This window comes from Chryseobacterium sp. UYP7 (assembly GCF_056279225.1).
In genome coordinates, this window is record NZ_JBWBQW010000007.1 from 115,344 (window position 1) to 173,014 (window position 57,671).

The 57,671-nt window shown below is 35.6% G+C and carries 58 protein-coding genes (2 of these 58 cut by a window edge); 28 read left to right on the forward strand and 30 right to left on the reverse strand.

Going from position 1 to position 57,671, the window contains the following annotated elements; all coding sequences use genetic code 11:
• The 4 genes in view from ACZ9HT_RS13975 to bamG are tightly spaced (at most 31 nt apart) and all read right to left on the reverse strand, a layout consistent with a single transcriptional unit that may run on beyond the window.
• A protein-coding gene (locus ACZ9HT_RS13975; protein WP_476041108.1) for a nitrilase-related carbon-nitrogen hydrolase crosses the window boundary here: on the reverse strand, positions 1-42 show its beginning. 1,476 nt of this gene lie to the left of the window's left edge; the window shows 42 of its 1,518 coding nt (coding positions 1-42); it begins with the start codon at positions 40-42; its stop codon lies off the left edge, out of view.
• Positions 43-69: 27 nt separating this feature from the next.
• Entirely contained in the window at positions 70-1,116 is a 1,047-nt protein-coding gene (locus ACZ9HT_RS13980; protein ID WP_476041109.1) for an anhydro-N-acetylmuramic acid kinase, read from the reverse strand.
• A 31-nt stretch (positions 1,117-1,147) separates the two neighbouring features.
• A complete protein-coding gene (gene lptC, locus ACZ9HT_RS13985) occupies positions 1,148-1,738 on the reverse strand; it encodes an LPS export ABC transporter periplasmic protein LptC (protein ID WP_476041110.1) in 591 nt (196 codons plus the stop codon).
• Positions 1,739-1,741: 3 nt separating this feature from the next.
• A complete protein-coding gene (gene bamG, locus ACZ9HT_RS13990; RefSeq protein ID WP_476041111.1) occupies positions 1,742-3,016 on the reverse strand; it encodes a BamG family beta-barrel-assembly machinery protein in 1,275 nt (424 codons plus the stop codon).
• A 253-nt stretch (positions 3,017-3,269) separates the two neighbouring features.
• Here bamG and ACZ9HT_RS13995 point away from each other — a divergent pair, with 253 nt between their 5' ends.
• Complete coding sequence (locus ACZ9HT_RS13995; protein ID WP_476041112.1) at positions 3,270-4,388, forward strand: DNA polymerase III subunit; 1,119 nt, start codon at positions 3,270-3,272, stop codon at positions 4,386-4,388.
• 51 nt (positions 4,389-4,439) lie between these two features.
• Here ACZ9HT_RS13995 and ACZ9HT_RS14000 read toward each other — a convergent pair whose 3' ends face one another.
• From ACZ9HT_RS14000 to ACZ9HT_RS14025, 6 genes are all read right to left on the reverse strand, one after another.
• Entirely contained in the window at positions 4,440-5,951 is a 1,512-nt protein-coding gene (locus tag ACZ9HT_RS14000) for a carboxypeptidase-like regulatory domain-containing protein (protein ID WP_476041113.1), read from the reverse strand.
• A 3-nt stretch (positions 5,952-5,954) separates the two neighbouring features.
• Positions 5,955-7,346, reverse strand: coding sequence for a CsgG/HfaB family protein (locus tag ACZ9HT_RS14005; protein WP_476041114.1), 1,392 nt, complete (start codon positions 7,344-7,346; stop codon positions 5,955-5,957).
• Between the two features lie 12 nt (positions 7,347-7,358).
• Positions 7,359-7,751: a curli assembly protein CsgF gene (locus ACZ9HT_RS14010; protein WP_476041115.1), complete on the reverse strand. Its 393-nt coding sequence runs from the start codon at positions 7,749-7,751 to the stop codon at positions 7,359-7,361.
• Between the two features lie 16 nt (positions 7,752-7,767).
• On the reverse strand, positions 7,768-8,505 hold the full coding sequence (locus tag ACZ9HT_RS14015; RefSeq protein ID WP_476041117.1) for a CsgE family curli-type amyloid fiber assembly protein: 738 nt from the start codon (positions 8,503-8,505) through the stop codon (positions 7,768-7,770).
• A 16-nt stretch (positions 8,506-8,521) separates the two neighbouring features.
• Positions 8,522-8,926: a hypothetical protein gene (locus ACZ9HT_RS14020; protein ID WP_476041118.1), complete on the reverse strand. Its 405-nt coding sequence runs from the start codon at positions 8,924-8,926 to the stop codon at positions 8,522-8,524.
• A gap of 79 nt (positions 8,927-9,005) precedes the next feature.
• Entirely contained in the window at positions 9,006-9,905 is a 900-nt protein-coding gene (locus tag ACZ9HT_RS14025) for a hypothetical protein (RefSeq protein ID WP_476041119.1), read from the reverse strand.
• A gap of 338 nt (positions 9,906-10,243) precedes the next feature.
• Here ACZ9HT_RS14025 and ACZ9HT_RS14030 point away from each other — a divergent pair, with 338 nt between their 5' ends.
• From ACZ9HT_RS14030 to ACZ9HT_RS14045, 4 genes are all read left to right on the forward strand, one after another.
• Complete coding sequence (locus ACZ9HT_RS14030) at positions 10,244-10,870, forward strand: TetR/AcrR family transcriptional regulator (protein ID WP_476041120.1); 627 nt, start codon at positions 10,244-10,246, stop codon at positions 10,868-10,870.
• A gap of 71 nt (positions 10,871-10,941) precedes the next feature.
• Positions 10,942-12,288 carry a TolC family protein gene (locus ACZ9HT_RS14035; protein ID WP_476041121.1) on the forward strand — a complete coding sequence of 449 codons (1,347 nt, stop codon included), beginning with the start codon at positions 10,942-10,944 and terminating at the stop codon, positions 12,286-12,288.
• 19 nt (positions 12,289-12,307) lie between these two features.
• Positions 12,308-13,381 carry an efflux RND transporter periplasmic adaptor subunit gene (locus tag ACZ9HT_RS14040; protein WP_476041122.1) on the forward strand — a complete coding sequence of 358 codons (1,074 nt, stop codon included), beginning with the start codon at positions 12,308-12,310 and terminating at the stop codon, positions 13,379-13,381.
• A gap of 74 nt (positions 13,382-13,455) precedes the next feature.
• A complete protein-coding gene (locus tag ACZ9HT_RS14045) occupies positions 13,456-16,635 on the forward strand; it encodes an efflux RND transporter permease subunit (RefSeq protein ID WP_476041123.1) in 3,180 nt (1,059 codons plus the stop codon).
• A 547-nt stretch (positions 16,636-17,182) separates the two neighbouring features.
• Here the strand turns inward: ACZ9HT_RS14045 and ACZ9HT_RS14050 are convergent.
• From ACZ9HT_RS14050 to ACZ9HT_RS14060, 3 genes are all read right to left on the reverse strand, one after another.
• Positions 17,183-18,562, reverse strand: coding sequence for an MATE family efflux transporter (locus tag ACZ9HT_RS14050; RefSeq protein WP_476041124.1), 1,380 nt, complete (start codon positions 18,560-18,562; stop codon positions 17,183-17,185).
• 68 nt (positions 18,563-18,630) lie between these two features.
• Positions 18,631-19,815, reverse strand: coding sequence for a sigma-54-dependent transcriptional regulator (locus tag ACZ9HT_RS14055; protein ID WP_476041125.1), 1,185 nt, complete (start codon positions 19,813-19,815; stop codon positions 18,631-18,633).
• A gap of 76 nt (positions 19,816-19,891) precedes the next feature.
• Positions 19,892-20,563 (reverse strand): YggS family pyridoxal phosphate-dependent enzyme, encoded by a 672-nt coding sequence (locus ACZ9HT_RS14060; protein ID WP_476041126.1) that lies wholly within the window; start codon positions 20,561-20,563, stop codon positions 19,892-19,894.
• Positions 20,564-20,757: 194 nt separating this feature from the next.
• Between ACZ9HT_RS14060 and ACZ9HT_RS14065 the strand changes: the two genes are divergently transcribed.
• From ACZ9HT_RS14065 to ACZ9HT_RS14080, 4 genes are read left to right on the forward strand one after another with little or no spacing between them, the layout of a single operon-like run.
• Positions 20,758-21,174 carry a hypothetical protein gene (locus tag ACZ9HT_RS14065; protein ID WP_476041127.1) on the forward strand — a complete coding sequence of 139 codons (417 nt, stop codon included), beginning with the start codon at positions 20,758-20,760 and terminating at the stop codon, positions 21,172-21,174.
• A 6-nt stretch (positions 21,175-21,180) separates the two neighbouring features.
• The gene (locus tag ACZ9HT_RS14070; RefSeq protein WP_476041128.1) at positions 21,181-21,837 is read left to right on the forward strand and encodes a hypothetical protein; all 657 of its coding nucleotides are present in this window, start codon (positions 21,181-21,183) and stop codon (positions 21,835-21,837) included.
• A gap of 7 nt (positions 21,838-21,844) precedes the next feature.
• The gene (locus ACZ9HT_RS14075; protein WP_476041129.1) at positions 21,845-22,618 is read left to right on the forward strand and encodes a sensor histidine kinase; all 774 of its coding nucleotides are present in this window, start codon (positions 21,845-21,847) and stop codon (positions 22,616-22,618) included.
• Between the two features lie 5 nt (positions 22,619-22,623).
• Positions 22,624-23,268: a response regulator transcription factor gene (locus ACZ9HT_RS14080; protein ID WP_476041130.1), complete on the forward strand. Its 645-nt coding sequence runs from the start codon at positions 22,624-22,626 to the stop codon at positions 23,266-23,268.
• A gap of 173 nt (positions 23,269-23,441) precedes the next feature.
• On the opposite strand, the gene ACZ9HT_RS14085 is transcribed toward ACZ9HT_RS14080, so the two are convergent.
• Positions 23,442-24,128, reverse strand: coding sequence for an SIR2 family NAD-dependent protein deacylase (locus ACZ9HT_RS14085; protein WP_476041131.1), 687 nt, complete (start codon positions 24,126-24,128; stop codon positions 23,442-23,444).
• Positions 24,129-24,234: 106 nt separating this feature from the next.
• Here ACZ9HT_RS14085 and ACZ9HT_RS14090 point away from each other — a divergent pair, with 106 nt between their 5' ends.
• The 13 genes from ACZ9HT_RS14090 to ACZ9HT_RS14150 all read left to right on the forward strand — a co-directional run bounded on the left by ACZ9HT_RS14090 (position 24,235) and on the right by ACZ9HT_RS14150 (position 37,346).
• Positions 24,235-24,744: an N-acetyltransferase family protein gene (locus ACZ9HT_RS14090; protein WP_476041132.1), complete on the forward strand. Its 510-nt coding sequence runs from the start codon at positions 24,235-24,237 to the stop codon at positions 24,742-24,744.
• Between the two features lie 86 nt (positions 24,745-24,830).
• Positions 24,831-26,360 (forward strand): 2,3-bisphosphoglycerate-independent phosphoglycerate mutase, encoded by a 1,530-nt coding sequence (gpmI, locus tag ACZ9HT_RS14095; protein WP_476041133.1) that lies wholly within the window; start codon positions 24,831-24,833, stop codon positions 26,358-26,360.
• A 223-nt stretch (positions 26,361-26,583) separates the two neighbouring features.
• Complete coding sequence (locus ACZ9HT_RS14100) at positions 26,584-27,567, forward strand: acyl-ACP desaturase (protein WP_476041134.1); 984 nt, start codon at positions 26,584-26,586, stop codon at positions 27,565-27,567.
• Between the two features lie 96 nt (positions 27,568-27,663).
• On the forward strand, positions 27,664-28,095 hold the full coding sequence (locus ACZ9HT_RS14105; protein WP_476041135.1) for a BT0820 family HAD-type phosphatase: 432 nt from the start codon (positions 27,664-27,666) through the stop codon (positions 28,093-28,095).
• An 82-nt stretch (positions 28,096-28,177) separates the two neighbouring features.
• Positions 28,178-28,987 carry a type I methionyl aminopeptidase gene (map, locus tag ACZ9HT_RS14110; protein ID WP_476041136.1) on the forward strand — a complete coding sequence of 270 codons (810 nt, stop codon included), beginning with the start codon at positions 28,178-28,180 and terminating at the stop codon, positions 28,985-28,987.
• On the forward strand, positions 28,987-29,754 hold the full coding sequence (locus tag ACZ9HT_RS14115; protein WP_476041137.1) for a class I SAM-dependent methyltransferase: 768 nt from the start codon (positions 28,987-28,989) through the stop codon (positions 29,752-29,754). Before map ends, ACZ9HT_RS14115 begins: the two co-directional genes overlap by 1 nt.
• A 15-nt stretch (positions 29,755-29,769) precedes the next feature.
• Positions 29,770-30,543, forward strand: a complete 774-nt coding sequence (locus ACZ9HT_RS14120; RefSeq protein WP_476041138.1) for an SGNH/GDSL hydrolase family protein — start codon at positions 29,770-29,772, stop codon at positions 30,541-30,543.
• 135 nt (positions 30,544-30,678) lie between these two features.
• Entirely contained in the window at positions 30,679-31,554 is an 876-nt protein-coding gene (gene era / locus ACZ9HT_RS14125) for a GTPase Era (protein WP_476041139.1), read from the forward strand.
• Between the two features lie 66 nt (positions 31,555-31,620).
• The gene (locus ACZ9HT_RS14130) at positions 31,621-32,049 is read left to right on the forward strand and encodes a DoxX family protein (protein ID WP_476041140.1); all 429 of its coding nucleotides are present in this window, start codon (positions 31,621-31,623) and stop codon (positions 32,047-32,049) included.
• Between the two features lie 219 nt (positions 32,050-32,268).
• A complete protein-coding gene (locus ACZ9HT_RS14135; protein WP_476041141.1) occupies positions 32,269-34,071 on the forward strand; it encodes a phospholipase D-like domain-containing protein in 1,803 nt (600 codons plus the stop codon).
• A 558-nt stretch (positions 34,072-34,629) separates the two neighbouring features.
• Positions 34,630-35,142, forward strand: a complete 513-nt coding sequence (locus ACZ9HT_RS14140; protein ID WP_476041142.1) for a hypothetical protein — start codon at positions 34,630-34,632, stop codon at positions 35,140-35,142.
• A gap of 207 nt (positions 35,143-35,349) precedes the next feature.
• Entirely contained in the window at positions 35,350-36,090 is a 741-nt protein-coding gene (locus ACZ9HT_RS14145; protein ID WP_476041143.1) for an NUDIX hydrolase, read from the forward strand.
• Between the two features lie 74 nt (positions 36,091-36,164).
• Positions 36,165-37,346, forward strand: coding sequence for an acyl-CoA dehydrogenase family protein (locus ACZ9HT_RS14150; protein WP_476041144.1), 1,182 nt, complete (start codon positions 36,165-36,167; stop codon positions 37,344-37,346).
• 61 nt (positions 37,347-37,407) lie between these two features.
• On the opposite strand, the gene ACZ9HT_RS14155 is transcribed toward ACZ9HT_RS14150, so the two are convergent.
• The 3 genes from ACZ9HT_RS14155 to rsmG form a co-directional block, all read right to left on the reverse strand.
• A complete protein-coding gene (locus ACZ9HT_RS14155) occupies positions 37,408-40,134 on the reverse strand; it encodes a PD-(D/E)XK nuclease family protein (protein ID WP_476041145.1) in 2,727 nt (908 codons plus the stop codon).
• 98 nt (positions 40,135-40,232) lie between these two features.
• On the reverse strand, positions 40,233-40,649 hold the full coding sequence (locus ACZ9HT_RS14160; protein ID WP_476041146.1) for a hypothetical protein: 417 nt from the start codon (positions 40,647-40,649) through the stop codon (positions 40,233-40,235).
• Between the two features lie 54 nt (positions 40,650-40,703).
• Positions 40,704-41,339, reverse strand: a complete 636-nt coding sequence (gene rsmG / locus ACZ9HT_RS14165) for a 16S rRNA (guanine(527)-N(7))-methyltransferase RsmG (RefSeq protein ID WP_476041147.1) — start codon at positions 41,337-41,339, stop codon at positions 40,704-40,706.
• An 86-nt stretch (positions 41,340-41,425) separates the two neighbouring features.
• On the opposite strand from rsmG, the gene ACZ9HT_RS14170 reads away from it, so the two are divergent.
• Positions 41,426-42,625 (forward strand): pyridoxal phosphate-dependent aminotransferase, encoded by a 1,200-nt coding sequence (locus ACZ9HT_RS14170; RefSeq protein WP_476041201.1) that lies wholly within the window; start codon positions 41,426-41,428, stop codon positions 42,623-42,625.
• A 72-nt stretch (positions 42,626-42,697) separates the two neighbouring features.
• On the opposite strand, the gene ACZ9HT_RS14175 is transcribed toward ACZ9HT_RS14170, so the two are convergent.
• Together ACZ9HT_RS14175 and ACZ9HT_RS14180 are read right to left on the reverse strand one after the other, a co-directional pair.
• The gene (locus tag ACZ9HT_RS14175; RefSeq protein ID WP_476041148.1) at positions 42,698-43,477 is read right to left on the reverse strand and encodes a zinc ribbon domain-containing protein; all 780 of its coding nucleotides are present in this window, start codon (positions 43,475-43,477) and stop codon (positions 42,698-42,700) included.
• Between the two features lie 4 nt (positions 43,478-43,481).
• Positions 43,482-44,579 (reverse strand): Nif3-like dinuclear metal center hexameric protein, encoded by a 1,098-nt coding sequence (locus ACZ9HT_RS14180; RefSeq protein ID WP_476041149.1) that lies wholly within the window; start codon positions 44,577-44,579, stop codon positions 43,482-43,484.
• 59 nt (positions 44,580-44,638) lie between these two features.
• Here ACZ9HT_RS14180 and ACZ9HT_RS14185 point away from each other — a divergent pair, with 59 nt between their 5' ends.
• Positions 44,639-45,463, forward strand: a complete 825-nt coding sequence (locus tag ACZ9HT_RS14185) for an ion transporter (RefSeq protein ID WP_476041150.1) — start codon at positions 44,639-44,641, stop codon at positions 45,461-45,463.
• Between the two features lie 341 nt (positions 45,464-45,804).
• Here ACZ9HT_RS14185 and ACZ9HT_RS14190 read toward each other — a convergent pair whose 3' ends face one another.
• The 3 genes from ACZ9HT_RS14190 to ACZ9HT_RS14200 all read right to left on the reverse strand — a co-directional run bounded on the left by ACZ9HT_RS14190 (position 45,805) and on the right by ACZ9HT_RS14200 (position 48,622).
• Entirely contained in the window at positions 45,805-46,857 is a 1,053-nt protein-coding gene (locus tag ACZ9HT_RS14190) for a peptidylprolyl isomerase (RefSeq protein ID WP_476041151.1), read from the reverse strand.
• Between the two features lie 85 nt (positions 46,858-46,942).
• The gene (locus ACZ9HT_RS14195; protein ID WP_476041152.1) at positions 46,943-47,452 is read right to left on the reverse strand and encodes an FKBP-type peptidyl-prolyl cis-trans isomerase; all 510 of its coding nucleotides are present in this window, start codon (positions 47,450-47,452) and stop codon (positions 46,943-46,945) included.
• Between the two features lie 96 nt (positions 47,453-47,548).
• Complete coding sequence (locus tag ACZ9HT_RS14200; protein ID WP_476041153.1) at positions 47,549-48,622, reverse strand: branched-chain amino acid aminotransferase; 1,074 nt, start codon at positions 48,620-48,622, stop codon at positions 47,549-47,551.
• 84 nt (positions 48,623-48,706) lie between these two features.
• Between ACZ9HT_RS14200 and mnmC2 the strand changes: the two genes are divergently transcribed.
• On the forward strand, positions 48,707-49,381 hold the full coding sequence (gene mnmC2 / locus ACZ9HT_RS14205; RefSeq protein WP_476041154.1) for a tRNA (5-methylaminomethyl-2-thiouridine)(34)-methyltransferase MnmC2: 675 nt from the start codon (positions 48,707-48,709) through the stop codon (positions 49,379-49,381).
• 66 nt (positions 49,382-49,447) lie between these two features.
• Positions 49,448-49,864: an NUDIX hydrolase gene (locus ACZ9HT_RS14210; protein ID WP_476041155.1), complete on the forward strand. Its 417-nt coding sequence runs from the start codon at positions 49,448-49,450 to the stop codon at positions 49,862-49,864.
• Here the strand turns inward: ACZ9HT_RS14210 and ACZ9HT_RS14215 are convergent.
• Together ACZ9HT_RS14215 and ACZ9HT_RS14220 are read right to left on the reverse strand one after the other, a co-directional pair.
• Positions 49,859-50,650 (reverse strand): S1/P1 nuclease, encoded by a 792-nt coding sequence (locus ACZ9HT_RS14215; protein ID WP_476041156.1) that lies wholly within the window; start codon positions 50,648-50,650, stop codon positions 49,859-49,861. The genes ACZ9HT_RS14210 and ACZ9HT_RS14215 overlap by 6 nt on opposite strands.
• Positions 50,651-50,653: 3 nt before the next feature.
• On the reverse strand, positions 50,654-51,361 hold the full coding sequence (locus ACZ9HT_RS14220) for a DUF4294 domain-containing protein (protein WP_476041157.1): 708 nt from the start codon (positions 51,359-51,361) through the stop codon (positions 50,654-50,656).
• Between the two features lie 56 nt (positions 51,362-51,417).
• Here ACZ9HT_RS14220 and ACZ9HT_RS14225 point away from each other — a divergent pair, with 56 nt between their 5' ends.
• Positions 51,418-52,494, forward strand: coding sequence for a M42 family metallopeptidase (locus tag ACZ9HT_RS14225; protein WP_476041158.1), 1,077 nt, complete (start codon positions 51,418-51,420; stop codon positions 52,492-52,494).
• Between the two features lie 46 nt (positions 52,495-52,540).
• The gene (rpe, locus tag ACZ9HT_RS14230; protein WP_476041159.1) at positions 52,541-53,191 is read left to right on the forward strand and encodes a ribulose-phosphate 3-epimerase; all 651 of its coding nucleotides are present in this window, start codon (positions 52,541-52,543) and stop codon (positions 53,189-53,191) included.
• A gap of 275 nt (positions 53,192-53,466) precedes the next feature.
• Here rpe and ACZ9HT_RS14235 read toward each other — a convergent pair whose 3' ends face one another.
• The 6 genes from ACZ9HT_RS14235 to dnaX all read right to left on the reverse strand — a co-directional run.
• Positions 53,467-53,886 carry a nucleoside-diphosphate kinase gene (locus tag ACZ9HT_RS14235; protein WP_476041160.1) on the reverse strand — a complete coding sequence of 140 codons (420 nt, stop codon included), beginning with the start codon at positions 53,884-53,886 and terminating at the stop codon, positions 53,467-53,469.
• Positions 53,887-54,065: 179 nt separating this feature from the next.
• Complete coding sequence (gene rsgA, locus ACZ9HT_RS14240) at positions 54,066-54,992, reverse strand: ribosome small subunit-dependent GTPase A (RefSeq protein ID WP_476041161.1); 927 nt, start codon at positions 54,990-54,992, stop codon at positions 54,066-54,068.
• A gap of 1 nt (position 54,993) precedes the next feature.
• The gene (locus tag ACZ9HT_RS14245; protein WP_476041162.1) at positions 54,994-55,770 is read right to left on the reverse strand and encodes a Fic family protein; all 777 of its coding nucleotides are present in this window, start codon (positions 55,768-55,770) and stop codon (positions 54,994-54,996) included.
• Positions 55,771-55,778: 8 nt separating this feature from the next.
• Entirely contained in the window at positions 55,779-56,846 is a 1,068-nt protein-coding gene (locus tag ACZ9HT_RS14250; RefSeq protein WP_476041163.1) for a chorismate mutase, read from the reverse strand.
• A 40-nt stretch (positions 56,847-56,886) separates the two neighbouring features.
• Positions 56,887-57,372: a hypothetical protein gene (locus tag ACZ9HT_RS14255; protein ID WP_476041164.1), complete on the reverse strand. Its 486-nt coding sequence runs from the start codon at positions 57,370-57,372 to the stop codon at positions 56,887-56,889.
• A gap of 119 nt (positions 57,373-57,491) precedes the next feature.
• Positions 57,492-57,671, reverse strand: partial view of a DNA polymerase III subunit gamma/tau gene (gene dnaX, locus ACZ9HT_RS14260; protein WP_476041165.1) — the end only. Its footprint extends 906 nt past the window's final position; 180 of the gene's 1,086 nt are visible here — the last part of the coding sequence; the start codon falls outside the window, past its right edge — the gene reads right to left on this strand; it ends in the stop codon at positions 57,492-57,494.

Consider the following 57,671-nt stretch of genomic DNA (forward strand, 5'->3'; position numbering starts at 1 on the left):
GTCGTAATCATCTAAAGTCAGTTTTCTAATATCTATTTGCATATATTTATTTTTAAAAATTAAAGGAATCTAAAGTAAGATCCCGGAACAGTGATCTGCAGAACTCCCTGTTGCAGATGACAATATATTGATTTCATTATTCTTACGCAAAACTCCCATAAAGGCAAAGATCAAAGCTTCTTTAAAATCGATCAGTTCCTTTTCCGGAATAATTATTTCTGCTGAAGTTTTACTTTTTATCCGATCTACTAAATAAGAATTATAGGTTCCGCCGCCTGTAAAAAGAACTTTTTTAATCTGATGTTGGTTAAAAACTTCGGCAATTTGGAACGCTGCATGTTCTGTGAAAGTAGCCATAATATTTTCTGTAGTTTCCTCTTTTAACAATGGGAAAATGTTTTCATTGATCCACTCAATTCCCAAGGATTTTGGTGGCGCATTTTCATAAAATGGAAGCGCATTTAATAAAGTTAGAATTTCAAAGTTGACGGTTCCATTTTTTGCAAAATTTCCGCTCTCATCAAAATCTTTTCCTAATTCTTTCGCAAAATGGTTCAATACAATATTGACCGGACAAATATCAAAAGCAATTCGTTTTCCTTTTTCTTTAAAGGAAATATTAGAAAATCCACCAATATTTAAGCAGGCATCAAACTCTGAAAAAAGAAGTTCATCACCGACCGGAACCAAAGGAGCGCCGTTTCCACCCATCAGAACATCCTGACTGCGGAAATCATAAACCACAGGAACTTCATTCAACATTTTAAGGGCTCGTCCGTCACCAATCTGTAAAGTAAATTTTCTTTGGGGTTGATGAAAAACGGTGTGACCGTGAGATGCGATCAGATCAATATTTTGTAAATCATATTGCTCAATAAATTCTTTGACTCTTTTCCCCAGATAAAAACCATACTCGGAATGTAAAGCCAAAAGATCAACAGAATTAAGGTAGATCGCATTCCGAAGTTTTTTTTCCCAGTGTTGAGAATAGGGTATCGTTTCCGCCTTCAAAATTTCAAAATCCCATGACTGGTCCTTCTTCGTAAAGTTAGCAAAACAAAGATCCAGCCCATCCAGGCTTGTTCCCGACATTAATCCTATCGCACGGAATTCCATAAAGACAAATTTTTTACGAATTTAAGAAAAATCACCTTCCTTTTTCGGGGATTTTTTTGGCGTTGATATCGCCGGAATTATTAAAGAAAGTATATTCTGAAAAATCATCTTTAGCCTTCATTCCATTTGCGCCAATTAAAGTTGATCCATCTTTATCGGTAACAAAAACAGTATCTGAAGTGTAAATTAATTTTTTATTCTGATCCCAAAAAACCGATTGCATTGCGAACATTTGATTTTCATTTGTCGTAATTCTTACATTTCCTTTTGCCTCGTAAAATTTCTTTTTTTCATTAAACTTGGCATATTTTGCAGTGATTTTTCCGGGAACCAGTGGTTTTTTTTTATCGTAAAAAAGAATATTTATTCCTTTTCTTGCTACAATATAAGGCGAGTCAACATATTCGAATTTCTCAATAAGTTCTGCTGTCGCACGTAATTTCACCATACCCGAATCGCGCTGTACGATCTTAGCATTATTTATGATTTGGGACGGAAAATTATTTTTCTGATTTTTATTGATGGTGGTAAGATCTTCATCACAGGAATTTAAAACAAAAAATATAGCACAACCCAAAAGGACGGCTATATTTTTATAGAATATTTTTCTGTAACGATTCATTCTTTAATCATAAAGAGTTTTTCTAAACCATTTATCGGCAAAATTAAGTCCGATTCTTACGTTCACAAAATTCTGACGAATCAAATTATTACTCAATGTTCCTCTTTTACCTAACTCAATTCCAAGATCGATTCCACTCATTCGGCTTGCACCCTTATTTTCGAAAGGAAGTGTTAAACCACCGGTTAATGCAAATTGATTCACATTATTTCCGTTGAAGGAGAGATTTCCTTTTTCATAATAAGCTCCGTATCGGTAAGTAACTCTGGAAAAATAACTTCTGAAATTGTTAAAATTCGGAATATACCAACCACCTGCAGCAATCTTATAAGAATTTTCGTTAGCGAAAGGTTGGCCTAAAAACTGAATATTTTCTCCTTTCTTAAAATCGAACTGCGTTCCCATGAACCACTTCGCATCTCGCCCGTAACCAGCTCCCAAAGAAAACTCCATCGGAATAAGATTCTTATCATCGCTATTACGTTCTTCAATAATGCTTACGTTATTCTGGATTTGTCCAGGAGTGTAGAAATAAGTGCTGTTCACATATCTTGTTTCCATTTGACCGGTATTACCAAAGGTGTAGGTCGCGCCCAGTGTCAGTTTTTTATCCGTTTCTAATAATTTCTGATAAACAGTTCCAAGGGTGAAATTAAAAGTTTTAACTTTATTTTTAGTTTCGTAACCATTAATAAGCTCTGCCGTTGAGTAGGTAAGTTCATTAATATCATAAAGATTACCGAAGTAAAAATTACTTCTTAAACCCAATCCGAATTCAGGTGAGATCTGATATGATAATGCAGCCTGAACAGTACTTAAAGTTCCTTCACCGCGAAAAAGATTAGCTTTAACAGTTCCGTTATCAAGTGTTTCGGAACTCAAAACTGAATATTTTTTTGAGCTGTAAGGTTGATATCCTAGACCAAACTTAACTTTAGGAGCAAGAGGAAAAGCAATCGAAATATTAGATAAATAAGAAGAGTGTTTAGTAACACTCATATTATCATAATTCGATTTGAAAAAATTATTTTCATTCGATCCTTCCACTTTTATAGTGGTTAATTCTAAGTTTTTGTTAGCAGCTGGATTGCTAAAATTAAAATTGTTAGCAAAATCCCAAATATATGCTGTAGAAATACCGCCCATCGCATTCACATCTGTCGTATTATCATACTTTACATCCCCAATTCCAAAGGCAGCATAAGGAGAATTACCAATCGTTTGAGCATTCAGTAAAAAACCGACTGCTACGAGTGGTAATACAAAAATTCTTTTCATTCTCTATTTTTAAAAATAATGCGCAAATATCTTAAATATTACTGAATTGAGGAAATTTACTTTGGTTAAAGTTTGTTAAGGAGCGTCATTAATACACGCTTAATTTCAATATTGAACATTTCACGCTAATGTAAAAACATGCTTTTTAAAGTACCAAATTTATTCCTGAAATTATAATTTGACGTATTTAAACGAACATCGAAACAGGAATTTTGATTTCTCCAACTCTGTGAAAATTATTTATCTTTGAAAAATGAATTGGGAACAAATTGTAGGTCAGGAAAAACTAAAAAATCTTTTAAAAGAAAGCATAGCCGACAATAGAGTAAGTCACGCCCAGCTTTTTTTAGGAAAAGAAGGTTACGGAACTTTACCTTTGGCAATGGCTTTCGCAAAGGAGGTCTTTCGGAAAGAAAATGTACATTCTTCCTCCAAAGTTGAACACTTAAATCACTTAGATCTGCATTTTAGTTTTCCTGTTTTCAAAGAAAAAAATGCCGGGCTTTCACAAAATTTTTTATCTACTTTCCGTGAGATGATATTGGCAAATCCATATTCTAATATGGAAGACTGGACAAAAATTCTTGATTCAGAAAATAAACAACTTACCATTTATGCAGATGAAATAGATGAATTAAATAAAAAGTTTGCCCTAAAAAGTTTTGAAGGCGGCAGTAAAGTGCTTATCGTTTGGCAAGCAGACAAAATGAATATTTCTGCAGCAAACAAGTTCTTAAAGTTTCTGGAAGAACCGCCAAAAGATACTTTAATCATTTTGACCGCAGAAAATGCTGATTTTATATTACCAACGATTCTTTCCCGTACACAGCTTATCGAAATTCCAAGAATCCAGGATCAAGATATTGAGGTTTTTCTGCGAAAGGATTTTCAGTTAAGTGAAGAAAAAGTAAAGGAAACCGTATTTCAAGCGCAGGGCAATTGGAACAACGCTCAGAAGCTTTTGTTAGCCGAAAATTCGGATTCAGAATTTGAAGATCTTTTTGTTGTTTGGGTCCGGGAAGCTTTCCAGGTAAAAAAGAAACCGGAGTTTTTAAAAAATATCGTTTTTTGGGGCAGAAATGTTGCAGGTTGGAATCGCGAGAAACAAAAGAATTTTTTAGATTACTGTTCCGAAATGTTCCGTTTAGCGTTGCTCCAGAATTACGGAAATGAAAAGCTGGTCTATAAAAAAATAGATTCCGGCGGTTTTAAGTGGGATCGTTTTTCTAATTTTATTCATGGTGCTAACATTGAGGCTATTTTAGAAGAAATTTCCGAAGCAGATTATCATCTGGAAAGAAACGCCAACGCAAAAATCGTATGGACCGATCTTGGAATTAAATTATCGAGATATATTCATAAATCAGCGTAAAGAAAAAGAAGTGAACAAATTGCTCACTTCTTTTTCCAAATTTTTTAAAAATTATTCCCAGTCAGGCATTTCTGCATTGCTGAACAGCAGTGTTCTTGGATATTCTGTATTGGTATCGCTGAAAGTTAATTTATAAATATTCTTTGGGGAAATACCATCGTTAGAAGTGTTGGTGAAAATAACTTCGGCATCGTTAGGCGAAAATCGTGGATCCAGATCATTTGAACCCAAGGTTTTTTTACTAATCGTTGAAATATCTGTAACAACATCGGTATTTAAATCATAAAGATAAATCCGGGAATCCAACTGCCGGTGATTGGGATTTTCGTAACCGGAGAAATCTCTGGTATAAAGCAATTTATTGCCTGCAATCGAAAAATTTAATCCTCCTGCAGCTCCGGGCTGGCCGGTTAAAATTGTTTTCATCACCATCCCGAGAGGATCAATAATAAAAACTTTAGCATTATAACCATTTACGTCATTTGTTTTCAGGGCGATTTTTGAACCATCGTTGCTCCAGTCACATTCTGTAATGAAATTTCCGTCGGTAGTGGTATAAATTAAAGTAAGCCCGCTACCATCTTTATTTATTTTGTACAATTTATTAAAACTTGGATACAGTAATTCACTGCCATTTGTACTCCAGCAAAAATCCAGATCTTCGTAGTTATAGCCCAGAACAGGTTGTGTTGTGGTAACCTGACTCACATTTGAACCGTCTTTTTTAGCAGTGAAGATTTGGGTGCTGCCGGAAACAGTGCGTAGAAAAGCAATTAAATTCGCATCATTATTGAGTTTCGGTCTCCAACTATTTACTGTATTCGGTGTAAACTGGAAATTTACTCCTGCTTCTGTACTGGAAATTATATAATAACTAGAGCCACTTTTTTGTACATAATGAAACCTGTTATTAGGTGTGTCTGAAACTTTAAACTGTCGAATTTCGCTGTAAACATCGGGATTTATAGTGTCATTTGCTACAACTTGCCAAAAGTAGGTAACTCCAAAAATCAAATTATCTAGCACGTAGCTTTTTGTTTTGATATCTGCTTTATCAAACACGATATTATTCAAACTATTTTTTACGATAACTCTAAATTTTAATTTTAATGAATCTGCGGGATCGGGATCTGTTGATGCCCAAGTTAACGTGACAGAAGTGGGTTGATTTTCCGATTGATCCGCAGGAGTTAAAAGTTGTGGTACCGATGGTGGTGAATTTAAAGAATTATCATCGGACAGTTCAAAAACAACACTTACGCCGACATCAGTTTTCACATTCACTCCCTGAAATGTTGATAAATAACCAGTAAGTTCAGCTTTTACAGAGTAGTCTCCAAGAGGAACTTTTTCTATGATGAATGTTCCATCGGTTTGCGTGAAAACAGTTTGCGTAGTGGGAGAGGTGTACACTTTAACATTCGCAAGTGGAGAATTAGTTCCTCTTTTTACTACTTTTCCCGTTATTGTTCCCGTGGTTGATACCCCAACTAAATCTTCACTACAAGAAAAACAGCAAAGAAAAAGCAAAGCGCCTAAAAATATAGATAGTAAAGTTTTCATAGTTTATTTTTTTTGGTTGAACTTTTTCGCCTGTTTGATATAATAGTTGATTCCGATTCCGATATGCAATGCCTGATCTTTTCGTTTTCCATTGATGAATTCATCCCAGTTATCATCAAAACCCATGTCATACTGAGCATTGAGTCGTACCGCAAGGTTGCTGTCCATTAAATATTCCAGACCACCACCAAATTGATATTTAAAGAAATTGGTCCCATTAAACATAGATCCAATTCCGGCATAGGCATAAGGCGAAAAGCTGAATTTTGGCAGCAGTAGATACTCAAGATTCACATCGGTATACATAAAATTATTTTTTACGATCCCTTTATTTTCCAGCGTTTCGAATCCTACACTTATTTCCGCATTGAGGTGATCGTTCAGGAAATATTTAAAACCTGCTTTCCCACCAAGTTTCATTAATGGATCTTTGTAATCTCCTTTTATCATATCGCCATTTGCCAGAAGCAGTATGGACGCTTTCGATCTTTCTTTATCATCGAACTTATTTCCGGCCAATTGATTTGTATTTTTAAGCTGTTCCGCATGGTATTTTTGAAGCAGCAGATTGAGTTCTTTCTCATGTTTTTGCTGAATGCGGAACGTTCCGTCTTCTACACTTTCTAAGATTAAACTGTACACCGCTTTCTCGATTGCTTGAGTTACTGCTAAACTTACAGGTTCATTTTGCGTAAAACCCATTTCTGCTTCCAGAATTCGATCGGTATCGATATATCTGAAAAAACTCCCATTAACAGTAGTTGACAGAATGTTTTTGGAGGTATAAATGGTTTTCATTATTTCTCCGGTCATGCTGGAAACAACTCTTATATAAACAGTCACTCTGTCTTGTCTGTATTGAGTTCCGCCACCAATTCCGAAATATCTGGCTCCGATTCCGCCCGTCATTACATTAGTATCATAGGAAATTATTCCGCCTTCCAGTAGAATTCCGGCATAGAGTAGTGGTGGAAGCTGATCACTGATCACTGTTTTGCCGTCTTTGGCAACTTCATATTCTTTTCTTGTGGAGCGTATGATCTGCCGCTCATTCAAAAGATTGCCAATATTTTCCCTTTCAATAGGGCGGAACCATTTGCTGTCTTCCAGTGCTTTTAGTAAAATGGATGTTGTCCCTTGCGGAATTGCAGTGCTCCAGTTACTGCCATTTTCCGCCATTTTATATTGACCGGTCTGATCTTTAAATTTGTAAACTCCAATTACTATTTTATCATCCGGAGCGGGAAGATCTTTTAGTTGTTTGGTATAAGGAGTCATTTCCCCCAATGTAGAAGGATCACCTTCTGCAGGGAGATTCATCATCGTGCCGCAACTTTCCAAAAATCCGACCAGGCTGAGGAGGAGTATGATTCTGATTGTTAATAAATAATTCATGATATTAATTCTTTAGTTCGGGATTATAATTTCTGATTGTTCACCTGTAGATGTATTTAAAATTTTTACTATTAACCCTCTGTCAGTCTGTGTAACTTGTATGTACATGGAACCGAAAGTGTAATTTCCCGGTTTTAAGTTTCCGTCTCCGAACTGATCTCCGAAGAGTTTTGAAGATAATTGACTCAATAACTGTCTATTTAAACTTTCTGTAAAGCTGTCTAATGAGCTTAGTGAATCAAAAGAATTGGTTGCCTTGAACTGGTTTTGCGTAGCGGCAGAACTCAATAACCATTGATAATTAAAAGTATCTCCGCCAAAGGCTGGATTGATCGGTTTGTAAGAGAATTGTTGTCCAAAAGTGAACGCTGTTCCCAAAACCAAATAAAAAACAAGTGTTTTCATAAAAAGTGTTTTTTTGTTAATAAATAAAACCTTTGTCGTCGACTTGTCTGTCGTTGTCAAATTTGATAAGACTTGCAATTGTTTGTTTTACGGCATTATCTAAATAATCATCTTCTGGTCTGGCCATGAAGGTGAAAATATTTTCATCGTCAGCAAAAACCTGTAGTTGTGTATTGCTGCCTGTAGAGCGGATCTCAGAAATACTTACGCGAAAATTAAATACCATCGAATTCAGCATCAGAAGGGAATAAACTCTGTCATAAAAATCATCACCCACGCGTGTTTTTGTATCATTAATGACTACACTTTTCATCATCATATTTTCTTCATTCGTCTTCTTTTCATAAGATAAACTCTTCGCAAAACTTTTCGCATTCAGTTCTAAACTATCTTTGGCAATAACCGCTGATGTTTTTTCGTCTTTAATGAAGAGATACACTTTTAAGCCATCATCTTTATTCACATTTATTGATATTTCCGAAAGAAGCTTGGTCTCCTTCGGAAGCAGCGTAAATTTATTTTGCTGTTCAGAAGATGACATGTTCTTCTTACGGTCTTTTTTTACAGCAAGAAATATATAGTTGAGCGATCGATAAACTTCACTTTCATTTTTTACAGTAGCCTTTAGATTCATTGTTCCCTCAATATTATCGATCTCAATTTTTGCAGTTACCCCTTTAATTTCCTGTGCTTTTCCGTTAATTCCAAGGATCAAAAAGAGAACTGTACCGAGGCATGAAATAAAATTTTTCATATTTTATTTTTAAAAATTAGTAGTGTCGTACAAAAATCATTTTATCATTCGTTTTTAAATTGATCTGCATCTCTTTGGAATTTCCGTTATTTCCTGTAATATCAATGTAGTTATTACTGCCTTCTACATTTACTTTTTGTTTATTTTCCAATTCAGGATTGGTGTTTGTCATTAAAGTATTATTAAAATTGCCTGTTTGCCGGATCATTAGATCACTTCTTTTGCTTTTGTCATAAACTGAAGCATTGTTATTATTTCCTACTTGAATTACGGCAGTTTTTGAAGAAGCGGAAGAAACGGTCTGATTATTAGAATTTATGTAATTCAGCACGTTTTGACTGTTGATGTTACTGAAGCTGATGCTTTGCGCGGTAATAAGATAACTGCAGCAAAATAGCAGGATTAAGATTAATTTTTTCATGATATTATATTTTGGATAAAAGGGAGAAACTATTAATAGTTTCTCCCAAAGGATGAATTAATATCAGATGGTTAGGTTATTAACAACCGCCTCCTGGGTTCTGTGGACATTTTGGATCTGGCATATTAGGAGCGTTACAGCATGAACCACCATCAGAGTTTCCTGATTCTTGGAAAATGTCTTGGGAATTGTTGTTACCTAATTGCATACCCACGTGATCATGGTTGTTACCTTGTTGTAATACTACAATAGCATTATCACATCCTTCTTGAAAATCTTTCGCATAATTTCTGTTACCTTCTTGAGTTTGTTTGATAGTGTTTCTATCTCCAATTTGTTCAGCAAGTAATTTGTTATCATCGCCAACTTGTTTTTGAGTAATTTTATTGTCATATCCAGTTTGTTTAGCTTTTGCACTGTTACCATCTCCATCTTGATTTTGAGAGATCATATTGTCAGCACCGTTTTGCCAAGCTGAAGTAAAATTATCATCACCTTTTTGTTTTTGAGTAACTTTGTTATCATTACCATATTGTGTAGAAGACTCTTCGTTACCATTACCATTTTGATTTTGAGCTACTTCATTTCGGTTACCACACTGCAATGCATAAACAGAATTGTCATTACCAATTTGTTTTTGTTTTACAATATTGTCATTACCGTACTGTTTTGTAGTAGCGTCATTTCTGTTTCCTAACTGGTAGGCGTTGTTGGAGTTTCTTTTACCACTTTGGTAAACCAATTCATCATTTTTGTTACCCTGGCTCCAGGTTACATTTTTATTGAACTTTCCGTACTGGGAAACATCAGCTTCGTTTTTGTTTCCGGCCTGCGTAATTTTGTCGGAATTTTGTCTGCCGTGCTGATCAACATTTGCACTGTTGTTATTCCCTGTTTGCGATGTTACATCATGGTTATTTTGTGAATAACCGTACGTAACTGCCATAAGTGCGATTGCACCTGCTAATAATTTTTTCATGGTTAAAAAATTTTGTTGGTTAGTTTGTTATACAAATGTAGAAGGATGCACATTTAAAAGAATCACCGAAAATAATGAATTGTCTAAAATCATTAAAAACTATGAGACTCATAGTTAAAACACCTGAGCAGATTTCGGCTTTCACCCTAAAGATGATGTTTGAAGGATTTCTCCTCAGATCTAAATGTTGTATTTATTCTCGATTTGAATGTCCTCTAAATAGATTCATGAAAAATTATGTCAACATCATTATTTAGAAATTCGATGAAAGTCATTTAACGATAAACTTGGAAACTTATATTGTTTATTAGTTTTCTTTTTTTACCTTTGCCCTAATTATGAGTTCAAACACAGAATTTTTATCAAAAGTTGCCGATCTTTTTGCCCTAAACGGCGCGAAAACGCTCACAATGGATGACATTGCGAAAGAGTTTTCGATGTCGAAAAAAACACTGTATCAGTTACATAAAAATAAAGAAGATCTGTTGACAGAAGTTTTAGATCATAAATTGGATCTTGTCATAGAAGCGCTTCTTTTAAATGATGCAAAAAGCGATAATGCAATAGAAAGAATGTTTTTGCGGGAAAGAGATTTCGAAAGCTTTTCCCGAACCAATAAAACCACTTTTATTCGGCAGTTGATTAAATATTATCCTTCTATTTATAATCAACATATTTTAAGCATTGACGAAAAGATCTCAAAAATAGTTACCCACAACATTAAGCTGGGAAGAAAACAGGGGTTATACCGAACTGATTTTGATGAAAGACTTTACATCAAATTTCTGCTTCAGCTCATGTTTTCCTATGAGAATTCTCCTTTGTTTGAAAACGAATCCAGTGGCAGAGAATGTTTTTGCTTTGAGGTAATGGTTTTCTACATTCATTCCATCGCTACGAAGAAAGGAAAAGACTTTTTATTAAATTTTGATTTTAAACTGGAAGATCAGAAAATTTTGAAATAAAAGAAATTTCTTTCAAAAAAAAAGTAAAATGTATCGTAAAACGTCCCTATTAAATAATAACTCAATATAAAATGACCAACTGGAGAAAAATGGCCCTCGTCACAATCTTAGCGATTTCAACCTCAGGATTGAAAGCGCAGCAGACTGTCACGCTGAAACAAGCCATAGAATACGCGCTTCAAAACAAAGCAGAAGCACTGAAAGCAAAATTAGATATTCGTAACGCAGATTATCAGATCATGGAAGCAAAATCTAATGCTTTACCACATATATCTGGTGTTGCAAACCTTACCTTTAATCCATTATTGCAGAAATCTGCTTTAGATGTTGGTGCATTTAGTGGTGGACCAACTAATATTCAGTTAATTTCTTTCGGACAAAAATGGAACGCCGGAGCAGGATTGCAGTTGTCCCAGGCCATTTTTAATCAGAAAGTTTTTATCGGTCTGAAAGCTGCCAACTCAACCAAAGAATTTTATCAGTTAAACGGCCAGTTGACGGAAGAGCAAATTATAGAAAGAGTTTCCAACGCTTATTTTCAGGTTTTTACCATTCAACAGAAACAGGAAACTTTAGAAAGCAGTTTCACAAGTACTGAAAAAGCCCGAAATATTATTAAAAGTTTATTTGATAACGGGTTGGCTAAAAAAATTGATCTGGATAGAACTAATGTTAATTTAACCAATATCAGTACGGTAATAACCCAACAGCAAAACGGAATTAACCAGGCAGAAAATGCTTTAAAATTCTACATGGGAATGCCTATTGAAACTAATATTGAGCTCGTAAAATCTGATATGGAAATTACGCCGCATTTATTAGAAAATGTTATTGGAACAGATGAAAGATCCGAAATTAAAGTGCTAAATAAGCAGAAAGAACTTTTAGCGTATAATAAAAAAGCGGTTGAAGCAGATTATTACCCAACGGTTAATTTAAATGCTAATTATAGCTATCAAGGTTTGGGAGATAAATTCCCTTTAACTAATGGATCTAAAAATGGTGTTTTCTGGTCAGACTATTCTGCAATTACGCTCGGTGTTAATATTCCTATTTTTAATGGTTTTGCGACGAAAGCCCGGGTGGCAATGGCGCAGATCGAACTTGATAAGTTAGATGTTGATATCTCCGACACTAAATTAGGTTTAGACTTATCTTACCAAAACGCAAAATCTCAGATCGAAAACAGTCTTTCTGCTTTGGAAAATCAAAAAGCTAACGTTGGTCTTGCAGAATCGGTAACATCAAATACAAAAAGCAATTACCAATACGGTTTAGCCACGCTTACTGAATTACTGGAAGCAGAAAATGCTTTGGTAGAAGCGAAAAATAATTACAGCAACGCCATCTTAGATTACAAAATTGCAGAAATACAGTATTATAAATCCAAAGGTGAACTAAGAACTTACATTAAATAACTAAGAAGAAATAATTCAGATGAAAGCAAGACCAATAATTTATAGTGTACTAGCAATAGTGCTGATCGTAGCGGGAGTTTTTACCCTAAGAAATAACAAAGCAAAAAATGAAGCAGAAACTGCGATCGTTTCAAAAAAAAATACAGATATCGTTGTCAACGTAACGCAGGCAAAATTTGAACATATAACGAATGATTATTCTTCAAACGGAACATTTGCCCCTTATCAGGAATTAGCGTTCCCGTCTGAGATCAGCGGGAGAATCGTTAGAGTTCTTGTTGATGAAGGCAGTTATGTAAAAGTGGGACAAACCGTTGCAACCATCAAAAAAGATCAGTTAGAGGTAGATAATTCCAACGCCAACGCAACTTACCAGAATGCCGTAGTTGATAATCAGCGTTACGAAAATGCTTTTAAAACAGGTGGCGTTACAAAACAGCAGGTCGATAATTCAAGACTTCAGGTTAAAAATGCCAGAGCACAACTTCAACAGGCTAATTTGCGAATTGGAGATACGAATGTTCGTGCAAGTATCAGTGGTATTATTAATAAGAGATTAATCGAACCAGGTTCCGTTGTTTCTCCCGGAACGGTAATGTTTGAGATCGTAAATGTTTCGAGACTTAAATTGAAGGTAAACGTAAATGAATCTCAGGTTGCGAGCATAAAAGTGGGCGACGAAATAGCTGTTAAAGCAAGTGTTTATCCGGATGCAGCTTTCAACGGAAGAATTAGTTTTATCGCGCCATTGGCAGATGCCTCTTTAAATTTTCCTGTAGAAATTGAGATCAATAATTCTTCAGAAAATAAACTTCGGGCAGGAATGTACGGTACGGCAGTATTTAATGCTAAAGAATCCGGAACTGCTCATGCAATGTTGGTTCTACCGAAAGATGCTTTTGTAAACGGTGTCAGCAGTAACCAGGTGTTTGTTGTACAGCCTAATAATACGGTGAAATTAACCACACTTGTAACCGGAAGAATTTTCGGAGATCAAATTGAAATTCTGGAAGGAATCAAAGACGGACAAACCGTGGTTACTACAGGCCAGATCAATCTTATCGACGGTTCCAAAATTAAAATTGTTAAATAGAAAAGATATTTGATGACTGAATGAAAGCGTAAAGTTTTATTCAAAACATCACCATCTAAAATCTAAATAAATATATGAAATTAGCAGAAATATCCATAAAACGTCCAACATTAATTATCGTATTATTTACGATACTTACTTTGGGCGGTATATTCAGTTACAGCCAAATGGGCTACGAATTGATCCCAAAATTCGAGATCAATGTAGTCACGATTTCTACGGTTTATCCCGGTGCATCGCCCAGTGAAGTAGAAAGTTCCGTGACCAAAAAAATTGAAGATGCAATTTCTTCTTTAGAAAATGTAAAGAAAGTAGAATCAAAATCCTACGAAAGTCTTTCACTCGTAATGGTTACGCTTAATTCGGGAACCGATACAAATTATGCTTTAAACGATGCGCAAAGAAAAATTAATGCGATCGAGGCAGATTTACCGGAAGATGTGAAACCGCCTTCCTTATTAAAGTTCTCCCTGAGTGATTTACCAATTATTACGGCTGGAGCAACTTCTACACTTCCGCAGAAAGAATTTTATGACCTTTTAGATAAAAAAATTGAACCCGTTCTTTCCCGAGTGAAAGGTGTGGCGCAGGTAAATCTAATTGGTGGTGAAGAAAGAGAGATCCGCGTAAATATGGATCAGGCTAAAATTGAAGGCTATGGTTTATCGGTTCCCGAAATTCAACAGGCGATCTTAAGTTCCAACTTAGATTTCCCGACAGGGAACATCAAAACCAGAAACAATACTACGATCATTCGTTTATCCGGAAAATATAAAGATACAAATGAACTTACGAATTTGGTCATCAAAAGTAAAAACGGTTCTCAGGTAAGATTGGGCGACGTTGCTTTTGTAGAGGATTCTCAGAAAGATGTGGAAAAAATTGCTCGCGTCGATCAAAAACCTGCAATTATTCTTCAGATCATCAAGCAGTCAGATGCAAATGCCGTTGAGGTAAGTGAATTGAGTCGGGCAGCAATTGAAAAAATTCAGAATGACTACAAATTGCAAAACGTAAAAATTGATATTGTTAATGACAGTACGAACTTTACCCTCAATGCAGCAAATAATGTAACCCACGATTTACTTATTGCAGTTTGTTTGGTAGCCATTGTAATGTTATTATTCCTGCACAGTATTAGAAATGCATTTATCGTAATGGTTTCTATTCCGGCCTCCTTGGTGGCGACATTTATTGGAATGTATCTTTTAGGATATACTTTAAATTTAATGAGTTTATTGGGACTGTCATTAGTTGTTGGTATTTTGGTCGATGATGCGATTGTGGTTCTCGAAAACATTTACCGCCATATGGAAATGGGCAAGAACCGGGTAAGAGCAGCCTATGATGGAACCCGGGAAATTGGTTTTACCGTAATGGCTATTACTTTAGTTATTGTGGTAGTATTTTTACCGATAGCATTAAGCACAGGTTTGGTTTCAAATATTATCTCCCAGTTTTGTGTCACGGTCGTTATTGCGACCTTGTTATCCTTGCTTTCATCCTTTACCATTGTACCGTGGCTTTCTTCAAGATTTGGAAAACTGGAACATCTTACAGGAAAAAACTGGTTCGAAAAATTCATCTTAGCTTTTGAAAAACGTTTGGATGCATTTACACACTGGATTTCTGGTCTTTTGGAATGGTGTTTAAAAAACTGGAAAACAAAATTGATTTCTTTGGGATTAGTCGTTATCTTATTCTTTAGTTCATTTACTTTGGTTGGCTTAGGCTATATTGGTGGGGAATTTTTCGCGAAGATCGATAAGGGAGAATTTTTGGTACAGATAGAATTGCCAAAAGATGCCTCGATCGAGCAGTCTAATTTCATGACGCAAAAAGCAGAAAAATATTTGGCGAGCAAAAAAGAGGTAGAAAAAATTATTACAACCGTTGGTCAAACCAGCGATGGAGTGGGTGGAGCACAGGCAACCGCTTACAAATCAGAGATTGATGTTATCTTGGTCGGGAAAGATAAAAGAGCAGATAACTCTTTTGTTTATGCCGCAAAATTGAAAAAAGAATTAGAAAATGTATTAGTCGGTGCGAAAGTAAAAACCGTTCCCGTTGGACTGTTGGGTGCAGAGCAGGCTCCGTTAGCTTTAGTGGTTACAGGACCGGACTTAAAAAGCGCAATGACGTTTGCGAGAGAGGCCGAAGCGCAGTTAAGAACAATCGAAGGTTCTTCTGAAGTTAAGCTAACAAGCGAAGGCGGAAATCCCGAAATTAATGTTCAGGTAGACCGAGATAAAATGTCGTTGTTAGGATTAAATTTACAAACCGTTGGTCTTACAATGCAAACCGCATTTAGTGGAAATACCGATGGTAAATTCCGTGCTGGAGATTACGAATACGATATTAATATTCAATACAATCAAAAAGGCCGGTCGACAATTAATGATGTTAATAACCTGATCTTCGTTAATGATCAGCAGCAGCAGATCAAACTAAGTCAGTTTGCAACCGTTACAGAAAGTTCGGGACCGAGTTTCTTAGAGAGAAGAGATAAAGCTCCTTCCGTAACGATCGAAGCACAAACAATTGGTAAAACAACCGGAACCGTTGCAGCAGAATGGGAGGCGAAATTCAGCAAACTGAAAAAACCAACCGGAGTTAATTATATCTGGAGTGGTGATCAGGAAAATCAGACCGAAGGTTTCGGAACTTTAGGAATCGCTTTAGCAGCTGCAATTATCTTAGTTTACTTGGTCATGGTTGCGCTTTACAATAGTTTCATTTATCCATTTGTTGTATTGTTTTCTATTCCTTTAGCCTTGATCGGAGTACTTGTAGTTCTGGCTTTAACCAACAATTCACTTAATATCTTTACCATTTTGGGAATGATCATGCTGATTGGTTTGGTTGCGAAGAACGCGATTATGATTGTCGATTTTACAAATATCAGGAAAGCAGCCGGCGAAAGTACGTACCGCGCTTTACTGCAGGCGAATCACGCCAGATTAAGACCTATTTTAATGACGACAATCGCAATGGTGATCGGTATGATTCCAATTGCACTGGCATCAGGCGCTGCCGCCGAAATGAACAACGGTTTAGCCTGGGTTATCATCGGTGGATTGATCTCCTCATTATTCCTGACTTTGATCATTGTTCCCGTAGTTTATTCCATCTTTGATGGTTTAATTTACAGATTCTCCAAAGACAAGAAAGTAGATTATGAAGCAGAAATGACTGCAGATTACACGCCGCAAGAATTGAGCGAAGATGGTTTCACAACCAAACATACGATGTAATATTTTTAAGGTTTAGTTAGAGAAGAAGCCGTTTCAAATTTTGAAACGGCTTCTTTGTGTATTTTAAACAGTTATTTATTTTTAGGAGCGCCCAGTTTTCAGCCTCTCATAAAAATGGGTCCCGCTTTCCACTTTATCTTTTGCTCGTCCCTCGTCCTCACAAAAGGATGCCGTTTCACTCGGGGCTACAACAAAAGTTAGAGTTATCAACCTTACTCAAAAAGCAGGTAAGTAAGTAGGAAGAATCTGTGGAGATCTGTGTTATCCGTGAGAAAAAAAGAGTGCTAAATTATAGAATAAATTAAGAAATTAATCTGAATTACAACCAAAAGTATTTTTTTCAAGTTTCAAACTTATCCAAAAAAAAGAGTAAAAAAAATCGGTACAGATCTGCGCCATTCGTGAGAAAAAATCAGTACAAAATTAAAAATTAAATCGTGGGATTAATTACGCTGTTTCAAACAAAAGAACTAATAATCTCAATCCTAAAAAGAAATTAAAATCTTCAAAAATTGTTTTGTGTTAAAAGATTCAAAAACCGATCTTCTTAAATAGTTTTCATATTACTCTTCTCAAAAACATCAATTTTCCGCTGAGCAAGTTTCAGGAATCTGATCACAAGAAGCACAGCAGAAATTGTTAAACCTAAACCTAGCGCGATCCACATTCCAAAGGCACCCATTTTTAAAGTGACGGTTAGAACATATCCCAAAGGAATCGTGATTACCCAATAAGCAACAAATGTAATAATCGACGGGATCTTAACATCCTGAATTCCACGGAGACAACCCAAAGCCACAACCTGAACTCCATCTGAAAGCTGAAACAGCGCCGCGATGATCATTAGTTTTGCTGCGAGTTGAATAACTTCGATATCTTCTTTCTGCGTGAAAAAAGTCGGTAAAACATGTCGGAACACAATAAATAAAATTCCGCAAATACCCATAAAGATAAAGACGATCTTCATATTGTTTATACCCACTTCCTTTAATTCTACAAAACGCTGCTCCCCTAATCTTCGGCCGATCATAATGGTAGAAGCCACACTAAGACCAATACAAAGGTTAAATGTAAACGACGCCATCGAAAGTGCGATCTGATGCGAGGCAATATCATTTGCAGAAACCAATCCGCAGATAAATGCCGCGGCAGCGAAAGCCGTTATTTCAAAAAACATCTGCAAAGCAGTTGGAAGTCCGAGTTTGACCAATTTCTGGAACATCTTCTTCTGAAAAAGCTTTGCTTTCAAACTGAAATCTGCCATATATCTTTTGGTTGCAGGATTCTTTTTCATAACAAAAAAGAGAAAAATGACCATAAAAACTCTCGCAATAAACGAGGCGTACGCAGAACCATCCACGCCCAAAGATTGCATGAAAACGCCTTTGATAAAAATATAATTCAGGATGATGTTGATAACATTTGCGATGATAGTAGCTTTCGTAACGCCAACCGTAAAACTTAACCCTTCAGAAACTTCGCGCATTGTTTGAAACATCATAAAAGGAATAATACTTATGACCGTAATACGCAAATAACTTTCGGTATCAGGAATGATTTTTTCCGGTTGGTTGAGATGGTAGAGAAGTGGCAAAGCGGCAAGCATAATAATGACCAAAGCTAAACCAACCGTCATGTTTAGTACAAAACCATGTCGGAAAATCCGGTTGATCGCCGTATGATCATTTTTTGATTGCGCTTCTGAAACCAAAGGTGGAATAGCAAGGGAAAAACCCAGTGCCAAAACAAAAATCGAAAAGAAAACTCCGTTAGCAAGTGACACCGAAGCCAATGCATCTGCACCCAGAAGTTTTCCTACCATAATATTATCAAAAAGCTGCACAGAAACCTGCCCGACCTGAGTAATCATTACGGGTATTGCTAGTTGAAATAGTCTTTTGGTATGTACAGGATTAAGAATTGGCATGTGCTGTTAAAATAAAATTTGCAGCAAAAATACTGCAAACTTTCTCAAAACGATAAGATTGTGTCTAATTATTTTCTTACAAAACTGGCAACGTCATCTGCCGAAACAGGACTGGAACCTAAAATAATTAAACGTTCTACAACATTTCGCAACTCGCGGATATTTCCTGTCCAGTTAAAATTCTCCAGACTTGTTATTGCTTTGTCATCAAAAGATTTTAGCGCGGTGCCATGCTCTTCTGAAATAATTTTAGCGAAATGAGCGACCAGCATTTTAATATCCTCTTTTCTTTCGTCCAAAGGCGGAACATAGATCTCAATTACAGAAAGTCTATGATAAAGATCCTCGCGGAATTTACCGGCCTTTATTTCATCGTGCATATTTTTATTTGTCGCTGCCAAAATACGAACATCTACTTTGATTTCTTTATCACTTCCAACCGGAGAAACTTTGCTCTCCTGTAAAGCACGCAAAACTTTTGCCTGAGCAACCAGCGACATATCGCCGATCTCATCTAAAAATATGGTTCCGTTCTGTGCAAGTTCGAATTTTCCCTGCTTGTCTTTTATAGCGCCCGTAAAACTTCCTTTAACGTGACCGAATAATTCAGATTCTATAAGTTCCGAGGGAATCGCGGCACAGTTGACTTCGATCATCGGTCCTTTACTACGGTCACTTTGGGCATGAATGGCATGAGCAACCAATTCTTTTCCGGCACCGTTTGGTCCTGTGATCAAAACTCTTGCATCAGAAGCTGCAACCTTTTCAATCATATCCTGAATCTTTTGCAAAGCAGGAGAATCGCCGATCATCTGGTACTTTTTATTTACTTTTTTCTTTAAAGTCGTATTTTCTACCTTAAGATGTTGATTATTTTTCTGAAGAATTCTCTTATCTAAAGCATTTTTAACACTCGTGATCAATCTGTTAATATCGATAGGTTTACTAATAAAATCGTAGGCGCCTTCTTTAAGACAGTCAACAGCAGTGTCGATATCGGCGTGTCCGGAAATCATAACAAATGTTGTTTCCGGTTTTAGCTGAAGAGCCTGTTTCAATAATTCTGTACCCGAAAGTTTTGGCATCTTAATATCTGAAACAACCAAAGCGTAATCTTCTTTTTCAATCATTTTAAGACCTTCCAAACCATCTTCGGCAATTTCGAATTCATAATCACCCAGCTCATCCGAAAGGATGCTCTGCAGTACGCCAGAAATGGCTTTTTCATCTTCAACAATTAAGATCTTTTGCATTAATTAAAATTTATGGATTTAATAAAAATTTAGTTTAAAATTTGCAAATTATGTAGCAATAATCATACCCAATGATTTATTTATTGTAATTTCTCTGGCCAAAAATCGCTGAGCCAATACGTACAGAATTTGCGCCGCATGCAATGGCAATAGGGAAGTCATCACTCATTCCCATGGATAAAGTTGGTAAAGATTGTTCGGAAGACATATCGTCAAAAAGCACCTTTAATGTCCGAAATTCTTTTGTGATCTGATTTTTATCAGCCGTAAAAGTGGCCATTCCCATCAAACCATCAATTTCAACATTTGGATATTTCTTCTCCAAATAATCGCGAAAAATATGTTTTGCTTCCTCAATTTCTAAACCAAATTTAGCATCCTCTTCTGCAATTTTTACCTGAAGCAAGACTTTAATTTTTCTGTCGTTTTTAAGGGCCTGCTTATCAATTTCTTCCAGCAGTTTTTCGGAATCAACACTCTGAATAGTATCTACAAAAGGTGCAATGTATTTTACTTTATTGGTTTGAAGGTGACCGATCAAATGCCACTGAATATCCTGTGGAAGCTGCGAATATTTCTCCACCAGTTCCTGCACCTTGTTTTCTCCAAAGACTCTTTGTCCCAAATTATAAATTTCCTGGATCTCTTCGGCGGCATGGGTCTTAGAAACTGCCACAAGCTGAACATTTTCGGGGATTTTAGCCTCTATTTTTTGATAATTCTCTTTAATATCTGAAAAATCCTGCATAATTTTAGTCAATAGGTAATTTATGAAAAACTTGAAAAAATTTAATTGGGAAAATTAACGATTATAAGTTTTAATTGCAAAAATTTTGCAGAAAAAACAAAAAAACATTTTTTACTTGAATCTTTAGGGTGTTTTCACGCTAAACTACGATTGTTATAAATGTTACATTTGTGATAATTTTTATAAAAACAACGATGAGCAACCTGGAAAAACATTTGATCGACGCGAGCGTTACTGCAGAGATGGCAGAAGCCTATGTGAAAAGCAATTATGCAGAAATTAATAAAAAAAGACCTGCAGCAAAACCAGATTCAAAAGAATACAGCATCGATTTAGAAGTTTTGCAGGAATATTTAAGACTCATAAGCGGGGAAATGGAATCCAGAGGAATTTCCAGTAAAGGAGTTAAAGTTACGCTGGGAAAATATCCGGATAAATCGGATGATCCAAAGTTAAAACCGGAGTATCAGGGATATCAAATGATCTTTTTTTCTCCCGTTGATTTAAATCCAAATCACGATAAGAACAAAGCATCTGCAATGGAAAACAGTACTACAGCAATGGGTGAAATTCCGGATTTAAATTATATGAGTATTACGCCACCTTTTTAATAAAAAATGATGGTTTGGAATCGGGAATTTGCAGGATTTATTGTAGTCATTTTAATGATTCTTTCTTTTATATTATTAATTGTTAAAAGGAAAAATTTAGAAAAAGGAAGTAATTATTTTATTGCTGCGATTGGTGTGATGACTATTATTGAAGTTTTTTGCATCTTCAAACGATTTTTTAATACGACCTACAATTCGTCCAGTTTATATGTGATAGGAATAAATTTAATTGTATTCCTATTATTCTTTTTGTATTTCCACAGCATCTTAAAATCTCAGAAATTAAAAAGAGTAAATCTTATTATTATCTTTATCTTCCTTTTAAATTATATAGTATCTGCATTTTTGGTTGATGATTTTTTTACGAAGTTTCCGTTTTTCAGCTACTTTGTAGAAGTTGTTCTTTTAACAGGAAGTATTTATTTGGTAATGTCTCAAACCTTCAACTCAGACAAAATTTTGGCATTGGGAAGTTACTTTCCTGTGTGGGTCTGTTTAAGTTTACTGGTGACTTATCTTGGGGTTTTACCCTTATTAATAGTTAGCAATTCTGCCGCATACTTGATGAATCTGAATATATTTTTCGCTATATTATTCCTGGTAAATGCAGCCGGATATTCGATTTTGCTCTATGGTCTTTTCAAAGCAAAAAAAGAGAATTAATTTTTTAATGATGAAATTTTCTGAAACTGATTTACTCATTATTTTAAGCACTTTTATCATTCTGATTGTAGTTTTAATGATGGTTGCTATTTATGGCGTCTTTATCAAAAAAAAGTCGGAACTTTTACTCACCCAAAAAATAAAAGAAGCTGCCTTTGAACAGGAGCTGGCAAATTCGCAAGTCGAGATAAAAGAACAGACGCTCAATTATATAGGTCAGGAGTTGCACGACGATCTGGGACAAAAACTTTCTGTTGCAAGGCTGATGACCAACAAAATCACCTTGTCCAGTAATTCAGAGCAAAAAGAAATTGCAATGGAGATCAATCTATTGATCGGAGAGTGTATTCAGGATATTAGAAATTTATCTAAAGTTTTTATTACGAAGCAAGTAGAACATTTCGGATTTGTAGAATCTTTAGAAAGAGAAATTTTCAGAATTCAACGACTTAGGCTAATGGAAGTGGATTATAAAATTAATAATCACGATCTGGAAATTGTTTCTAATCATGCGCTTATTCTTTTTCGGATCGTTCAGGAATGTATCAACAATGTGATTAAACATTCTAAATCTAAATGCATTCAATTGATTGTAGAAGATGAGCAAGATCAGATCGAAATTGAGATAAATGACAGCGGTATCGGTTTTAACACTAAATTTGAAGAAGACGGCAGTGGTTTAAAAAACATGGCGAGCCGCGCAAAACTGATTAACGCTGATTTTCGAATAAATTCTACAGAAAATAAAGGAACTAAAGTTCGGATCACCTATAATAAATAACGACTATGGAAAAAATTAAAATTGCGATTGTAGATGACCATAAACTGGTTTCGAAAGCACTGGAAAATATGATTTCTTTTAATTCCAATTTCGAAGTTATTATGAATTGCTTTAATGGACAGGACTTTTTAGACCAGCTTCGGATAACAAAAGTACATCCAGATGTCATTTTAATGGACATTAATATGCCAATTAAGAATGGCATCGAAACTACCGAAGAAATTACCAAGGAGTTTCCTAATCTAAAAGTAATTGCCTTAACGATGGAAGATAACGAATCAACGATCATTAAGATGTTACGGGCAGGTGCGAAAGGATATTTGCTGAAAGATATGTCGCCGGATATTTTGTTTGATGCTATTGACATTGTACACAAAAAAGGCATATTTTACACCGATCTGGTGACCCAAAGTCTCCTGAAAATTAAAACGGAAGAAAAGTTTATGAATGAACTTCACGAAACTTTAAAAGAACGTGAACTCGAATTTATAAAATTGGCCTGCTCAGAATTGACTTACCGCGAGATTGCTGATCAGATGTTTTTAAGTCCCCGAACTATTGATGGTTACAGAGATTCTGTCTTTGTAAAATTGAATGTTAAAACGAGAGTTGGGATCGTGTTATTTGCGATTAAAAATAATCTTTCCTAAAAATAGGGTGATTTCACTCTAGCATCGTTTTTCTGTTTGCAGTACTTTCGTCCTGTAAACACTACACACAAATAATGAAAAAAGAAAACCGGTTTTAAATCGGTTTTTTTTTAAAAAATGCTCCTCTTCAAAGTCATCATTCAGCTTCCTCAGATGTCTCTTTATTCCACAAATTATTTTTCTTTAAGTAAAATTTCTTTCAATTTTTGCATTCCTTCTGTTGCCGATGTTTTAAAAAAGTTTTCGTTTTTTACAAAACGATTTTCGAGTTCTGGATCGATGACAAAAATTTCGCAGTTTGCAGGCACATACTGAATTAAACTTGCAGCCGGAAATACTTGCATTGATGTTCCTATGATCAAAAAAACATCGGCGCTTTCAGCAGTTTTTACGGCATTTTCCATTTCATGAACCATTTCTCCGAACCAGACAATATGCGGACGAAGTTGAATACCTTCAAAATTCACATCACCTAAATTAAGATCCTTTTCCCACGGAATTATTTTCGACTCGGAGTTTACGGGCCGGGCTTTTTTAAGTTCACCGTGAAGATGAATGACATTTGTTGATCCCGCTCTCTCGTGCAGATCATCAACATTTTGCGTTATGATCTCTACATCAAAATATTGTTCCAGTTCTGCTAATAAAATGTGCGCCTTGTTTGGCTCGACTTCTTTTAATTGTCTTCTTCTGGCATTATAAAAATCCAAAACCATTTTTGGATTCCGGTGAAAACCTTCGGGACTCGCAACATCTTCAATATTGTGATTTTCCCATAAGCCATTAGAATCTCTGAATGTTTTCACCCCACTTTCCGCAGAAATTCCAGCCCCGGAAAATACCACCAATTTCTTTTTCATCTCAATTTTTTATAAAAATACAAAATATAAATTGTGTTTTTTATCCTGAATTTTTAAATAAATCTTATTTAAATTTGTACAGTTAAATATCGAAATCAACGAATATATGGACGGATTAAATTTAAGAAAAGCTGAACTAACCGATATCGATAAGATCTGGGAGATCTTAAAACAGGCAATTGAAAGAAGAAAAAAAGACGGAAGTAAGCAGTGGCAAGATGGTTACCCAAATGTAGAAACGATAGAAACTGATATTCGGAACGGAGTAGGATTTGTTTTAGATCTAAACGGAGAAACAACTGCTTATTCAGCAGTCATCTTTGATATTGAACCTGCTTATGAAGAATTAGAAGGAAATTGGCTAAGCGAGGGAAAATACGTCGTCGTTCATCGCGTCGCTGTTTCCGAAAAATTCATCGGACAGGGAATTGCGACTCAATTATTCTTGAAGATTGAAGAGCTGACAAAATCACGAAATGTTTTTAGCATCAAAGTAGACACGAACTTCGATAATCTGGCCATGTTGAAAATTCTGGATAAACTTAATTATACCTATTGTGGCGAAGTTCATCTTCGGGGCGGCGTTAGAAAAGCATTTGAGAAAATTTTGAAATAATAAGATTTTCATTCAATAATTTATAAGAAGAATCGGAATAAAACCGACCTTAAATCACTAAATTTGTTAAATAAAAATAAAAAAAAATGTCAAAAAAAGCAATCTTAGCTATTCTCGACGGATGGGGATTAGGTACAGATTCTAAAGTTTCAGCAATTGCTCAGGCGAACACTCCATTTATAGATTCCTGTTTTGTAAAATTCCCACATACTACTTTGGAAGCGAGCGGCATTGCCGTTGGTTTACCCTTCGGACAAATGGGGAATTCTGAAGTTGGACATATGAATTTAGGTGCAGGAAGAGTTGTTTATCAAAACTTGGTCAAGCTTAATTTAGCGGTAGAAAACGCAACTTTAGGAAAAGAAAATGTAATTACAGAGGCATTTGATTATGCTGTAAAAAATAAAAAGAACGTCCATTTTATCGGACTGGTTTCCGATGGCGGCGTGCATTCCCACATCAATCATTTAAGAGGACTTTTAACCGCTGCCCACGAAAATGGTTTGCAGGATAATGTTTATGTTCATGCTTTTACAGATGGTCGGGACTGTGACCCGCATTCCGGAAAAGGATTTATTAAAGAACTTCTGGATCACATGGCAATTACTACCGGAAAACTAGCCACCGTTGTCGGTAGATATTATGCGATGGATCGCGATAAAAGGTGGGAACGCGTAAAATTAGCTTACGATGCAATGGTTAATGGCATTGGCGAACAAACACACGATATTTTAGCTTCCATCGAAAAATCATATTCAAATGAAATTACAGATGAATTTTTGAAACCAATGATTTGTCTTAAAGAAAGCAATTTGCCGGTCGCAAAGATTGAAAACGATGATGTAGTGTTTTGCTTTAACTTCCGTACCGACCGAGGTCGGGAAATTACCGAGGTTCTTTCTCAAAATGACCTTCCCGAATACGGAATGAGTCATTTAAATCTCTACTATGTGACCATGACCAATTTTGATAAAACTTTTAAAAATGTAAAAGTTGTTTTCGATGAAAATATATTAGAAGGGACGATGGGCGAAATTTTAGAAAAAAATGGCAGAACCCAGATAAGAGTCGCAGAAACAGAAAAATATCCACACGTGACTTTTTTCTTTTCTGGCGGACGAGAAAATGAATTTGTTGGTGAAAGAAGACTGCTTTGTCCAAGTCCGAAAGATGTTCCAACCTACGATTTTAAACCGGAAATGTCAGCGTATGATATCACCGAAAAAATTCTGCCCGAGATTGAAAACGAAACTGCAGATTTCATTTGCTTAAATTTTGCGAATACCGATATGGTTGGTCATACTGGAGTTTTTTCCGCGGCAGTAAAAGCGGCAGAAGTCGTTGATCAATGTATCGAAAAAGTAGCAACTGCGGCATATGAACACGATTATGCAGTTTTTATTCTGGCAGATCACGGTAATTCTGATATAATGATCAACCCCGACGGAACTCCAAACACGCAGCATTCCACGAATTTGGTTCCCTTAATTGTAATGGATAAAGATCGTACCTGGAACTTGAAACCGGGCAAACTCGGCGATATGGCTCCAACAATTTTAAAAGTGATGAATATTGAAATACCCGAAATAATGACGGGCGATATTTTAGTGAGTTAATTTTTACCTATTTCAAGAATATTATAAAACGGCAGATTTAAATGCCGTTTTTTTTGTTTGAAGATTTGATCTCTCTAAAATCTGTAATTGGAATTGTGTTCAAATTGTTTCTATTTAATGTTAAAGCAAAGAATTTCTAGCGCTTTTTTTTACTTTTTACAGGCTTACTTATGCACCAAATAATATTTTATCTTATCTTTGCTTTTCAATTAAAAAGTAAAAGATGTACAATAAATTAGTAAGACTTGAAGTAATGCAAAATCTGGGAACAGAAGTAGGTGACTTTATTTCTTCATATCTAACCCCCGTAGAAAAAATTTGGCAACCTAGCGATTTTTTACCGGATCCCTCTTCTAATGACTTCAAATATGATGTTGAAGAGCTACAGACTTATGCAAGAGAAATGGATTATGATTTGTTCGTAACCCTTATTGGTGACTGTATTACAGAAGAAGCTTTGCCAACTTACGAATCCTGGTTAATGGGAATCGATGGTGTTAATGTTGATGATAGTTCCAGTTCAGGTTGGGCACAGTGGATCAGAAGCTGGACTGCAGAAGAAAATCGACACGGGAATCTATTAAATAAGTATTTATATTTGTGCGGACGAGTAGATATGCGCGAAGTAGAAATTACAACGCAATATTTAATTCAGGATGGTCTGGATATCGGAACGACCATGGATCCGTACAGAAACTTTGTCTACACGAGTTTTCAGGAAACTGCAACCAATGTTTCCCACAGAAGGGTAGGATCGTTAGCCAAACAAACCGGTAACACGAAATTAGCGAAGATGTGTGGAATGATCGCTGCCGACGAGGCTCGACACGCCAAAGCATACAAACATTTTGTTATGCGAATTTTTGAAGTTGATCCATCTGAAATGATGCTCGCTTTCGAAGATATGATGCGTAAAAAAATTGTAATGCCTGCACATTTAATGCGGGAATCGGGACAGAAAGCCGGCGAACTTTGGTCTCATTTTTCAGATGCTGCGCAACGCGCAATGGTTTACACAGGTTACGATTATATCAATATTTTATCTGAATTATTAGAAGATTGGAAGATCGAACATGTTACAGGATTAAATGAAAAAGCCGAAAAAGCTCAGGAATATTTAATGAAACTTCCTGGAAGACTGCAAAAAATCACAGACAGAATTGCTACTCCAGATTTAGATCATCAGTTCAAATGGATTAAATCTTAAGACCAAATTATATTAAATTATATTTTCTGAAGAGTGGTTGAAGTTTTCAACCACTCTTTTATTTTATTACCTTTGCAAAACTGAAATTACACATCAATGAAAAGCAATAAAAAACTGGCCATTGATTTCGATGGTACTGTTGTTGACGACGCATATCCCGGAATCGGTAAACCAAAAACTTTCGCCTTCGAAACCTTAAAAAAGCTGCAGTCCGAGGGTTATCGTTTAATATTATGGACTTACCGCCACGGTAAAACTTTAGATGAAGCCGTAGAATTTTGCAAAAAAAATGGGGTAGAATTTTATGCGGTCAATTCCAGCTTTGAAGGCGAGGTTTTCGATCATGCAGAAGCTTCCCGTAAAATTGACGCAGATTTATTTATCGATGACCGAAATTTAGGAGGTTTTCCAGGCTGGGGCGAAATTTATAATATCATAAAAGATAGAATAGAATTTCGTGTTGAAGGCACCGAAGTTTTGGCCTATTCAAAAATGAAAAAGGATAAAAAGAAAGGCTTATTCTGGTAAAATAAATAAGCAATATAAAAATGTACTGATTCACTAATTAATGATCGTTACATTCTAAATAATTATTTTGGTAAATTAAGATATGATTCAATTAAAAACACTGGATGAACTTCGACTAATGCGGGAAAGTGCCCAGTTGGTTTCCAAAACATTGGGAATGCTTGCAAAGGAGATAAAACCTGGCGTAACGACTTTGCATCTGGATAATTTAGGAGGCGAATTTATTCGGGATCACGGTGGCGAACCTGCGTTTTTGGGGATGTACGGTTTTCCTAAAAATCTTTGTATTTCTCCTAATGAAGAAGTTGTTCATGGAATCCCAAACGATAAACCGCTTTTGGATGGAGATATTCTTTCCGTAGACTGTGGCGTTTATATGAATGGTTTTTATGGCGATCATGCCTATTCTTTTGAAGTTGGAGAAGTTGCACCAGAAACTAAAAAACTCTTAAAAATAACGAAGGAATCTTTGTACAAAGGCATCGAACAGTGCGTCCGCGGAAAAAGAGTTGGAGACATTTCTAACGCTATTCAGGAGTATTGCGAGAAGCACGGTTACGGAGTTGTTCGCGAATTGGTAGGTCATGGATTAGGAAGAAAAATGCACGAAGACCCACAAGTTCCAAATTATGGGAGAAAGGGTAGTGGTAAAGTTTTGAAAGACGGAATTGTTCTCGCCATCGAACCTATGGTGAATTTAGGAACCGAAAAAGTTAAATTTCACGATGATGGCTGGACGGTAACTTCAGTCGATAATTCTCCGTCCGCTCACTTTGAACACGACGTTTGTATCATTAACGGCAAACCTGTTTTATTATCTACTTATCAATTTATTTACGATGCTTTAGGAATTGTAAGTGAAGAAGAAAAACCATTTACGCTGGATTTTTAATGAAAAAAATCACGCACTTCATTTTAAATAAAATTCCAAGACCACTGTTAATAAGAGCGAGTATATTAGCTCGACCCTTAATTGTGCAGTTTTTTAAAGGAGATAATTTTACTGATCCAATTGATGGTAAATCTTATCGAAAATTTCTGCCGTATGGTTACGGTAAACAGCGAGAAAATGCGCTTTCTCCAGGAACTTTAAGTTTAGAGCGTCACCGGCAAATGTGGCTTTATCTTCAAAACGAAACCGATTTTTTTACGAAAAACTATAAAGTACTGCACATTGCTCCGGAACAGGAATTTCTGCGAAAGTTCAAGAAAATGAAAAATCTGGATTATATTTCTGCGGATCTATATTCCCCGATCGTTGATGTTAAAGCTGATATTTTAGATCTGCCTTTTGAAAATGAAAGTTTCGACATCGTTTTTTGCAACCACGTTTTAGAACATATCGAAGCCGATAAAAAAGCGATGAGCGAAATGTATCGCGTCATGAAAAAAGGAGGTTGGGGAATTTTTCAGGTGCCGATGAAGAATTCTTTAGAAAAAACATACGAAGATTTTTCCATTAAAGATCCGAAAGAAAGACAGAAACACTTTGGCCAGTACGACCACGTTCGTTGGTATGGAATGGATTATTTCGACAGATTAAAATCTGCTGGTTTTACTGTAGATATTAATTTTTATTCCAAACGGTTTTCCGAAGACGACCGCAAAAAATTTGGATTACGGGAAAATGAGATTTTGCCCGTTGTTTCAAAAAGGTAGGTGAGAAATAATTATATGATAAGTAATTATTTCCTACATATTTTAACGTCTCTCCCTTTACTTCCTGTCATTTACTTTCAGGGAAAGAAAATTAAAAAAGAAATTCATTTTCTACCCGAAGCCAAAAATCCCGAAGGTTTCATCCATAACGATTCCGTTAAAAATTTAAATATTTTATTTATTGGCGAAAGTTCGTTCGCTGGAGTAGGGTCAGATTATCATAAAAACAGTTTTGCCGGATATTTCTCCGCAGAATTAGCCAAATTACTTTCATGCAATATCAACTGGAAAGTTTACGCAAAGACTGGCTATAACATTTCTCAGATTCAGCGCAAGATCATTCCAGAAATTGTCGAAAATTCCTGTGATTTATTGGTGATCGGAATTGGAGGAAATGATACTTTTGAACTCAATCGGCCAAATCGTTGGCGTAAAAGTATTCAGCTTCTAATTGATGATTTACGCAAGAAGTTTCCGGAAAGTCCAATTTTATTTGCGCAGCTACCGACTATTGAAGCATTTCCTGCTTTTACGAAAGAGATGAAGTTTGTCCTTGGAAATCACAAGGATATTCTCGCATATCATCTTCACCAACAAGTTTTAAAAAACAAAAATGTCTATTTTCCGACCGAAAAAATAAATGTCAAAGAATGGCTGGGAAAACTCAAAGAAGGTCAAACAGTGTCAGAATTTTTCAGTGATGGAATTCATCCTTCGGAACTTTGTTATGAATTGTGGGCGAAAGATTGTGTGCAATTTCTATCGAATTCTACAATCACTTTTCCCTAAAAGATTTCGCTTTCAAGAGGAAGATTTCCTTAACAAATCTAGACATATTTTTAGCGGTCCAACAATGTTTCACTACCTTTGTGAGGATTTTGAATATTCAAGATCTTTAATTATTTTAATTTTCAATAAAAACGAATGCATAAAGCAGGATTTGTAAATATTGTGGGTAAACCCAACGCCGGTAAATCTACACTGCTCAACCATTTAATGGGGGAGAAATTAGCGATTGTTACACAAAAAGCACAAACGACACGACACCGAATTTTCGGAATTTATAATGAAGAAGATCTTCAGATCGTCTTTTCAGATACGCCCGGAGTTTTAGATCCTAAATACGGACTTCAGGAAAAAATGATGGATTATGTAAAGGATTCTTTACAGGATGCTGATGTTTTTCTTTTCATTGTTGATATTTTAGACCGCACAGAACCCTTCGAATTTTTAGTCGATAAACTGAATAAAATACCCGTTCCTGTCTTAATTTTAGTGAATAAAATTGACGAATCAAACCAGGCAGATCTTGAAAAGACAATGGAGATGTGGCACGAACGAATTCCAAAGGCTGAAATTCTGCCAATTTCTGCGTTGAAAGGTTTTAATACGCATGTGATTTTACCCAAATTAAAATCGTTACTCCCGGAAAACCCACCGTATTACGACAAAGATCAATATACCGATAAACCCGAAAGATTTTTTGTAAACGAAGCAGTTCGGGAAAAAATCTTGTTGAACTATGATAAAGAAATTCCATATTCTGTAGAAGTTGTTACAGAAGTCTTCAATGAAAAAGATGGAATTATATTTATTGACGCTGTCATCTACGTCGAGCGTGACACACAAAAAGGGATTATTATTGGTCACAAAGGTGACGCAATTAAAAAAGTTGGTACCGAAGCCAGAATAGATTTAGAGAAATTCTTTTCCAAAAAAATCCATCTCAACCTTTTTGTAAAGGTGAAAAAGGATTGGCGAAAAAATGACCGGGATTTAAAGAATTTCGGTTACAGCTAAACTAAACGTAGAAAAAATTCCGTTTAAAGAAAAGATTTTTGTTAAATTTCATAAAAAAAATATTTCATGAATTATTTTACTTCAACGAAAAGTAACGCTCAGGTTATAGATATTGTTCTTCTTGTAATACGAATATTTGTCGGTTTTGCTATGTTATCGCACGGTTTTCCGAAGCTGCAGCAATTATTTTCGGGCGACGAGATCCAGTTTTATAATTTTCTTGGGATGGGTCAAAAAACAAGTTTAATTTTAGCAGTTTTTGCAGAATTTGTTTGTTCCATTTTTATAATTTTAGGTCTTTTCACAAGATTTGCGGTTTTCTTTCTACTGATTACCATGTTTGTGGCAGGCTTATTTGTTAACAGCGGTGCTGATTTTTCGAAACGGGAAACAAGTTTACTTTACCTTTCTGTTTATTTAATGATTTTTGCTTTTGGACCCGGAAAATTCTCCATTGATCAAATGATCACTAGAAAACGCGAATCAGCTTGGTAATAGAAATTACAATGATATAATGGATGCAGTAACTTTGGTTACTGCATTTTTTTATGGTGCAATTCGAAAAATATTCGATTTTTTTTGAGAACTGCTATCGCGAAATTTTCAGATCGTTTAATAACTTATTTTCTTTTTGGATGCAAATACCGTTTTAAGACGCTGCGATTTTCCTGAAAATACTATTATTTTTATCTGTGAAACGATAAACTTAATATTATGGAATTTTTTAAAACTGAAAATGGCGTAAGTGTTCGTGCTTATCAAGGTGACGCAATTACCCTTTTAGCCTTTGATCTTACGCCGAACTTAGCCGAAAATCTGGCGGGATTTACTATTTTTTTCAAATGTGATCAGGGAAATTCAGTGGGACAATTTCTTTACAATCGCCTGACTTTTAGTGGTGATTTTATCAAGCAAAATAATATTCCGGATAATGATGAAAACTCCACTTTATATTCACCGATCCAAAAATTTAATTGGCTTCACGTGCCGAATACAAATATCACAACAAGAAAAGCAATCTTTGGAATTTATGTTTATACGATCACGCCGAGACATATCGAACACGGAAAACTGTTGCCTTTAAATAAAGACTTTTCCGTGGAAATTGACATACCTGTGAAACCTTACGAAGAGAAAAATGCATCGGTCGCCTTTACGAGAGGATTTGTCTCTTCTGTTGCTTATGCGACGAGATTTAGTAGGAAAAATAACGCAGTGCGACCAAAAATTAATGATTCCCTGACTTTCGATAATAAACAAATTGCAGATTCTGCTAAAAGATGGAATAACGCTAGACACCGATATGAGCAAGTTTCTTATACTTTCGAAGAACAGCATGAATGGTTGGGGTGGCAAGCTAGAAGTAGAATTCTCGAATTTTTAGATGAAACGGTTAAGGATAAAAAATTAAGTTTGAAGGTTTTCGCCTTCGATCTAAATGAACCGGAAATATGCAAAAGACTGTTACAACTAGCCAAAGAAAATCGATTGATGATGATATTAGATGATTCTAAAGGACACGAAGAAAGTAGCGATTGGGAAACTATTTTTGAAGAGGAATTTCTAAAAGTTGGACTGGCCGAAAATATTAAGAGAGGACATTACAGTGCTTTGGCTCACTGCAAAGTCATGATTCAAATGAATTCTGCAATTCCGAAAAAAGTTCTGACAGGTTCTGCAAATTTTTCCACAAACGGACTCTATGTCAACAGCAATCATATCATTATATTTAAGAGCACAAAAACTGCAAAACTTTATTCAGATTTGTTTGATCAATCTTTTGGAACAGAAAAGATGAAAAGTTTTAAAGGCAGCGAATCTTCAACGAAAGATCATGAAATCACGAAAACGGTGAGTTCACCCAAAATGACCTTAACTTTTGCACCACATAAAAAGGAAGATGCAGAACGAATATTCACAAGAATAAGCAATTCTATTGAAAATGTAGAAACCACCGACATTCTTTTTGCGATTATGAATGACCGAAGCGCCGGAAGCATACTCAGTTCGGTACGGAAACAAATAAACAATGAGAATGTTTTCAGTTACGGAATAACCGATACGATTGGCAAGAACGACGAGGATTTTGCAATTTTTCTTTATAAACCAAATTCCAGAAAGGGAATCCGAGTTGCAGCTCGGGGAATTGAAAATAATTTACCGGAACCTTTTGGAACGGTTCCTAATATCGATGGTTATGCGATCCATCACAAATTTATCGTCGTTAATTTTAAAGGTAAAAATCCCGTAGTTTATTGTGGAAGCAGCAATTTGGCCTTTGGTCCGGAACAAAAAAACGGAGATAATCTGTTAGAAATTCACGACAAAAATATCGTCACCGCTTTTGCAATTGAAGCCTTGCGGCTTGTTGATCATTTTCACTGGAGAAACACAAAATTAAATAATACAGAGCATCTTTATCTGGACGAACTCAAGAACAGCAAAAAGTGGTTTGACTCGTGGATAAAAGAAGGTGATCTTAAATGCAGACAGCGGAAACTGTATATTACGAAGTAGTTATAAATAAGACGACAGTTATTTACTTAACTTTAAAAACAAATTCTATTTAACATAATATAAATTATAGGACTTTTTAAAGCCTTGCGTTTTTAGTTAAAAAAGTATTTGTCAACGTCTATTGATAATTAAAACAAGTTTGTAATTTTGTCAATTGATCATTTACGTATTCCTCTTCTAAATTTATCTTTAGCGTATCCTCAGCAATTAGTATGATAAGCCTTTTTATTAGAGATTGTTGAAAATTATAGCTCTGTTTACATTTGAATCTTTTCAAGTTGTAATTTATTTTTTTCTATTTTTTATCATGGAAAATTTTAATGAGCATCGGAAAAACGCTGAACAAAAACTTGTCTAAAGTTTATAAACTAAATTTTTACAATTGACTTATATAATTCCTGTATCATTACAATTGCTATGTTTTTTTTGCTTAAAATCTAAATTACTTTCTAAAAATTATAAATAAGATCTAATATCTCATCGGAGTTAACGTCTTGCAAATAGTTCTTTAAATTGAAAATCGTTAAATTTGAATTCTAATTAATATTTCCCCTTTCAATGAAAAAATACATTTTAGCCTCATTTACAGTACTCGCGATCACAAGCTGCGAAAAAAAATCGAGCGAAATAACTGATATTCAAACCACACCACCCGATTCTGTAGTAATTCCAGAAAATGCAGAACCTGTCGCCTCATCTACACTTCAAACCTGCTATATGGGAACAACTGGCAAAGATTCTGTCTTCGTTTCATTAGATGATAATTTGGGAACACTTACCGGAAAGTTAAGATATAAAAATTTCGAAAAAGACAGCTCTTTCGGTGATGTCATGGGAACTCAGAACGGCGATACGCTTAAATTGAACTACACTTTTCAGTCTGAAGGAATGACTTCTGACCGCGAAATTTATTTCCTGAGAAAAGAAGGAAATCTAATTGAGGGAATTGGCGATCATAAAGTAGAAGGCAAAAAAGACCTTTATGCAAATACTGCGAATCTGAAATATGATGGACAAGCTTTGAAACAGATAGATTGTAAGGATTTCGAAAAAAAATTCAGTAATAAATAAAGTCACTTTTAAATAAATAAAAGCAACCTCACTCGGTTGCTTTTCACTTTAGAATAGCTGTAACATTCGCCGAAAAAACCTTAAAGTAAGAAAAAGTTCTCTTTCATGACGTAAATTTTAATTCTATAATTTTCTCTTCAAAATAAGTTTCATCAATTTCCTGTGTTATGTCTCAAAAGTAGAAAATAAGTATTATTTTTGATAGATATGAAAGTTGACGATTCTAAAAATAAACAGAATTTACAGGAATTAATAGAAACCAAAGATTTCGTGGAGCACGTTTCCGTGGACTGTGCAATTTTCGGATTCCACAACGGAATAATGAAGGTTTTGCTTTTAAAATATCGTGATCTGGAGGTTTGGTCTCTTCCCGGAGGTTTTGTCTTCAACAACGAAGATCTGCACGATGCAGCTTCCCGAGTGCTCTACGAAAGAACCTATTTGGCAGATATTTTTCTGGAACAGTTTCATACCTTTGGCAAAGTGAACAGAACCGAAAATAATGTCCACCAGATTTTACTCAAAAATAAAAATATTGAAGTTCCGAAAGATCACTGGATCTTTCAGCGGTTTATCACAGTTGGATATTGTAGTTTAATCAATTTTTCAATGGCAGATTCCTTACCTGATACTTTAAATGAAACGTGTGAGTGGTTTGAAGTCAATCAACTTCCACAAATGGCTTTTGATCATGCAGAAATTGTAGAAGTAGGCTTAAAACATATCCGAAAAAATATAGATACACAAATCGTCGCAAGTAATTTACTGCCGGAAAAATTCACAATGAAAGAGTTGCGGGATGTTTATGAAACGGTACTGGACGAAAAATTCCGCAGAAATAATTTCCAGAGAAAAATTCTGGCGCTGAATTCCTTGGAACGTTTAGAAAAATTTTTCGATGGTTCTGCCAACAAAGCGCCTTATTTATACCGGTTTGTAGATAAATAATAATCTGTTCGTTTATTTACTTTAAAAATTTCTTCATCATTTCAAAAAATCTTAATTTTAAACAAAACAAAAATATGTCATATTATCCTCTTACTACCCTTCCTGATTACTATTTAATGGATGAACTTTTGACCGATGAGCACCGATTAATTAGGCAGTCGGTTAGAGATTGGGTAGAAAGTTTTATAATGCCGAAAATCGACGACGCCGCACAAAATCATACCGATATTCCGAACTTGATGAAAGAATTGGGTAAAATTGGTGCTTTGGGTCCTTATATTCCGGAGGAATATGGTGGTTCGGGATTAGATCAAATTTCTTATGGATTAATTATGCAGGAATTAGAACGTGGCGATTCCGCAATTCGGTCTGCAGCCTCTGTTCAAAGTTCTTTGGTGATGTTCCCTATTTTTGAATTCGGATCCGAAGAACAAAAGAAAAAATTTCTGCCGCATCTAGCGTCTGGAGAAATGATTGGCGCATTTGGTTTAACAGAACCTAATCATGGTTCAGACCCAAGTTCTATGGAAACGCATTTCGAAGATAAAGGCGATCACTACTTGCTGAATGGCGCAAAAATGTGGATCACTAATGCTCCGGTTTGCGACATTGCCGTAGTTTGGGGAAAAAACGAAGCTGGAAAAGTACAGGGTCTAATCGTTGAAAGAGCTTTTGAAGGATTTACCACACCGGAAACCCACAACAAATGGAGTTTGCGAGCTTCGAAAACGGGTGAACTGGTTTTTAATAATGTTAAGGTTCCGAAGGAAAATCTATTACCAAATGTTACTGGATTAAAAGGACCTTTGTCTTGTCTGAATTCCGCTCGCTACGGGATTTCCTGGGGCGTTATTGGGGCAGCAGTTGATTGCTATTGTACCGCTGTTCAATATTCTAAAGAGAGAAAACAGTTCGGTAAACCAATCGCGGGATTCCAGTTGCAACAGAAAAAATTAGCAGAATTTTTAACCGAAATTACGAAAGCACAGTTGCTTTGTCTTCAGTTAGGAAGGCTTAAAAACGAACATAAAGCAACGCCTGCACAAATCTCGATGGCGAAAAGAAATAATGTAAAAATGGCGATCGATATCGCGAGAGAATCCCGCCAGATTCTTGGCGGAATGGGAATTATGGGAGAATTTCCGATGATGCGACACGCTGCCAATTTAGAATCGGTGATCACGTATGAAGGAACGCACGACATTCACTTACTGATTACAGGAATGGATATAACGGGTATTAACGCTTTCGAATAAAAATAATTAAACCTTCAAGATTTCTTGAAGGTTTTTTTTTCTTGAAAATTCCTGATTATTTCTACCAACTCACCTTCTCCTCTTCTACAAAATCGAGTTCTGGGTTAAGAATGTCCGTGATCACATTTTTAATTGATTTCATAGGTGTTTCCAGTAATTTTAAAGAGATTTCGCTGTCTGCAAAAATACTAAGATTCTGGACGCCTTTATTCACCTCGGCAAAACTCCAGATTCCACATTCTACAAAATTTTCTACGGTTTTCTTTTCCTTCAAAACAGAATATGCATAAATGCATAATTGCATCGCCTGCTTATAATCATCCCGGAAAAAAAGCTGTTCTAGTTTTTCTATATCTTCCGCTTTTTTAGGAGCAGCAATCGAAAGATTTTTCGTTTTCGCTGTTTTAAAATCGATAATTCTTAAGTTCCCGTTCAATCTATCTATTCGGTCTATGAAACCATAAAAAGAAACTTTATCGGTTTGCGCATCATCCAGATAAAAATCGATGCCTTCAAAATTTCCTTCAACACTCAAAATCTCTAAAGTATTTCCCTGGGAAACCAATTTTTTATCAAAATCCAAAACGTTCCGCACTACTCTTTCAGCGATCGATCTGTGAATAAAGTTCATTCCTTTTTCATAAAATTCAATCTGGTGATTTAATTTTTCAATGGCAATATTAATCGATTCAATTACCGCTTCATTTGAAAGTTCTAAATCCTTAACCGTTAATTTTTTACCAAGTAATTTTTCGTAGATATTTTGGAGCGCATAATGCACCAGATTACCGTAACTTCTTTGGGAAAGTTCTTCTTCAATTTCGTTAGTTTCTCTCGTACTTAGAATTTTGGTCAGGTAAAAATCAACAGGATTATAGAGATAAGAAGTCAAATGAGACGCTGAAACACGACTTTTCCACCGCTCTAGTTTTTCCAGAACTTTTGGCGTTTTCTGAATTTGAATTAGTTCCTGTTGAATAGGATCAGAGGTATTTTCGATAATGATATTTTCGATTTGATGGTGCTTATCTTCAATTTCCATCTGCGTTATAAAACGGCTTTTTTCTCCTGTATTTACGCCGGAACCTAAAGCGTTGAACAAAAGGTGAACATTCTGTGAATCCTGAAGCAACCGATAAAAATGATACGCATAAATACTGTCATTCTCTAAAAAAGTATGCAGCTCGAAATGCTGGCGGACATCAAAAGGAAGATAGGTGTTCTGTGAATTTCCGAGCGGTAATTTACCTTCATTGGCAGAAAGTAGAATTACGTTTTCAAAATTTAAAAGTCTGGTTTCCAAAAGTCCCATCACTTGCAAACCTTGGAGTGGTTCACCTTGAAAATCAATCGTTTCTGAACTGACTAGTTGATTGATCAAAACTTCCAGCGTTTCCATTTTAATTTCAAAAGAATAAGGAGAGATCTGGTTCTGAATAATTTTGAAGCTTTTTTCGAAATGTGCGATATTTTCGTAAAGAATATCGTCTAGATCTCTAAATTTCAATTCATAACAAAACTTAATGAGTTGATCTAAAAATTCTTTGATAGACGACGGTTTCTGAAAAAGTTGAAAGTAAGAAAGTTCGGATAAAAACTCAGAGAATTGCTTTTTCGAAATATAAACAATATTTCTTTCCTCAATTTTTATTTTGAAGTTGGTGATAATTTCCTGGTCGATCTCCGCATTCGGAAGTTCCTCTAATACCGACAAAACATCATTGTAATAATAAGAGGAATCTTTTTTCTCTAATTGTTTCTGAAGATAAAAAAGCTGTTTCATCGCATTACTGAAAGCCAGATTCTTCAACGGAAATCCCATGGTAATATTTAGATACTGTACCGCGTTCATCGCATCTAAACTGGCCGGAAGCAGATTTTCATCTAATAAAACAACGGCGGTGTTGGAAAGATTTTCGTCATCAATGTCTTTAAAGATTTCTGGCAGCACTTTGGCTTGGGTAATATTTCCGGAAACTTCGTAAACTTTTATATTCTTTGACTGCTCAAAATCATTTTCAATCCAGTGAAATGGTCTGTTTTCTGTAAACTCTTTCCACGTTTTGTGATTGCGTAAAAATTTTCCGGCTTCCTGCCTTTCATCATTAAAATAATACGCATCTGCCTGAAAAAAACATTGTGCTTTATCCCACTGCATTAGACTTTTTACTAATTTTTCCTCTGCTGGAGTAAAGGCATTGAAACCGCAAAAGACAAATTTCTGTTCTGTATTTTGAGCAAAATTTTCGATCTTACTTTTTGCAGATTCATGAATCATTCCGGAAGTTGCCCAATGCTTATCGGCGAGTTTTTGCTTCAAGATCGGTAGAAAAATATTCATTTTCTGCCAGAAATTTAAAAATTTGCGGCGCGGAGTATCTTGAGAATCTCCTAAGTTTTCGGACCAGTTTTTAATTCGTTCCTCATCAAACATATATTCGAGAACGGCTTTGTCGCTGTCTGAGAATTTTAAAATATCATCCCAATCCTTCAAAAGCGTGGGAAACCATTTTAAAAAATTAGCAAAATCTTCGGAAGGGTGAGATTCGTGATAAATTTCAAAAGCGAAAAGCCAAAGGGCGATTCCCTGCAAATGTTCTTTTCCGGAGATGTCTCTTATCAGATCTTCGATGGTGAAAAAATTCGGTAGAAAACCGGAATATTGCTTTTCTCGCAGTATTTTCTTGATGAAAACGATAGGTCTTTTTCCTGGAAGAATAATGTTTACTCCAGATAAATCTGGATATTGATCTAAGAGTTCGGTAAGAATTTTATGGAGAAATTTCATGTAAAAATGGAAAGAGGAAAAATACAAAAATTTAAAATAAAAACCTCCGGAAAAATAATAATTCCAGAGGTATAAATTTTAGATCCGAACTTTTAGATTTAATTCACCGTGATCAATTCTTCGCGGTAAGTATTTTCTCCATTGGCATCTTTGCCTGTAAAAAATTTAAATCGATAAGTTCCGGTTTCCTGTGGTCGGAAATTGATTTGAGAAGCCCGAACAACCATATCTCCGCAGTTTGCACTTGTTTTGAATTTGTACGAAGTTACTTCGCGTTCCAGAGCATCGGTATGTAAGTAATCGTAGCCATAAAAACCCTCGCAGTTTGCGGTGTATGTTGAATACGTTTTTATAGTCTGGGTCGTGTAAACATCCATAGAATATTGGGCGATTTTTACGCTGTCAATTCTTACGGCGTCGGTGTTTACAATTTCATCTCCTTCTAAACGGTCGTTGCAACTTACAGAACTGAAAATCAGTGTAATCGGTAAACAAATAAGTAGTAGTTTTTTCATGGTTTATTTGATTTATTATTAGAACGATAAAGATATTTCCTTTATTATGCTAGATTACGAATTAAAATTTCCTTTAGATAAATAAACAACTTTTTTTGTCTCAAAAAATTCACCCTCAAAATAATCCTGCAGATTAAAAATTTCGACTTTTAATCCCGCAAGTTCTTCCGAAAGATCGCCGCCTTTTAAATACAAAATGCCATTATGTTTTGTGTTCAACTGTTCTTTCTCAAACTTACCTCTCAACCAGCGCAGAAAAGTGGGCATTTGAGTAACTGCTCTGCTAACTACAAAATGAAATTTACCCGGCAAATCTTCGGCACGATCGTAAATCGCCGTAATATTGGTTAGACCAACTCCTTCGGAAACTTCTTTTACAACCGTAATTTTTTTACCAATGGAATCAACCAAAGTAAAATGAGCTTCGGGAAATAAAATGGCGAGCGGAATTCCGGGAAATCCACCACCGGTACCAATATCCAGAACTTTAGTTTTTGGAGCAAACTCCATTACTTTTGCGATCCCAAGGGAATGTAGAATATGTTTTTCATAAAGCGAATCCATATCTTTACGGGAGATCACATTAATTTTCTCATTCCATTCTTTGTAAAGTTCGTCGAGTTTTGCAAACTGTTCAACTTGTTTTTCGGATAAATTCGGGAAGTATTTTTTAATTAATTCAACAGACATTTTTCAAGTATAATTTCTGCAAATTTAGAGAAACAACTTCAGAACTTTGCAGAAAAAAATTATCTTTGAAAAACTTAATAATAAATATGGATAAATATTCTGAAAGACTTAATCGAATGAGTTTTTCGCAAACTTTTGTAATGAGCAATAAAGTGCGGGAAATGAAAGCGAAAGGAATCGATGTTATTAGTTTAACCCTGGGCGAACCGGATTTTGACGTTCCAAAAAATATAAAAGAAGCGGCTTTTGATGCGATCGATAACAACTTCAGTCACTACTCTCCCGTTCCGGGATTTTTAGATTTAAGAGAAGCGATTTGCGAAAAGCTGAAAAGAGATAACAATTTAGAATATCTCCCTTCCCAGATCTGCGTATCCAACGGCGCTAAACAATCTATTTTAAATGTTTTGTGTTCCATTATTGATGAAGGTGACGAAGTGATCTTACCTGCACCGTATTGGGTAAGTTATGACGAAATGGTTAAAATGGTTGGCGGAAAATCGGTCTTTGTTGAAACTTCAATTGACACCAGTTTTAAAATGACTGCGGAGCAACTGGAACTAGCGATCACGCCGAAAACTAAAGCTTTACTTTACAGTTCACCATGTAATCCGTCGGGAAGTTTTTACACCTACGAAGAACTGGAAAAAATTGCAGCCGTTATTGCGAAATATCCCCAGATCACGATCATTTCTGATGAGATTTATGAATACATTAATTATGATGGCAAACACACTTCTATCGCTGAATTTCCGCAGGTTTACGAACAAACGGCAGTCATCAACGGAATGTCGAAAGCTTTTGCAATGACGGGTTGGAGAATCGGTTATTCTGCCTGTCCGTCCTGGTTGGCTGTAGGATGTGAAAAGATTCAGGGTCAAATGACAAGTGGCGCCAATTCTATGGCTCAAAAAGCCTCAATCACTGCTTTGAAGACCGACTATTCTGAATATCGGTATATGATCGATGAATTTAAAAAGAGACGTGATATCGTTTATAATTTGATGAAAGAAATTCCGGGCTTTACTGTAAATTATCCGGAATCTGCTTTTTACTTTTTTCCTGATGTTTCTTATTATATCGGTAAAACGTTAAATGGCAAACATATTAATGATGCAGATGATTTCGCGATGTTTTTACTCGATGAAGCGCATGTTGGAACCGTTGGCGGAGTTTCTTTTGGAAATTCAAACTGTGTCCGGTTCTCTTACGCCGCCTCAGAAAACGATTTGAAAGAAGCCATGAGAAGAATAAAAGAAAGTTTAGAAAAAAGTGAGGTGAATTAAAACTCTTGCTCTATTAATACAAAAAATCCGGTTTGAAAAATTCAAACCGGATTTTTTCATGTTTAAAAAGTTTTAAAACTTAATAATATCTTTCATTTTTTCGTTTTCTTCGTTAACCATATCGTCGTCAACTAAGATTTTTCCGCTGTGCTCATCGATGATAATTTTCTTTCTCTGCGCAATTTCCATTTGTTTTTGTGGAGGCAAAGTAAAGAATGAACCTTTTGGTGCTCCTCTTTCTAAACCAACAACAGCAAGTCCAGTTGGCGAATTCGTACGGATTCTTTGGTAAGATGCCAACAATCGCGCATCGATATTTTTAGAAAATTCCCCAGATTTTTCGATCAAATAATCTTCTTCTTTCTGAGTTTCAGAAACTAAATTTTCCAGCTCTTCTTTTTTAAATTTAAGGTGGTTTTTTAATTCTGTAATTTTATTGTTCAGTTCTTCGAACGTTTCGTTTTTATGCGAAATTTTAACTGAAAATTCTTTGATTCTTTTATCGGAAAGTTCAATTTCTAACTCCTGGAATTCGATTTCTTTTCCTAAAGCTTCGAATTCTTTATTGTTTCTTACCGTGTCTTGCTGAGTTTTATATTTGTCAATCAAAGATTTAGCGTGACTAATGACTTCATTTTTTGTATTAATTTCGTCATTCTGCTCTTTAATTTCGGCACCAAATTTCTCTGATCTTTTTTCAAGGCCTTCGATTTCAATTTCTAGATCTTCAACTTCGATTGGCAATTCGCCTCTGGTATTACGAATTTCATCTAATCGGGAATCGATTATTTGTAAATCGTAAAGCGCTCTTAACTTATCTTCAACGGAGATTTCTACAGATTTTTTAGCCATATTTTTATAAAAAATAATTTACAGGATTGGTTTTCTCAATAGATTTTGAGATTGCAAATTTAGGAAAAATTTCCGATAAAATCTCAAATAATTGTTGGGTAACGAATTGCTCGGATTCAAAATGGCCAATGTCGCAGATTAACATTTTGCCTTCATTCTGAAAAAAATCGTGATACTTAATATCTCCCGTCAAATATGCGTCGCATTTTTGAGAGAGTGCAGCTTTTATTCCACTTGCTCCACTTCCACCAAGAACTCCTACCCTTTTGATTTTTTTTGAATTAAAATTAGAATGACGAATAACTTTCAAATCAAATTTTTCTTTCACGAAATTTAAAAAATCAGATTCGTTCATTTCAATTTCGAAATCTCCAAACCGTCCTAGACCTGAATATTGATTTTCATTTTCTAAACTGATGATCTTGTACGCCACTTCTTCGTACGGATGCACGGATTTCATCGCAGCAAGCACCTGATGTTTTTTATAATTTTCGAAAACTACAGAAATTATCTTTTCATCGGCATTTTCAAGAATATTTTGAGTTCCGGAAAAAGGGTTGGATCCCGCAATCGGTCGGAAAGTTCCCTCACCTGCAACCGTAAAACTACATTCATCGTAAAACCCGATATTTCCGGCACCAGCGGCAAACAAAGCTTCTTTAATCTGTTCCGAATTTTCCGTGGGAACATAAACTTCTAACGAAGTGAGATTATTCACTTTAGGCATTAAAATTTTCTGATCATGTAAACCTAATTTTTGGCAAATGCCATAGTTAACTCCGGAAAAATCATTATCGAAGGCCGTATGAATAGCATATACCGCGATTTTATTTTCTACCGCTTTCAGAACAGAACGTTCTACATAATCCTTTCCTGTGAGCGATTTTAAACCAGAAAAAATGATAGGATGAAACGTTATAATTAAGTTTAGATTTTTTGCAATGGCTTCGTCTACAACATTTTCCAAAGCATCATGACAAACCAGAATTCCTGTAATTTCTTTATTTGGATTTCCGCATAAAAGTCCCACGTTATCATATTCTTCTGCCTGTTTAAGTGGAATCCGTTTTTCAATCTCGAGGATTGCTTCATTAATAGTCATTTGCTTAAGTTTGTAGCGAAATTAAGAATTATTTCTTTAAATTTAATTTTTGACAATATATGGAGAAGGAACACGATTTTATACCGGAACGAACAAGATGGAAACGCATTGTTTACCGCATCATTTTTAAAGCGGACACCAAACCGGGCAAAGCTTTTGACCTTATTCTTCTGTTTTTGATCTTGCTGAGTACGTTCATCGTAATGATGGAAAGTGTAAGTGTTTTCGATGCAAAGCTCCATCACCTCTTTATTATTTTAGAGATCATCATCACGGTTATTTTTACCGTGGAATATGTTTTGAGAATTGTCACCTTAAAAAATAAACGTGCTTACATTTTCAGTTTTTTCGGAATTATTGATTTTTTAGCGATACTACCCTTTTATTTAAGTTTATTTATTCCGATCACAAAATACTTCCTTATTTTAAGAATGCTAAGAATGTTGAGGGTTTTTCGGATCTTTAATCTTTTGGATTTTATGAACGATGGGGCTTTCATCGTTACTGCGCTGAAGAACAGTTCCAGAAAAATTTATATTTTCCTTATGTTCTTAATGATCTTTTCGGTTATCGTGGGTTCCATGATGTTCATGGTTGAAGGTCACCGCGAAGGCTTTGAAAGTATTCCGCAAAGTGTTTATTGGGCGGTAGTAACGGTGACGACGGTTGGTTACGGAGATGTTTCACCCGGAACGCCTTTAGGTAAATTTCTTTCTGTATTGCTGATGCTTGCAGGTTATTCCATCATTGCGGTGCCAACAGGAATTGTAACGGCAGAAATGCGCAACAAACGGCAGGATCTCGGGAAGAATTGTCCACGATGTGGAAATAATGATAACGATGACGATTCGCGGTTCTGTAAAATCTGTGGGGAAAGACTATAAAAAAAAGATGCATTTTAAAAATGCACCCCTTCTCGAATTCCCATCATTTGTGTTGTTTGGTTATCGTAATTTGTCTTATTTTTTTATCTAATCTCTTAATTATGAAAGTTTTACTAACTTTTTTACTGTATCTTTTTTTAATTATTCAAATGTAACAAGTTTGTGGTTTACAAATTACAGTTAAAACACCCTTTTTTTTATTTAATAAGATTCATAATCACATTATTTTATATTTCGAACATAGCATACCATAAAAAAAATCAAAAAAAAGCAACACTTCAAAATAAAGTGTTGCTTTTTCATTATCACAATGAATTGAGTTTTTCTTACTCAATTATAATTTACTTCGTTAAAGTACTGTTTACTTTTACAAGTTCAACATCAAATATTAGCCAGGCATTTGGTGGAATTACACCGCCAGCGCCATTTGCACCATAACCCAATTCTGAAGGAATAAGTAATGTAGCAGTTTCGCCTTCTTTTAATAATAAAATACCCTCGTCCCAACCTTTAATAACTTGTCCAACTCCGATTGGAATATCTATCGGTTGATTTCTCTTGAAAGAAGAATCGAATTCGGTTCCATCAATTAATTTACCAGCGTAATGTACCGCAACTTCATCCCCTTTTTTTGGAGAAGGACCATTTGTTGTTTTGGTAATTTTGTAATACAAACCGGAAGGTGTAGACTGCATTGTAGCTTTCAACGCGTCTACTAATTGCTGTTGATTTGCTGCAAATTCTTCGTCTTTTTTCTTTTTGTCAGCTTCTAATTTAGCCATCATGTTTTTGTTGTTTTCTTTGATCTTCGCTTTTCCTTCGCTGAAGATCTTTGCAGCATCATAGCCTTTATATTCGGCACCTTTGCTGAATACAGAAACTTTCTCTAAAACAATATCTGTCTTTGGTTTGTCCTGCGCTCCTTTTTCAACGTTAGCAATGGTATCAACTACATCTAAACCATTAACAACCTTACCGAAAATGGTATGTTTCCCATCTAACCAAGGCGTTGCAACTTCGGTAATAAAGAACTGAGAACCATTTGTATTTGGTCCAGAATTCGCCATAGAAAGAATTCCTTTCCCGGTGTGCTGAAGATTATTTTTTTCGTCATCGAATTTATAGCCTGGATCTCCCATTCCTGTTCCCTTTGGATCACCACCCTGAATCATAAAATCCTTAATAACCCTGTGAAAAATAGTTCCATCATAAAAAGGAACTCCTTTAGCTTTAGACTTATTATCGATTTTACCTTCTGCCAAACCAACAAAATTTGCAACCGTAACCGGAGCATCTTTGTCTTCGAGTTTAACGATCATATTTCCTTTTGAAGTTTGGAAATTTGCGTAAAGACCTTCTTTTAGATCTTCGTAAGTTTCTTTTTCTACGTTCATTTTTTTATAAATTGAGGTGCAACTAGTTAGCGAAATTGCCGCTACTGCGATTAATAAATTTTTCTTTAGCATATTAATATAAGATTTACAATACTTTTATTTTGATGATCAAGGGCATATCATTCGGAATTTTTTCGTTGTTGCCATAAGTCCCGAAAGCCAGAACCGACGGAACCAAAAGAGTTGCTTCCTGATTTTTATTAAGATATCTTAGAGCATCTTCCACGGCTTTCAACTCTTCAAAATGCCCAAACTGGACATTTATATTTTTCTTCGGAGTCGTGAGCATTTTCACTCCATCAAAATCGAAGATCTCATATTGATAAGAGATTGTTTCGCCATCAATTTTCCGCGCGTTCTGCTGAAGGTTTGCAACATTCACCCAATAATTTAAACTCATCGGATAAAATTGCTCATCCTGATTTTTGATCCAGTCCTGAATTTGATTTCGCTCCGTATCATTCAGATTTTTAGCTCTGTTTCGGGAAGTGTTTAAATCTTTTTCACTCAAAAAGCCACCCACGGGAGGATGTGATTGTGTGTTCTGCGCACAACCAGCCAAGAGTAACGATGAAATTATAATTATTTTCTGCATAAAACTTTTGCGAAAATAAGAAATTCGCGTCACATTTTAAAACGAAAAAACCGGATAAAAATTTTTTCCGGTTTTTAATATTGTTCTTATGGGAAATTAAGCGGTTTCCATAATATTTTTTTCTACGAGAACTCTCCATCCGAAAGGATCTTCGGCGTTGTTGGTTTGAATGTCAACCAAATCTTTCTGTAAGGTTAAAGCAAAACTATCTTCTAAGGATAAGATAGGAAGCATCAATTTTTCACCTTTGTAGCCTAAAGCTTTGAAAACACTTGTAACAACTGCGGTTCCAACGCCCCAAACTTCTTTTAAACTTCCATCTTTCTGAGCCTCAACAACTGCTTTTACAGAGATCGGTTCAATTCTCATTTCTATTCCTCTTTTATTAGCAAGTTGAATAAAACTATCTCTCGTAACTCCGTCCAGAATTTTTTCTGAAGTTGGTGGCGTATAAATCGTATCGTTTATTCTTACAAATACGTTCATCGTTCCACTTTCTTCAAAATATTCGTGGGTCGAATCATCGGTCCAAATAATTTGATCATAACCTTCTTCCATCGCCAGTTGTGTTGGGTAAAAAGAAGCTGCATAATTACCTGCTGCTTTTGCAGAACCTACTCCGCCGTTTGCAGCACGTGAATAAAAATCAGAAATTTTTACAGAAACTGGTTCTGTATAATAGCTTTTCGCAGGAGTTGCTACGATCGCAAACATATATTTTTTAGATATTCTGGCTTTCAAAGCTTCTTCCGTCGCAAAAATTAGCGGACGAAGATATAACGACATTCCTTCACCTTGTGGGATCCAGTTTCGGTCGATATCAACAAGTGCTTTCAAACCCTCCAAAAAGATTTCTTTGGTCACTTCGGGCATTGCCAAACGTTGAGCCGACTTATTCATTCGTGCAAAATTCTTTTCGGGACGGAAAAGAAAAACTTTATCGTCGTTATCTTTATAAGCTTTCATTCCTTCGAAACAAGCCTGACCATAATTTACTCCCATCATTGCAGGAGAAAAAGGAAGCGGACCATACGGAATCAATTTTACATCACCCCATTTTCCATCATCGTACTCGCAGATTATCATATGATCGATAAAAGTATTCCCAAAGGAAAAGTTATTAGGATCAAAACTCGAAATTCTTGGATTAGTAGATTTTTGAATTATCATATTAAAAATTTTTTTTGGTGTTCTACAAATTTAATATAATTTTTTAAATATCAAAATTTTAAATTAATTTTGGAAAAATTTAAGATGAAGAGAGAGGTTATAACTACGTCAGATGGTAGCAAGACATTATTTATCAACGAACTAGATGAAAACTACCATTCGCATCATGGGGCACTGCAGGAGGCACTTCATGTGTTTATTGATAATGGATTAAAATTAGTTTATTTTTGCGACATTAACATTTTAGAACTCGGTTTTGGTACAGGTCTAAATGTTTTAGTCACTATTGATGAATTTTTGAAAACTGATAAAAATCATATAATTAATTATTTAACCATTGAAAAATATCCCGTAAATCAAGATGAAGTTCAGGAATTGGATTACAGTTCTTTCTTCGATGAGCCAGAAGTTGCTAAAATTTACAGGCTAATTCATGAATGTGAATGGAACATACCGATTGAAATTGCACCTAATTTTTTCTTCACCAAATTTAATTGTGATTTTTTTGAACTCGAAAATCTAGAATTACCAAACATCAATTTGGTTTACTTTGATTGCTTTGGAGCCAGAGTTCAACCGGATCTGTGGGAAAGACCCCTCTTCGAAATGGTTTCTAATAAAATGGAAGTTGGCGGTCTGTTGACGACGTATTCATCAAAAGGAAGCGTTCGCCGAATTCTTCAGGATTTAGACTTTAAGGTGGAGAAAAAGGCCGGGCCGCCCGGAAAAAGAGAAATGATCAACGCCATAAAGTTTTAAAGCAATAATCTTTGGAAAAGTAAAATTTCCTAACTTTGAAATCCAACCTTAAATTCCAGATTAACAATGATTGATAAAATAAACGTCAGGATTTACGCGACCGTAGTTAAAAACAGAACGATTTTAGCACTTCATGAAGAATATGCAGGTGACCATCTGTTAAAATTTCCCGGTGGCGGTTTAGAATTTGGTGAAGGGGTTTTAGACTGTCTTCACCGGGAATTTGAGGAGGAACTCAATTTAAAAATTACGAATCTTCAGCATTTTTATACGCAGGAAGATTTTTTAGTTTCTAAATTTCGGAATAGTGAACAATTGCTTACTATTTATTATGTTGCAGATATTGTTGATGAAGATGACTTGCTTATTAGAGATCCGTGCATCGAAAAAACAGAATGGGTTTCCCTCGATACCGAAGAAAACCCATTTCCGTTGCCTGTTGATAAAATCGTTTTCGATCTTTTAAAAAAGAAATACTTATAAAATTTCGTTCAGCACTTTAGCCAATCGAAGACCGCCGTACAACAATTGTCTTTCTAACAAAGGTTCGAATTTGTAATTATAATCGTAGGAATAAGAAGCGTCTGCAACAGAGTTAGAATAAATTCTGTTTGCTTGCTTGTGACTGTCGTACAACCAGTCTTCTAAGGTTCCTAACTGGATCTGTTTTACTTCTTCTTTTGATTTTACATCTAAAACATTCGCAAATTCCGTATAACTGTACTTTTGGAAATCTACTAACTTAGAATCCCACAAAGAATGCAGATTGGTATTATCGCCGAAAAACTTCAGCTTGATTTTATTTCCTCCCAGATCTTCAAGTCTCCCAAGATGCATAGGTTGCGCCGCATCTCCCATCAAATGAATAAGAAATCGAAGAGCAATCTCTCTGTCTTTCGCAGCTGTTTTTTTATCTTTGATCTGTTCCGACAAGATCTTGATCTGAGTATAGATGTTCGGTGCTTTCTGAATCTTTAAAGTTTCTGTAAATTCTTTCAGATTAGATTGAGGATTTACGTTGATATAATGCCATTGATCAGTATGCTTCCAAACTCCGGTGGTATCGGATTTTATGTAATCCGGCCAGTTGGCCCAATATGCTAATTTTTCGTTTCCTATTATTTCCTTCAAATGGCGCTTAGCCTTTCCGGAAAGATGGTTTTCTGCAATTTCTGCAATAACTCGGTGACCTGTGGTTCCCCAACAGTAGGCGAAATTAAAACTCAGTATTGCTAACAGCACTACTGAACTTTTCATTAAATTTTTCATTAATTATTTTTTGACTTTAAAATTCATGTAACCTGGATAGGGCCGAAAGTAACCGGCATTCCAATTGCTTTGAAGGAGCGCTTCTAAAAACTCATCTGTTCTGTTTTTATGCGGATCAAAAGGTTCTTTAATATCTACATCTGCGATATTTCCTTTAACATTCCACCAGAAAGCGCTCCAGCCGCCGCGAAGCTCTTTAATAATATCGTAGACTGTTTTACCGGTAGCTCTGTTCATTAATTTAGCAAAAACACGACCTTCAGTAGTGGTAAGATCTCTCAATTGAGTTTCATACTGATCTGCTAAAGCATTTTGGCGCTGGCTCACATATTTGCGTTGGTTGTTTTTATCAAGATCTTTCATATCAAGCTGAATATCTTCATACTGATCTAAAGCGGTAAGAAAAAGGGGGTAAACTCTATTCAGTTTTTTATTGAGGAAGAAATAATAATTCTGGTCGAGTTGATTATTGAATCTGGGTTTTTTAAAGAGGATCAATTCGTCCATTACCACTACATTTTCTCCGTTTATCTCGTAGATTCTGGCTCTTTGACCTTCATCGTAGTAATATTTATTTCCCAGTTCATCGGTTTTTAACATTTCTGCAGGATACTGGCTAATAGGCTTTGCAATAAGAACAGAATCTTGTTGAGCATGTGCGAAAAGTCCACTAAACAGAAGAAATATTAATATAAGTTTGTTAAATTTCATTACTTTTACTTCGTATTAAATCAAGTTTCAGACCACCAAAAATCATTCCTATTTATATGAAATTTCAAAATAAATCTTTAAAGTTTTTAGAAGAATATTTAAACACTGCATCTCCAACTGGTTACGAACACAACGGCCAGAAAGTTTGGATGGATTACATTAAACCTTACGTTGACAAAGTTGAATTTGACCACTATGGCACCTGTTATGGGATTATCAATCCTGACGCAGAATTTAGAGTGGTGATTGAAGCGCACGCCGACGAAATTTCCTGGTACGTGAATTATGTTACAGATGAAGGCCTAATTTATGTCATTCGGAATGGTGGCTCCGATCAAATGATCGCGCCGTCGAAAGTTGTAAATATTCACGGCGAAAAAGGGATCGTGAAAGGAGTTTTCGGTTGGCCAGCAATTCATACGCGTGGTGTTAATTCTGATGAACCTGTTCCAAAACTCGAAAATATTTTTATCGACTGTGGCGCAACTACAAAAAAAGAAGTTGAAGATCTGGGAATATTCGTAGGAACCATGATTACTTATCCCGACGAATTTTTCGAATTGAATGACCGCTATTTTGTTTGCCGCGCCTTAGATAATCGAATTGGCGGGTTTATGATTGCCGAAGTTGCGCGACTTTTAAAGGAAAATAAAAAGAAACTTCCATTCGGTTTATATGTTACCAATTCCGTTCAGGAAGAAGTTGGTTTATATGGCGCAGATATGATCGCAGATACCATTAAACCTAATATAGCGATAGTGACAGACGTTACTCACGACACTTCTACACCAATGATCGAAAAGAAAAAAGAAGGCGATCAAAAATGTGGCGACGGTCCTGTTATTTTCTTTGCACCAAGTGTTCATCATAAAATTCGCGAATTGATTGTGGAAACTGCAAAATCAAAGGATATTCCTTACCAGAGAGCGGCATCAAGCAGAGCCACCGGGACAGATACTGATGCTTTTGCTCACTCCAATGGCGGCGTTCCTTCTGCATTAATTTCTCTGCCTTTGCGGTATATGCACACCACGGTAGAAATGGTTGCGAAGGAAGATGTTGCGAATGTCATTCAGCTGATTTATGAAACTTTGCTGAAAATAAAACCAGATATGAATCTGAAATATCATTAAAAAATAAGTTAATAAACAGCCAATTGTAAATACTAATAAAGTAAAAATGAAAACAAAACTGATTTCCCCTTCCCTACTTTCTGCAGATTTCGGGAATCTTGAAAGAGATATCGAGATGTTAAACCGATCGCAAGCCGACTGGATTCACGTAGATGTGATGGATGGAAGATACGTTCCTAATATTTCTTTCGGCTTTCCGGTAATGAAAACGGTACAAAAATTTTCGAAGAAATTCGTAGATGTTCATTTGATGATTGTGGAGCCGGAAAAGTATGTGGAAGAATTCATCGAGCATGGTGCTGATCTGGTTTCTATTCATTATGAGGCCTGCGTGCATTTGCACAGAACGATTAATCTCATTCAGGAAAAAGGCGCAAAAGCTGGAGTTGTTTTAAATCCTGCAACGCCGGTTTTGTTATTAGAAGATATTATTGCAGACGTAGATCTGGTTTTATTGATGAGTGTAAATCCGGGATTTGGCGGACAGAAATTTATTGAAAATACGTACAAAAAAATCGCTGAAACCAAAGATCTAATTCTGTCTAATAATTCTACCGCCTTAATTCAGATCGATGGCGGTGTGAATCTGGATAATGCCTCTAAACTTTTCGACGCAGGCGCAGACGTTCTGGTTGCTGGAAATGCTGTGTTCTCCTCAGGAAATCCGGAAAAAACAATAGAACTTCTGAAGATTTAAAAAGTTGAAAATTTTATAAATTTGAAGATTGAAAGGAACCTCTTGGATCCTTTTTTGTGTTTTGTTTGTAGTTAAAAGTTTCTGCTACTTTTTCTGAGTTGTAGTGGGAAACTCAATGTAAAAAATCTAAATTTAGATTTAAAAAAGATAGTATTGATAAGGTTTTTGAGTAGATATTCGATATAGATATTTTCCGAAATCAACTATTTTCAAAAGTTTTAAACAAAAAAAATCCAGAGTTGATCTGGATTTTTATTTTGATATGTTCTTTTTATCTAGAAAATTTCTCTTCCAGAAAAATGGAATTGAGCTTCCAGTAAAGCATTCTCATCAGAATCGGAACCGTGTACCGCGTTCTCTCCCATGCTTCTTGCAAACATTTTTCTAATTGTTCCTTCCGCAGCATCTGCAGGATTTGTAGCACCAATTAAAGTTCGGAAATCTGTAACAGCATTTTCTTTTTCTAAAACTGCAGCTACGATTGGTCCTGAACTCATAAAGTCTACCAATTCTCCGTAAAAAGGTCTTTCAGCGTGAACTTCGTAGAATTTTTTTGCATCGGCAGTAGTAATCTGCGTTAATTTTAAAGCTTTGATTTTAAAACCCGCTTCTGCAATTTTTCCTAAAATAGCACCAATGTGACCATCAGCAACTGCATCTGGTTTGATCATGGTGAATGTAATTTTACCTGACATATATCTTGTTTTATTGTGGCGCAAAAATACAAAAAACTTTGTTACCTTTGTATTGAAAGTTCAGAGAAAATGAGACGTCAACTTTTTGTTGGCACGGAAATTGTAATTCTTTTTCCGATTCTCATGTTTAATTTGAGTTTTCATGGTTATTAGTTTTTACCCAGCTTCGGCTGGGTTTTTTATTGCGCTGTATTCTCCTCAGCTTCCTCCATGAGTTTTAAGTACGTAGAGTATCTTGTTTCCTCAATTTCTCCCGATTCTATATTATCCAATACCGCACATTTCGGTTCGTTGATATGCATGCAATTGTGGAATTTACAACCCCTTCCAATCCGAAAAATTTCAGGGAAATAATGTTGAATTTCTTCTTTTTGAACATCGATCATGGCAAATTCGCGAACTCCCGGAGTATCAATTACACTACCGCCAAAATCCCAAAAATGCATCTGCGCAAAGGTCGTTGTATGTTTTCCCTTCAATAACTTTTCTGATATTTCGGAAGTTCGGATATTCAAAGCCGGTTGCAAAGCATTCACCAGTGTAGATTTTCCACTGCCGGAATGTCCGAAGAACACAGAAACTTTATCTTTAATGGTTTCTTTCAAAACTTCTAAATTCATTTTAGAATAGGAAGAAATTTCTAAAGTTTCGTACCCAATATGTCGATAAATATTCTCTATTATTTTTACAACTTCAACTTCGTCCTCACTCAAAACATCAATTTTATTAAATAGAATCAATGGTTTAATATTGTAAGCTTCGCAACATGCCAAAAAGCGGTCAAGAAAACCCAGCGAAGTTTCCGGATGTTTTAAGGTAAAAATAAAACACGCAACATCAATGTTTGAAGCAATGATGTGGGCCTCTTTTGAAAGGTTCGTCGATTTCCGGATCAGATAATTCTTCTTCGGTTCAATCTTCGTGATCCAGGCCACGTCATCAATCTCCAGAGAAAATTCTACCAGATCACCAACTGCAAGCGGATTGGTCAATCGCGTTTTAATGAGTTTGAATTTCCCCCTAATTCGCGCCTCGAAAAACCGACCCGTTTCCTGTTCTAAAACCTGATACCAACTTCCGGTGGATTTTGTGATGAGTCCTTTCAAATTAAATTTTTGTTTTAAATGAATTTGCAGTCATTAATAGAAATGGTAAAGCTTTTGAATAGTCAGTTTCTTCATATTCAAGACCTGTTCTTTTTAAGTTTAAATAATAATCTGAAATATTATTATAATAATTCTTTTCGAGCGGAACTGCAAAAGCATTTTCGCCAAATTTTTCGATAAGGAACCATTTTTCCAACAGTCTGGCACATCGACCATTGCCGTCACTCATTGGATGTATTTTCGCAAAAACGAGGTGAATAAATGCTGCGTAGTAAAACACCTCAATTTCATCTAACTCCACAGTTAATAAAAAATCAATATCCAAAAATAATTTACCAATTTCTTGATCTACCTTGTACTGATCTGGAGCCACATATTCAATCTGACCATTTTGATTGATTACATGCATTATGTTTCTTCGCACTATTCCCCGAAGGTGATCCGGTAGAAAATTTGCACTTAATATACGGTGAGCCTCAAAAAGATTTTTTCTAATTAGAGGTTCCTCTTTCACAAATACATAAGCATTAAAAAGATCATCAACTGTTTTGGTGAGATCCTGTAAAAATTCCACATTCTGAAATTTATGTTTCAGATAACTATCAAGTTCTATTTTTTCACCTTCAATTCTGGAAGAATATACAGAGGAAACGGAATTATAAAAATCAAAATAATCGAGTGATATTTCTTCTTCCGCAAACTCATTCATTGCTTCCAGAGGAGAGAACTCTATCCTTTGTCTGAAGTCATTTAGTAAAATATCAGAAATTAAATGCATTATACTAATTAAATATTATTCTGCACCTCAATCGATTCCTCGTGAATAGCTTTGAAAACTTTTTCAATAAATTCAGAGGACATCCCGGTTTCATCCGCTTTTTGAATTGCATATTCAGTAATAATCTTCCAGCGTTCCGGTTGAAAAATAGCGATGCTGTTGTCTTTTTTCAGAGTTCCGATCTTCTCAGAAATTTTCATTCTTTGAGACAAAAGTTCAATTAGATTAAAATCGAGGTCTGAAATCAACGTTCGGTGACGTCCCATTTCATCATCAAAAACAGAGATATCTGAATTTCTGATTTGTAAATTCGAAATTAATTCTGCCAAAACTTCTGGGGTGATCTGTTGAGAAGCGTCGCTCCAGGCTTCATCAGGATTTGAGTGACTTTCGATGATCATTCCTTCATAACCAACGTTCATCGCTTCCTGCGCAATTCCGGCTAAACCAGTTCTGTTACCGCAAATATGCGATGGATCAACCAGCATTGGAATATTCGGATATTGATTTTTAAAATCTAAAGCAATCTGCCAGTTTGGGATATTTCTATATTTTGTTTTCTGGTAAGTGGAGAATCCGCGGTGAATAACGCCTAAATTTTTCACATCCTGACCTAACAGTCTTTCTAAAGCACCGATCCACAAAGCCAGATCTGGATTTACAGGATTCTTTACGAAAACTGGTTTTTCAGTTCCTTTTAAAGCTTCTGCAATTTCTTGAACAGTGAAAGGATTTACCGTAGAACGCGCTCCGATCCATAAAATATCAACGTCGGCTTCTAAAGCTGCAGCCACATGATGGGCATTTGCAACCTCTGTCGCAGTTTTAAAACCATATTCTTCTTTTACTTTTTTTAACCAGCCTAAACCAATGGTACCAACGCCTTCAAAACCATTTGGTTTGGTTCTCGGTTTCCAGATTCCAGCACGGAAAATTGGAACTTCGGCATTACTTTCTTTTATTCTTCTTGCAGTTTCCAGCATCTGAGATTCACTCTCTGCACTACAAGGTCCGGCAATAATTAAGGGTTGTGGGAACTCTTTTACCCACGCATTTTCTAAGTTTTTTAAATCCATCTCGTTAGAACACGTCGATCATTAACCGACTATTTTTATTTTAATTAAAATCAAATTTGAATATATCATCTAAATCCCTCAAAACAGGATTGATTTCTGCAAATTTATCGAAAATCTTTCTTTTGGTCATAATTTCTTTTTTCAGCGAAACATCATTTTTATATTTGATGATGATATTAAAATGATTCACCTTGTGCATAAAATGATTGAAGAAATCTGCGCGTATTTTTTCGAATTCAATCCTTGCGGAATCCGATGGATAAGTGACCTCTACTATATTCTCTTCCTTTTTATGCAGTTTAAAAGAGTTGATCGCATTGTAAATAAGGATTTCTTTTCCCTTCAGCTCTTCTAAAAATTTATGCCATTCCTCTTTCAGATCAGTTTCTGTAAAATGATTGCTTGGCAATTCTTCTTTTACTGAATTGACTATTTTTTCTTCTTCAGTTTCCGATTTCTGTAAAGCCGCACTGATGCTGAATTTTGACGGAATTTTATGCTTCGAGATCGGTTCCGCAGTTTTCAAAATAACTTTAGGAATTTCTTTAATTTCCTCTTTCGGAACTTCTATCTTTAATTCCTGTTTTATTTCGGGTTTTAAAATGGAAGGAGTTGAAGTGGAGACTTTAAGAAGCGGTGCTAAAATTAAGAATTTTTTTTTTTAGAATCTGCTCCAATCGCTGTTAAAGAGGAAAGTTGCATCAAAGCTATTTCTACCGTTAACCGCGGATTTTTGGAGTTTTTATAATTGATGTCTGCGTGATTGCAGATTTCAATGGCATCAATTAACTGCTGCACGTTCCAGTTTTTACTTTGCTCAGAAAA

Bases quoted from the DNA above. Each gene is read 5' to 3' on its own strand.
- ACZ9HT_RS13980 (WP_476041109.1), bottom strand. From the start codon at position 1,116: ATGGAATTCCGTGCGATAGGATTAATGTCGGGAACAAGCCTGGATGGG.
- lptC (WP_476041110.1), bottom strand. From the start codon at position 1,738: ATGAATCGTTACAGAAAAATATTCTATAAAAATATAGCCGTCCTTTTG.
- bamG (WP_476041111.1), bottom strand. From the start codon at position 3,016: ATGAAAAGAATTTTTGTATTACCACTCGTAGCAGTCGGTTTTTTACTG.
- ACZ9HT_RS13995 (WP_476041112.1), top strand. From the start codon at position 3,270: ATGAATTGGGAACAAATTGTAGGTCAGGAAAAACTAAAAAATCTTTTA.
- ACZ9HT_RS14000 (WP_476041113.1), bottom strand. From the start codon at position 5,951: ATGAAAACTTTACTATCTATATTTTTAGGCGCTTTGCTTTTTCTTTGC.
- ACZ9HT_RS14005 (WP_476041114.1), bottom strand. From the start codon at position 7,346: ATGAATTATTTATTAACAATCAGAATCATACTCCTCCTCAGCCTGGTC.
- ACZ9HT_RS14010 (WP_476041115.1), bottom strand. From the start codon at position 7,751: ATGAAAACACTTGTTTTTTATTTGGTTTTGGGAACAGCGTTCACTTTT.
- ACZ9HT_RS14015 (WP_476041117.1), bottom strand. From the start codon at position 8,505: ATGAAAAATTTTATTTCATGCCTCGGTACAGTTCTCTTTTTGATCCTT.
- ACZ9HT_RS14020 (WP_476041118.1), bottom strand. From the start codon at position 8,926: ATGAAAAAATTAATCTTAATCCTGCTATTTTGCTGCAGTTATCTTATT.
- ACZ9HT_RS14025 (WP_476041119.1), bottom strand. From the start codon at position 9,905: ATGAAAAAATTATTAGCAGGTGCAATCGCACTTATGGCAGTTACGTAC.
- ACZ9HT_RS14030 (WP_476041120.1), top strand. From the start codon at position 10,244: ATGAGTTCAAACACAGAATTTTTATCAAAAGTTGCCGATCTTTTTGCC.
- ACZ9HT_RS14035 (WP_476041121.1), top strand. From the start codon at position 10,942: ATGACCAACTGGAGAAAAATGGCCCTCGTCACAATCTTAGCGATTTCA.
- ACZ9HT_RS14040 (WP_476041122.1), top strand. From the start codon at position 12,308: ATGAAAGCAAGACCAATAATTTATAGTGTACTAGCAATAGTGCTGATC.
- ACZ9HT_RS14045 (WP_476041123.1), top strand. From the start codon at position 13,456: ATGAAATTAGCAGAAATATCCATAAAACGTCCAACATTAATTATCGTA.
- ACZ9HT_RS14050 (WP_476041124.1), bottom strand. From the start codon at position 18,562: ATGCCAATTCTTAATCCTGTACATACCAAAAGACTATTTCAACTAGCA.
- ACZ9HT_RS14055 (WP_476041125.1), bottom strand. From the start codon at position 19,815: ATGCAAAAGATCTTAATTGTTGAAGATGAAAAAGCCATTTCTGGCGTA.
- ACZ9HT_RS14060 (WP_476041126.1), bottom strand. From the start codon at position 20,563: ATGCAGGATTTTTCAGATATTAAAGAGAATTATCAAAAAATAGAGGCT.
- ACZ9HT_RS14065 (WP_476041127.1), top strand. From the start codon at position 20,758: ATGAGCAACCTGGAAAAACATTTGATCGACGCGAGCGTTACTGCAGAG.
- ACZ9HT_RS14070 (WP_476041128.1), top strand. From the start codon at position 21,181: ATGATGGTTTGGAATCGGGAATTTGCAGGATTTATTGTAGTCATTTTA.
- ACZ9HT_RS14075 (WP_476041129.1), top strand. From the start codon at position 21,845: ATGATGAAATTTTCTGAAACTGATTTACTCATTATTTTAAGCACTTTT.
- ACZ9HT_RS14080 (WP_476041130.1), top strand. From the start codon at position 22,624: ATGGAAAAAATTAAAATTGCGATTGTAGATGACCATAAACTGGTTTCG.
- ACZ9HT_RS14085 (WP_476041131.1), bottom strand. From the start codon at position 24,128: ATGAAAAAGAAATTGGTGGTATTTTCCGGGGCTGGAATTTCTGCGGAA.
- ACZ9HT_RS14090 (WP_476041132.1), top strand. From the start codon at position 24,235: ATGGACGGATTAAATTTAAGAAAAGCTGAACTAACCGATATCGATAAG.
- gpmI (WP_476041133.1), top strand. From the start codon at position 24,831: ATGTCAAAAAAAGCAATCTTAGCTATTCTCGACGGATGGGGATTAGGT.
- ACZ9HT_RS14100 (WP_476041134.1), top strand. From the start codon at position 26,584: ATGTACAATAAATTAGTAAGACTTGAAGTAATGCAAAATCTGGGAACA.
- ACZ9HT_RS14105 (WP_476041135.1), top strand. From the start codon at position 27,664: ATGAAAAGCAATAAAAAACTGGCCATTGATTTCGATGGTACTGTTGTT.
- map (WP_476041136.1), top strand. From the start codon at position 28,178: ATGATTCAATTAAAAACACTGGATGAACTTCGACTAATGCGGGAAAGT.
- ACZ9HT_RS14115 (WP_476041137.1), top strand. From the start codon at position 28,987: ATGAAAAAAATCACGCACTTCATTTTAAATAAAATTCCAAGACCACTG.
- ACZ9HT_RS14120 (WP_476041138.1), top strand. From the start codon at position 29,770: ATGATAAGTAATTATTTCCTACATATTTTAACGTCTCTCCCTTTACTT.
- era (WP_476041139.1), top strand. From the start codon at position 30,679: ATGCATAAAGCAGGATTTGTAAATATTGTGGGTAAACCCAACGCCGGT.
- ACZ9HT_RS14130 (WP_476041140.1), top strand. From the start codon at position 31,621: ATGAATTATTTTACTTCAACGAAAAGTAACGCTCAGGTTATAGATATT.
- ACZ9HT_RS14135 (WP_476041141.1), top strand. From the start codon at position 32,269: ATGGAATTTTTTAAAACTGAAAATGGCGTAAGTGTTCGTGCTTATCAA.
- ACZ9HT_RS14140 (WP_476041142.1), top strand. From the start codon at position 34,630: ATGAAAAAATACATTTTAGCCTCATTTACAGTACTCGCGATCACAAGC.
- ACZ9HT_RS14145 (WP_476041143.1), top strand. From the start codon at position 35,350: ATGAAAGTTGACGATTCTAAAAATAAACAGAATTTACAGGAATTAATA.
- ACZ9HT_RS14150 (WP_476041144.1), top strand. From the start codon at position 36,165: ATGTCATATTATCCTCTTACTACCCTTCCTGATTACTATTTAATGGAT.
- ACZ9HT_RS14155 (WP_476041145.1), bottom strand. From the start codon at position 40,134: ATGAAATTTCTCCATAAAATTCTTACCGAACTCTTAGATCAATATCCA.
- ACZ9HT_RS14160 (WP_476041146.1), bottom strand. From the start codon at position 40,649: ATGAAAAAACTACTACTTATTTGTTTACCGATTACACTGATTTTCAGT.
- rsmG (WP_476041147.1), bottom strand. From the start codon at position 41,339: ATGTCTGTTGAATTAATTAAAAAATACTTCCCGAATTTATCCGAAAAA.
- ACZ9HT_RS14170 (WP_476041201.1), top strand. From the start codon at position 41,426: ATGGATAAATATTCTGAAAGACTTAATCGAATGAGTTTTTCGCAAACT.
- ACZ9HT_RS14175 (WP_476041148.1), bottom strand. From the start codon at position 43,477: ATGGCTAAAAAATCTGTAGAAATCTCCGTTGAAGATAAGTTAAGAGCG.
- ACZ9HT_RS14180 (WP_476041149.1), bottom strand. From the start codon at position 44,579: ATGACTATTAATGAAGCAATCCTCGAGATTGAAAAACGGATTCCACTT.
- ACZ9HT_RS14185 (WP_476041150.1), top strand. From the start codon at position 44,639: ATGGAGAAGGAACACGATTTTATACCGGAACGAACAAGATGGAAACGC.
- ACZ9HT_RS14190 (WP_476041151.1), bottom strand. From the start codon at position 46,857: ATGAACGTAGAAAAAGAAACTTACGAAGATCTAAAAGAAGGTCTTTAC.
- ACZ9HT_RS14195 (WP_476041152.1), bottom strand. From the start codon at position 47,452: ATGCAGAAAATAATTATAATTTCATCGTTACTCTTGGCTGGTTGTGCG.
- ACZ9HT_RS14200 (WP_476041153.1), bottom strand. From the start codon at position 48,622: ATGATAATTCAAAAATCTACTAATCCAAGAATTTCGAGTTTTGATCCT.
- mnmC2 (WP_476041154.1), top strand. From the start codon at position 48,707: ATGAAGAGAGAGGTTATAACTACGTCAGATGGTAGCAAGACATTATTT.
- ACZ9HT_RS14210 (WP_476041155.1), top strand. From the start codon at position 49,448: ATGATTGATAAAATAAACGTCAGGATTTACGCGACCGTAGTTAAAAAC.
- ACZ9HT_RS14215 (WP_476041156.1), bottom strand. From the start codon at position 50,650: ATGAAAAATTTAATGAAAAGTTCAGTAGTGCTGTTAGCAATACTGAGT.
- ACZ9HT_RS14220 (WP_476041157.1), bottom strand. From the start codon at position 51,361: ATGAAATTTAACAAACTTATATTAATATTTCTTCTGTTTAGTGGACTT.
- ACZ9HT_RS14225 (WP_476041158.1), top strand. From the start codon at position 51,418: ATGAAATTTCAAAATAAATCTTTAAAGTTTTTAGAAGAATATTTAAAC.
- rpe (WP_476041159.1), top strand. From the start codon at position 52,541: ATGAAAACAAAACTGATTTCCCCTTCCCTACTTTCTGCAGATTTCGGG.
- ACZ9HT_RS14235 (WP_476041160.1), bottom strand. From the start codon at position 53,886: ATGTCAGGTAAAATTACATTCACCATGATCAAACCAGATGCAGTTGCT.
- ACZ9HT_RS14245 (WP_476041162.1), bottom strand. From the start codon at position 55,770: ATGCATTTAATTTCTGATATTTTACTAAATGACTTCAGACAAAGGATA.
- ACZ9HT_RS14250 (WP_476041163.1), bottom strand. From the start codon at position 56,846: ATGGATTTAAAAAACTTAGAAAATGCGTGGGTAAAAGAGTTCCCACAA.